The 57,357-nt window shown below is 71.3% G+C and carries 48 protein-coding genes, 1 tRNA gene and 1 pseudogene (1 of these 50 only partly in view); 25 read left to right on the top strand and 25 right to left on the bottom strand.

Features of this window, described 5'->3' with window-relative positions:
• The 3 genes from IEY93_RS26720 to IEY93_RS26710 all read left to right on the top strand — a co-directional run.
• Nucleotides 1-351: the 3' end of a C40 family peptidase gene (locus tag IEY93_RS26720; RefSeq protein WP_189165883.1), read on the top strand. Its footprint begins 669 nt before the window's first position; only the last 351 of its 1,020 coding nucleotides appear in the window; its start codon lies beyond the left edge, outside the window; its stop codon occupies nt 349-351.
• 287 nt (nt 352-638) lie between these two features.
• Nucleotides 639-710: transfer RNA gene (locus IEY93_RS26715), tRNA-Arg, on the top strand.
• A 443-nt stretch (nt 711-1,153) separates the two neighbouring features.
• Nucleotides 1,154-2,188 carry a hypothetical protein gene (locus tag IEY93_RS26710; RefSeq protein WP_189165882.1) on the top strand — a complete coding sequence of 345 codons (1,035 nt, stop codon included), beginning with the start codon at nt 1,154-1,156 and terminating at the stop codon, nt 2,186-2,188.
• 183 nt (nt 2,189-2,371) lie between these two features.
• Here IEY93_RS26710 and IEY93_RS26705 read toward each other — a convergent pair.
• Together IEY93_RS26705 and IEY93_RS26700 are read right to left on the bottom strand one after the other, a co-directional pair.
• Nucleotides 2,372-2,532: pseudogene (locus tag IEY93_RS26705) on the bottom strand (IS5/IS1182 family transposase); the annotation flags it as partial.
• 389 nt (nt 2,533-2,921) lie between these two features.
• Complete coding sequence (locus tag IEY93_RS26700; RefSeq protein ID WP_189165881.1) at nt 2,922-3,560, bottom strand: winged helix-turn-helix transcriptional regulator; 639 nt, start codon at nt 3,558-3,560, stop codon at nt 2,922-2,924.
• 71 nt (nt 3,561-3,631) lie between these two features.
• Between IEY93_RS26700 and IEY93_RS26695 the strand changes: the two genes are divergently transcribed.
• On the top strand, nt 3,632-4,354 hold the full coding sequence (locus IEY93_RS26695; protein WP_189165880.1) for a hypothetical protein: 723 nt from the start codon (nt 3,632-3,634) through the stop codon (nt 4,352-4,354).
• Between the two features lie 458 nt (nt 4,355-4,812).
• Here IEY93_RS26695 and tnpA read toward each other — a convergent pair whose 3' ends face one another.
• From tnpA to IEY93_RS26680, 3 genes are all read right to left on the bottom strand, one after another.
• The gene (tnpA, locus tag IEY93_RS26690; RefSeq protein WP_189165879.1) at nt 4,813-5,124 is read right to left on the bottom strand and encodes an IS200/IS605 family transposase; all 312 of its coding nucleotides are present in this window, start codon (nt 5,122-5,124) and stop codon (nt 4,813-4,815) included.
• 40 nt (nt 5,125-5,164) lie between these two features.
• The gene (locus IEY93_RS26685; protein ID WP_189165878.1) at nt 5,165-7,081 is read right to left on the bottom strand and encodes a RiPP maturation radical SAM C-methyltransferase; all 1,917 of its coding nucleotides are present in this window, start codon (nt 7,079-7,081) and stop codon (nt 5,165-5,167) included.
• Nucleotides 7,082-7,191: 110 nt separating this feature from the next.
• On the bottom strand, nt 7,192-9,342 hold the full coding sequence (locus IEY93_RS26680) for a B12-binding domain-containing radical SAM protein (protein ID WP_189165877.1): 2,151 nt from the start codon (nt 9,340-9,342) through the stop codon (nt 7,192-7,194).
• Between the two features lie 249 nt (nt 9,343-9,591).
• Here IEY93_RS26680 and IEY93_RS26675 point away from each other — a divergent pair, with 249 nt between their 5' ends.
• From IEY93_RS26675 to IEY93_RS26630, 10 genes are all read left to right on the top strand, one after another.
• Complete coding sequence (locus IEY93_RS26675; protein WP_189165876.1) at nt 9,592-9,780, top strand: aroma-sacti cluster domain-containing protein; 189 nt, start codon at nt 9,592-9,594, stop codon at nt 9,778-9,780.
• Nucleotides 9,781-9,855: 75 nt separating this feature from the next.
• Nucleotides 9,856-11,217, top strand: coding sequence for a radical SAM/SPASM domain-containing protein (locus IEY93_RS26670; RefSeq protein WP_189165875.1), 1,362 nt, complete (start codon nt 9,856-9,858; stop codon nt 11,215-11,217).
• Nucleotides 11,218-11,221: 4 nt separating this feature from the next.
• A complete protein-coding gene (locus tag IEY93_RS26665; protein ID WP_189165874.1) occupies nt 11,222-11,905 on the top strand; it encodes a flavoprotein in 684 nt (227 codons plus the stop codon).
• Entirely contained in the window at nt 11,902-13,296 is a 1,395-nt protein-coding gene (locus IEY93_RS26660) for an MFS transporter (RefSeq protein ID WP_189165873.1), read from the top strand. The genes IEY93_RS26665 and IEY93_RS26660 overlap by 4 nt, the downstream gene beginning before the upstream one ends.
• 2 nt (nt 13,297-13,298) lie before the next feature.
• Nucleotides 13,299-14,210, top strand: coding sequence for a S8 family serine peptidase (locus IEY93_RS26655; RefSeq protein ID WP_189165872.1), 912 nt, complete (start codon nt 13,299-13,301; stop codon nt 14,208-14,210).
• Nucleotides 14,152-14,805: a GAF domain-containing protein gene (locus IEY93_RS26650; protein WP_189165871.1), complete on the top strand. Its 654-nt coding sequence runs from the start codon at nt 14,152-14,154 to the stop codon at nt 14,803-14,805. Before IEY93_RS26655 ends, IEY93_RS26650 begins: the two co-directional genes overlap by 59 nt.
• Complete coding sequence (locus IEY93_RS26645) at nt 14,802-16,106, top strand: YcaO-like family protein (protein WP_189165870.1); 1,305 nt, start codon at nt 14,802-14,804, stop codon at nt 16,104-16,106. Before IEY93_RS26650 ends, IEY93_RS26645 begins: the two co-directional genes overlap by 4 nt.
• A gap of 14 nt (nt 16,107-16,120) precedes the next feature.
• The gene (locus IEY93_RS26640) at nt 16,121-16,906 is read left to right on the top strand and encodes a TOMM precursor leader peptide-binding protein (protein WP_189165869.1); all 786 of its coding nucleotides are present in this window, start codon (nt 16,121-16,123) and stop codon (nt 16,904-16,906) included.
• The gene (locus IEY93_RS26635; protein ID WP_189165868.1) at nt 16,903-18,858 is read left to right on the top strand and encodes a hypothetical protein; all 1,956 of its coding nucleotides are present in this window, start codon (nt 16,903-16,905) and stop codon (nt 18,856-18,858) included. The genes IEY93_RS26640 and IEY93_RS26635 overlap by 4 nt, the downstream gene beginning before the upstream one ends.
• A gap of 347 nt (nt 18,859-19,205) precedes the next feature.
• On the top strand, nt 19,206-20,111 hold the full coding sequence (locus IEY93_RS26630; protein ID WP_189165867.1) for a DUF6895 family protein: 906 nt from the start codon (nt 19,206-19,208) through the stop codon (nt 20,109-20,111).
• A 155-nt stretch (nt 20,112-20,266) separates the two neighbouring features.
• On the opposite strand, the gene IEY93_RS26625 is transcribed toward IEY93_RS26630, so the two are convergent.
• The 8 genes from IEY93_RS26625 to IEY93_RS26590 all read right to left on the bottom strand — a co-directional run bounded on the left by IEY93_RS26625 (nt 20,267) and on the right by IEY93_RS26590 (nt 30,084).
• Nucleotides 20,267-21,112: a ParB/RepB/Spo0J family partition protein gene (locus IEY93_RS26625; protein WP_189165866.1), complete on the bottom strand. Its 846-nt coding sequence runs from the start codon at nt 21,110-21,112 to the stop codon at nt 20,267-20,269.
• Between the two features lie 275 nt (nt 21,113-21,387).
• Nucleotides 21,388-22,617, bottom strand: coding sequence for an MFS transporter (locus tag IEY93_RS26620; protein WP_189165865.1), 1,230 nt, complete (start codon nt 22,615-22,617; stop codon nt 21,388-21,390).
• A gap of 2 nt (nt 22,618-22,619) precedes the next feature.
• Nucleotides 22,620-23,624: a PrpF domain-containing protein gene (locus tag IEY93_RS26615; protein WP_189165864.1), complete on the bottom strand. Its 1,005-nt coding sequence runs from the start codon at nt 23,622-23,624 to the stop codon at nt 22,620-22,622.
• Nucleotides 23,605-25,419 carry an asparagine synthase (glutamine-hydrolyzing) gene (gene asnB, locus IEY93_RS26610; RefSeq protein WP_189165863.1) on the bottom strand — a complete coding sequence of 605 codons (1,815 nt, stop codon included), beginning with the start codon at nt 25,417-25,419 and terminating at the stop codon, nt 23,605-23,607. The genes IEY93_RS26615 and asnB overlap by 20 nt, the downstream gene beginning before the upstream one ends.
• A 29-nt stretch (nt 25,420-25,448) precedes the next feature.
• On the bottom strand, nt 25,449-26,513 hold the full coding sequence (locus IEY93_RS26605) for a glutamate-cysteine ligase family protein (protein ID WP_189165862.1): 1,065 nt from the start codon (nt 26,511-26,513) through the stop codon (nt 25,449-25,451).
• A 65-nt stretch (nt 26,514-26,578) separates the two neighbouring features.
• Nucleotides 26,579-27,802 carry an ATP-grasp domain-containing protein gene (locus IEY93_RS26600; protein ID WP_189165861.1) on the bottom strand — a complete coding sequence of 408 codons (1,224 nt, stop codon included), beginning with the start codon at nt 27,800-27,802 and terminating at the stop codon, nt 26,579-26,581.
• Complete coding sequence (locus IEY93_RS26595; RefSeq protein ID WP_189165860.1) at nt 27,799-28,857, bottom strand: ATP-grasp domain-containing protein; 1,059 nt, start codon at nt 28,855-28,857, stop codon at nt 27,799-27,801. Before IEY93_RS26595 ends, IEY93_RS26600 begins: the two co-directional genes overlap by 4 nt.
• Nucleotides 28,858-29,061: 204 nt before the next feature.
• Nucleotides 29,062-30,084, bottom strand: coding sequence for an LLM class flavin-dependent oxidoreductase (locus IEY93_RS26590; protein ID WP_203968816.1), 1,023 nt, complete (start codon nt 30,082-30,084; stop codon nt 29,062-29,064).
• A 73-nt stretch (nt 30,085-30,157) separates the two neighbouring features.
• Between IEY93_RS26590 and IEY93_RS26585 the strand changes: the two genes are divergently transcribed.
• Nucleotides 30,158-30,406 (top strand): hypothetical protein, encoded by a 249-nt coding sequence (locus IEY93_RS26585; protein WP_189165859.1) that lies wholly within the window; start codon nt 30,158-30,160, stop codon nt 30,404-30,406.
• Between the two features lie 217 nt (nt 30,407-30,623).
• On the opposite strand, the gene recD2 is transcribed toward IEY93_RS26585, so the two are convergent.
• Nucleotides 30,624-32,753, bottom strand: a complete 2,130-nt coding sequence (recD2, locus tag IEY93_RS26580; RefSeq protein WP_229691505.1) for an SF1B family DNA helicase RecD2 — start codon at nt 32,751-32,753, stop codon at nt 30,624-30,626.
• A 74-nt stretch (nt 32,754-32,827) separates the two neighbouring features.
• On the opposite strand from recD2, the gene IEY93_RS26575 reads away from it, so the two are divergent.
• On the top strand, nt 32,828-33,355 hold the full coding sequence (locus IEY93_RS26575) for an NUDIX hydrolase (protein ID WP_189165858.1): 528 nt from the start codon (nt 32,828-32,830) through the stop codon (nt 33,353-33,355).
• 28 nt (nt 33,356-33,383) lie between these two features.
• Here IEY93_RS26575 and IEY93_RS26570 read toward each other — a convergent pair whose 3' ends face one another.
• The gene (locus IEY93_RS26570) at nt 33,384-34,442 is read right to left on the bottom strand and encodes a ParB/RepB/Spo0J family partition protein (RefSeq protein ID WP_203968817.1); all 1,059 of its coding nucleotides are present in this window, start codon (nt 34,440-34,442) and stop codon (nt 33,384-33,386) included.
• 543 nt (nt 34,443-34,985) lie between these two features.
• Here IEY93_RS26570 and IEY93_RS26565 point away from each other — a divergent pair.
• Nucleotides 34,986-36,131, top strand: coding sequence for an MFS transporter (locus IEY93_RS26565; protein WP_189165857.1), 1,146 nt, complete (start codon nt 34,986-34,988; stop codon nt 36,129-36,131).
• A 75-nt stretch (nt 36,132-36,206) separates the two neighbouring features.
• Nucleotides 36,207-36,977: an SDR family NAD(P)-dependent oxidoreductase gene (locus tag IEY93_RS26560; RefSeq protein WP_189165856.1), complete on the top strand. Its 771-nt coding sequence runs from the start codon at nt 36,207-36,209 to the stop codon at nt 36,975-36,977.
• Nucleotides 36,978-37,062: 85 nt separating this feature from the next.
• Here IEY93_RS26560 and IEY93_RS26555 read toward each other — a convergent pair whose 3' ends face one another.
• Complete coding sequence (locus IEY93_RS26555) at nt 37,063-38,049, bottom strand: FAD-dependent oxidoreductase (protein WP_189165855.1); 987 nt, start codon at nt 38,047-38,049, stop codon at nt 37,063-37,065.
• A gap of 379 nt (nt 38,050-38,428) precedes the next feature.
• Between IEY93_RS26555 and tsaA the strand changes: the two genes are divergently transcribed.
• Nucleotides 38,429-38,929: a tRNA (N6-threonylcarbamoyladenosine(37)-N6)-methyltransferase TrmO gene (gene tsaA, locus IEY93_RS26550; protein ID WP_189165854.1), complete on the top strand. Its 501-nt coding sequence runs from the start codon at nt 38,429-38,431 to the stop codon at nt 38,927-38,929.
• Nucleotides 38,930-39,073: 144 nt separating this feature from the next.
• Here tsaA and IEY93_RS26545 read toward each other — a convergent pair whose 3' ends face one another.
• The 6 genes from IEY93_RS26545 to IEY93_RS26520 form a co-directional block, all read right to left on the bottom strand.
• On the bottom strand, nt 39,074-40,450 hold the full coding sequence (locus IEY93_RS26545; RefSeq protein ID WP_189165853.1) for an aldehyde dehydrogenase family protein: 1,377 nt from the start codon (nt 40,448-40,450) through the stop codon (nt 39,074-39,076).
• Between the two features lie 5 nt (nt 40,451-40,455).
• Nucleotides 40,456-41,565, bottom strand: a complete 1,110-nt coding sequence (locus IEY93_RS26540) for a phenazine biosynthesis protein (RefSeq protein WP_189165852.1) — start codon at nt 41,563-41,565, stop codon at nt 40,456-40,458.
• 83 nt (nt 41,566-41,648) lie between these two features.
• Nucleotides 41,649-42,350: an FmdE family protein gene (locus tag IEY93_RS26535; RefSeq protein ID WP_189165851.1), complete on the bottom strand. Its 702-nt coding sequence runs from the start codon at nt 42,348-42,350 to the stop codon at nt 41,649-41,651.
• Nucleotides 42,347-43,018 (bottom strand): MPN domain-containing protein, encoded by a 672-nt coding sequence (locus IEY93_RS26530; RefSeq protein WP_189165850.1) that lies wholly within the window; start codon nt 43,016-43,018, stop codon nt 42,347-42,349. The genes IEY93_RS26535 and IEY93_RS26530 overlap by 4 nt, the downstream gene beginning before the upstream one ends.
• Nucleotides 43,005-44,441, bottom strand: coding sequence for a class-II fumarase/aspartase family protein (locus tag IEY93_RS26525; protein ID WP_189165849.1), 1,437 nt, complete (start codon nt 44,439-44,441; stop codon nt 43,005-43,007). Before IEY93_RS26525 ends, IEY93_RS26530 begins: the two co-directional genes overlap by 14 nt.
• On the bottom strand, nt 44,438-45,643 hold the full coding sequence (locus IEY93_RS26520; protein WP_229691504.1) for a Glu/Leu/Phe/Val dehydrogenase dimerization domain-containing protein: 1,206 nt from the start codon (nt 45,641-45,643) through the stop codon (nt 44,438-44,440). Before IEY93_RS26520 ends, IEY93_RS26525 begins: the two co-directional genes overlap by 4 nt.
• A 1,333-nt stretch (nt 45,644-46,976) precedes the next feature.
• Between IEY93_RS26520 and IEY93_RS26515 the strand changes: the two genes are divergently transcribed.
• Together IEY93_RS26515 and IEY93_RS26510 are read left to right on the top strand one after the other, a co-directional pair.
• Nucleotides 46,977-47,648 (top strand): pyridoxamine 5'-phosphate oxidase family protein, encoded by a 672-nt coding sequence (locus IEY93_RS26515; RefSeq protein WP_189165847.1) that lies wholly within the window; start codon nt 46,977-46,979, stop codon nt 47,646-47,648.
• A 4-nt stretch (nt 47,649-47,652) separates the two neighbouring features.
• Nucleotides 47,653-48,783 (top strand): globin domain-containing protein, encoded by a 1,131-nt coding sequence (locus IEY93_RS26510; RefSeq protein WP_189165846.1) that lies wholly within the window; start codon nt 47,653-47,655, stop codon nt 48,781-48,783.
• A gap of 27 nt (nt 48,784-48,810) precedes the next feature.
• On the opposite strand, the gene IEY93_RS26505 is transcribed toward IEY93_RS26510, so the two are convergent.
• The 3 genes from IEY93_RS26505 to IEY93_RS26495 form a co-directional block, all read right to left on the bottom strand.
• Entirely contained in the window at nt 48,811-49,890 is a 1,080-nt protein-coding gene (locus tag IEY93_RS26505) for an FUSC family protein (RefSeq protein WP_189165845.1), read from the bottom strand.
• An 84-nt stretch (nt 49,891-49,974) separates the two neighbouring features.
• Complete coding sequence (locus IEY93_RS26500) at nt 49,975-50,868, bottom strand: serine/threonine-protein kinase (protein ID WP_189165844.1); 894 nt, start codon at nt 50,866-50,868, stop codon at nt 49,975-49,977.
• Nucleotides 50,869-50,906: 38 nt separating this feature from the next.
• Entirely contained in the window at nt 50,907-52,874 is a 1,968-nt protein-coding gene (locus IEY93_RS26495) for an N-6 DNA methylase (RefSeq protein WP_189165843.1), read from the bottom strand.
• Nucleotides 52,875-53,000: 126 nt separating this feature from the next.
• Between IEY93_RS26495 and IEY93_RS26490 the strand changes: the two genes are divergently transcribed.
• The 4 genes from IEY93_RS26490 (at nt 53,001) to IEY93_RS26475 (ending at nt 56,412) form a co-directional block, all read left to right on the top strand.
• Nucleotides 53,001-53,738 (top strand): PP2C family protein-serine/threonine phosphatase, encoded by a 738-nt coding sequence (locus IEY93_RS26490; RefSeq protein WP_189165842.1) that lies wholly within the window; start codon nt 53,001-53,003, stop codon nt 53,736-53,738.
• A 136-nt stretch (nt 53,739-53,874) separates the two neighbouring features.
• A complete protein-coding gene (locus IEY93_RS26485) occupies nt 53,875-54,879 on the top strand; it encodes a YihY/virulence factor BrkB family protein (RefSeq protein WP_189165841.1) in 1,005 nt (334 codons plus the stop codon).
• On the top strand, nt 54,876-55,682 hold the full coding sequence (locus tag IEY93_RS26480; protein WP_189165840.1) for a phosphatase PAP2 family protein: 807 nt from the start codon (nt 54,876-54,878) through the stop codon (nt 55,680-55,682). Before IEY93_RS26485 ends, IEY93_RS26480 begins: the two co-directional genes overlap by 4 nt.
• Complete coding sequence (locus IEY93_RS26475) at nt 55,666-56,412, top strand: phosphatase PAP2 family protein (protein WP_189165839.1); 747 nt, start codon at nt 55,666-55,668, stop codon at nt 56,410-56,412. The genes IEY93_RS26480 and IEY93_RS26475 overlap by 17 nt, the downstream gene beginning before the upstream one ends.
• Nucleotides 56,413-57,357: the final 945 nt, after the last annotated feature.

Genomic DNA, 57,357 nt, shown 5'->3' with positions numbered 1-57,357 from the left:
ATCGGCACCCCGTACGTCTGGGGCGGCGGGTCGAAGGCCGGGGCGACGCGCGGCGGCTTCGACTGCTCCGGCCTCGCCCTCTACGCCTGGTCGCGCGCCGGCGTCAGCCTGCCGCACTACACGGGCAGCCAGTTCACCAAGGGGAAGAGGATTCCCTTCTCGCAGCTGCGCCAGGGCGATCTCGTCTTCTTCGGTGGCGGCACCGGCGACCCGACCCACGTCGGCCTCTACCTCGAAGACGGGATGATGGTCCACGCGCCCAAGTCTGGTGACGTGGTGCGAAAGGTCGACTTCGCCCACTCCACCTACTACCGCTCCCGCTACCGAGGAGCCATCCGTCCCGCCTCATGAGATCCCGGCTCGATCGTCGGGTCATCCATCGGGTCAGCCGTCACGGCCATCGTCCGGAGGACCATCGGAACGACCGAGCAGTGGGCCGAGGGGGCGGCCCACAGCCAACCCCGATGGCTTCGGCCAAGGCCACGACGTGACCATCGGGGGCGCGCTGACCAGGTGATCGTCCGGTGTGAGTGTGAACGGCGCCCAGCGGCGCGGGAGCCTGATCACCCCGTTCAGGCGTTGATCGGGTTCCGAGTAACGGAAGACCTCCGAAAGCTGGTAGCCTTACGACTCGTTGAGCCCCCTTAGCTCAGGGGATAGAGCACCGGCCTCCGGAGCCGGGAGCGCAAGTTCGAATCTTGCAGGGGGCACACGATCTTGACCAGCGGTTTCGGCCACTGATCAGGGCGAACAACGAAGAAGCGGGCGGGCCTCCAGTCTCAGGGAGTCCCGCCCGTTCTCATTGATGCTCACTGGTTGTGGACCAGTCTCACAGGGGCAAAGCGGCCTCTATGCGGCGGTTGGCCTGCTCTTGACGGCCGTAGAGGCACTTGGCTTAGCGCTCCGTGAGTACCTTCACGTCGTTGCCGGCGTGGGCGGCCACCTCGGTGGCGTTCACCGCGGCGTTGAACCACGTAGACAGGGCGGCATTTCGCAGGGGTCGTCAGGCCAAGGGAGAAGCCACCTGCGCCGCCACTGCTCGTTCCAGCCTCTCGCCCGCCTGGCCGCGCATATATCCAGCTCCGCTAGCGGATGTCGATTGTCGTACTAAGGCGCAGCACAGGGCCACTCGGTAACGCTACGATCGACAGCTATGGAGCAAGCGCTGTGGGACCCACGCGAGCGTGGCGCTGCCCGAAGAGAATTCAAGGCGGCGCTGTACGAAATGCGTCTTTCCTCTGCCCGGTATCGGCAGGCACGCAATGATCACGTTGCCCATGGCAGGCAGTTCTTTGAAGTACGACTATGCAGAGAGCAATGGTATGTCGACCTTCAGGAGTTCATTCGTTCGATCATCTATCTCGCCGAAGTCGAAACAACGCTCGATCTGACCTCCTTTCTGCGTGAAGCCGACACGCTCGGCGAACTGCCGGAGTCGCGTCAACTGGACCGCGCTAAGTCTTGGCTAGCCGAATGTCGAAAGGTGGTCGACCTCCTGTTTGCCGCATATGTCGAAGCCGGAGGTGGCGTCGATCCGGAGAAGATATCCGGAGCCTGGGAGGAGTGGGGCGTTGCGCTCAAGCGATGGGGATACGCCTTGCGTAATAGAGAAGAGATGCGCGACAGACTTTTTACGCAGCGTAAGGATGGTTACGACGTAGATCTGTCGGTCCATGAAAAGTCTCCAAGCTCTGACGCATCTCCCGGCGAGCTTACTAGGACGAGTCTTGAATGGGCTCGTCGGCACGTTCGGCAGCAGGTAGGGCGGAGCGAGGTAAGTGGGCCGGCGAGTGGTGATCCACTTCCTCTCGGCCGAAAGCCGGAGATGATACTGACCTTCGAGGTCGATGCAAGGCGATATCAGCTTATCGTTGAAGGTTTAATTACGATCGTCACGCTTCCTGGCTTTCTTGAGGCTAGGCACCTCAAGAAGGGGCGGTACGTAGGCTTGTCGTTTCAGCGTGATATTCACTATGCGAAGGTGCGGCGGGTTGGTGCATATCATTCAGTGGATAGCCTGATAAGTGCTGAGCCTTTGGCTTCACTGGATCCGGACAGGCCTTCAAGGCAAATGCAAGACCAATGTCATCAGCAGTATGTTTCGTATAAGCTCCGCCACCCTGACGACGATGTGCGAGGGATGCTGGCTATTGAGCTGGAACTCCCGCGAAGCATGAGGGGGAGATAGGTGGTCGCTGCTTCCTCGTAACTGATGGCTTTATTATTTCAGTGTGGTGGCAGGCTCACCGTACGCAGCTGTTCGTGCTTGTGTCTCAATGCGTCGACTATTCTCTTCTTGGCGCCTGTTGAGACGCTTTGCGTAACGCTTGAGGAGTACTTTGAAATTGAGCGTTTTCATCCTGCTTTGAGCCTGAAGAACAAGGATGGCTTTGACGAGCTGATCTGCGCGAGGGGGCGGCAGCGTAGCTTGCGCGGGATCCGCCGGCTCTTCAGCTGTGCGTTCGCTCGCTCGCCAGGTCCGCGGAGCTTGGCGTGCGCGGAGTTGGCGTTCTTCTGGGCGGCCGGTTTGCTTGCTTCCGCGGCGTGGTCGTGCACCCAGTGCCGGGAGTGGCCAGCGGCGTTCCGGGGATCGCCTGCCACAGTTCGACGGCGAACGGGTCGCCGAGTGAGAACGTGACGTGCACGTCCATCATGTGTTCGCGGGCCGCCTCCTTGATGGTCATCGAGCGCACCACCACCGGCCGCCGGCGAGCATCTCGGCGCTGCCGAGGGACGCCGAGCGGGGCGCGACGAGCGAGCCCTGTCTCGACATCGTGCTCCGTGGCGTCCGCCCCTGAACGTCCGGTCGGCAGAGCGGTGCTGGGCCCGGACGCGGTGCGCGGCGTCCGTGCCGAGCTGGAGTCCACGCTCGGCGAGATCGCCGAGTGGGAGTCGCTCGGCAACGACACCGGCTTCTGGTCTCAGAGGCCGAAAAGGCGGAAGAATTGCTGGGCCGCCTCGCCGTCACCGGTCAGTTCCACGTCTCCGGCGTCGACCGCCGACGCCACCGTCCGGTCGGCGAAGATCAGGGCCCACAGCGTGGGGACGTCGGCGCGCACCGTCGCCTGCACCGCCGCCCGCGCGCCGCGGACCACGTCCACCTCGGACGGGGTCACCGTGACGTCGAAGGCGTCCAGGCCGACCACCAGCCGGATCGAAAGCGACGGCGCCTGATGCGCGGGGGGCCGGTAGAGCGTCTTGAGCAGCAGCATGAACGCGTCGGTGCTCATCTCGGCGCTTTTCGGACCCGCTCGGTGCGCACCCCAGCGCGCGAGTGAGATCAGCACCGGTTCGAGGTCGCGGCCGCTGTCGGTCAACTCGTAGACCCGGGCGCTGACCGGGGGCCCGACCTCCACGCGGCGGATCACGCCGTCCTGCTCCAGCTCGCGCAGGCGCTGGCTGAGCACGTTCTGGCTGGCCTGGGGCAGGGCGTTGCGCAGGTCACGGAACCTCTTCGGGCCGAAGATCAGCTCCCGGACGACGTGCAGGGCCCATCGCTCGCCGATGACGTCCAGGGCCAGAGCGGCGCCACACCCGTCTTCATAGCTTCGCTGTGACACCGCTCAACCATACAACTGAGGACCATCTGCTACTGTATTAGGAGTAGTCGGTCCTAGAGACGGAGTGCGAAATGGACTCGTTGCTCGCCCGCGTGCTCGAAGCGCACGGCGGACTCGAACGCTGGAAGAACCTGTCGACCTTCACCGCGCGCATCACCTACGGCGGCCCCTTCTGGGAGTTCAAGGGGCATGCCGACTTCGTCGGCGACGACCTGGTGGAGGCGAGCCTCCAGCGTGAGCACTTCGTGCAGCGCCGGCAGTCGACCGGGCGCACGGCCGTCTTCGACCGCGAGGCGGACCGGCTGACCGTCACCGGCCGGGACGGCGAAGTGCTGGCCGACCTGCGCGAGCCGCGCTCCACCTTCGAGGGCTACACGCCGGAGACGCAGTGGAACCTCAGCCAGATCGCGTACTTCCGCAGCTACGCCACCTGGCACTACCTCGTCGAGCCGTACGTCTTCACCTGGCCCGGCGTCGAGGCGCACGAGGTGGAGCCGTGGACCGAGAACGGCGAGACCTGGCGGGTGCTGAGCGTCACCTACCCGCCCTCGATCCACACCCACAACGCCACCCAGCTGTACTACTACGACGACTCCGGTCTGCTCCGCCGGCTGGACTACCAGCCCGACGTGAACGGCCGGACGCCGGTGGCGCACTACATCCGGGCGCACGAGGCGGTGGACGGCATCCCGTTCCCCACCAAGCGGCACATCCACACGCGCAACGAGGACGGCACGCCGGACCTGTCGTGGATCCCCATCACGGTCGACCTCTCGGACATCAAGATCAGCTGAGTGGCCTCCACGATCTGGAGCCGGCCAGGGCTCGCCCGCCCGGCGGCTCCACCGGCCGGGCACGCGACCGCCTGCCGATCGCCTGCCCGGCCACCTTCACGCCCTCCACGCCTGGTCAGAACCGGCAGGCCAGGGGATCGGCGAAGACGGGGGGAGGGCCGGACAGGGCGGCGCGGATCGACCGTTCCAGGATCGAGTACGGCGAGCCGTCGGAGCGGAGCGGTTCGCGCAACCCGGCCTCGGTGTTGCTGATGAACCGGGGCGGCCCGGTGTGCTTTCGGCGCGCTCCCCGGCCTGAAGACCGGGATTCAGCCCGTGTCCGCGTCATGCGGCATCTTTGAGGCCTCCGCGCAGGGCGAGATCACGGATCTCGACGTAGGACGGCCGCCTCCATGGGTTCTCCGCCACCGGCGGTACTAGGCCGATCTTCAACGAGGTCTAGCCAGGAATCCCGGTCCTTAAGGGGCCGGGAGGATGGCTTCCCTGTCTGCGCCCGGACGCTGGTCCGGGCGTTTCTGATTCTCGATGTACTCCCGGATGATCTCCAACGGTGCGCCGCCGCGGGGCCCGGCGAAGTACGACGGTGACCACAGGTGGCCATGCATGATATGCCGGTTGATCCGGCGGGCGAACTCCTTGCGCAGGTAGTGTGCGAAGACGCCCTTGAGTTGGTTGATCAGGGTCGTGATGGAGAGTTCGGGGGGATGGTGCACGAGCAGGTGGACGTGGTGGTCTTCGCCGGTGAACTCCCGCCACTGACCAAGCGTCACTATGCCGGAAAACCGCGGCCGGGAATGCCCCCGGACCGCGTCACCAGCCTTGGTTCTCGGGGAGGGCCAGGGACAGGTACTTGTCGTCTTCGGAGATCATCAGACCGGCGCGGCAGCAGCCGTCGAGGAAGGCGGTGACCTCGCCGAGCGACACCTCGAACCCGCGGTCCAGCAGTGCCTGGTGGACGCGCTTGCGGCCGCGGGCGGTGTCACCGCACGCCTCGTAGGCGTCGCCCTGCCAGCCGGGCAGGACGGCCTTGCGTGGCCGGGCCGAGCGGGTGTCGATGATGGTCACCTCGCCCGGCAGGCGCTGGTAGAACAGGACGGGCCGGTCGCCGTTCGCCCATCGCTCCCGCCAGCCGGTGATCGCCGACTGCAGCACGTCGTGGCTGGCGGCCGAGGCGACGTCCGAGGCCGCGAAGTCGAAGAAGTAGGCGATCCGCGAATGGTCGAGCTCGGGCGGGTAGACGTACTTGTAGCTGGCCTGCGGGCGCACCTGCTCGATCGCGAACGACGGGTCCATGAAGTACGGGCTGAAGCGTTCCAGCCAGATGCCGATCTGGCTCGCGGGCGGCTGCAGGTGCTGGATGAGCGGGACGAGCTCCGCCTGCTCGGTGTAGTCGCGGTCGGTCTCGCCGGGGAAGCCGCACAGGATGTGCCACTCCACCGAGATGCCGAAGTAGGCCGCCCACTTCAGCAGCCGGACGTTGATCAGCTTGGTCGAGCCCTTGCGCATCAGTTCGAGCACGTGGCTGTTCAGGCTCTCGATGCCGGGCTGGATCCGCTGGATGCCGGCCCGGCGCAGCACGGCGAGCTGCTCACGGGTGAGGTTGGCCTTGACCTCGAAGAACAGGTTGACGTCCCAGCGCCGCTCGGCCAGCTCGGCGCAGAAGGAGGTCAGGTACTTCATGTCGAGGATGTTGTCGACCGCGTCGACGCGGCGCGCCGGGTAGGCCCGCAGGAGTCCTTCGAGGTCCCGCAGCGCCCGTTCGCCGGTCTTGGCGCGGTAGTCCATGCCGAGGGCGTTCAGCCCGCAGAACGTGCAGTGGTGCCGCTGGCCCCACCAGCATCCCCGGGAGAACTCCACCGGGAGCCGGACGGCGTTGTCGCCCAGGACACGCGCCCGGTCGTGCCGGGCGAGGCTGCGGAAGTAGTCGTCGTAGTCCGGCGCGGGCAACTCGTCGAGGTCGTACGTGCGGGGCGCCTCGGCCTGGTCGTCCGCGCTCACGCCCTGGCGGTGCACGCCCGGGATCGGGGTGGTGGTGCCGGCGGCGAGGTCGTACAGCAGCGCGGGCAGCGCGATGTCGCCCTCCCCGGACACCACGTAGTCCAGCCACGGCAGCTTCTCGGCGTAGGCGGGACCCATCCCGGCGTCGAAGTTCGCCCCGCCGTAGATCAGCGGCAGCTGCGGGTGGCGCTCCTTGAGGCGGCGGCCGAGGGCGAAGGAGGCGGTGTTCTGCAGGAACGTCGAGGAGAACCCGACGGCGTCGTAGGAGGACCAGTCGACCGCGTCGACGCAGCCGTCGGCCCAGGCGGGGAGCACCTCGCGGCGGAGCCGGACCAGCTGCTCGGGCCCGTTCTCCAAGATCTTGGCCCAGCTCTCCGGCACCTCCGGGTACTCCGCGAAGTAGTCCGCCTCGGGCTCGATGTCGCCGAACGCCGCGTAGGAGAAGAGCCATTCCCCGAGCTGGTGGAAGCGGTCGTCGTTCATCTCCGAGATCCGGTCGTAGATCCGGCTCCCGAGCAGGGCGCTGAGTTCGAGGTTGAGGTAGTGCACGTCGCAGTCGTGGCCGGCCCGCTTGACGATGGCCTGCAGCAGGCCGCACTGGATGGACGGCGCGTCCGCCCAGGACCACGGCATGTTGACCAGGGCGACCCGCAGGCGCCGGGGCGGGGGAGGCGGAGCCGACGGGATCCGGTTCCTGGCCACCAGCGGCAGCGTTCTGCTCTTCGCCACGGTGGCAGCCGGTTCACCGGCGCCGGGCCTTGCGTGCAATGTGTCCTCCTCCGCGGAGAAATGCCGTGGGACGGGTCGCGCGTGCTTCGGACCGGTTTGTGCCGGCCGGATCAAAGGTCGCCGCGGGCCTGGGCGGTGAGCCTGATGACCTGCCGGAGCCGGTCGAGCGTGAGGAGCCGGCCGGCCAGTGGCAGGGTGAAGGTCGTGCCGGAGGGCAGGACCGCGACCCAGCCTTCGCCCCGCTGCGCCTTGCCCTGCTCGCCGAGCCAGGGGGCGATGGACGCGCTGCTCGCGCCGCCGTCCCGTTTGAGCAGGAAGAACTGGTCGCGCAGGTCCTCGAAGCGGGCGAACTCCTCGATGTTGGTGAACGGGATGGTGGAGTCGCTGATCGGGACGAGGTCGGCGCGGGGGGCGTCGGCCGGGCCGGCGGGGATGAGTTCGCGGCCGAACGCCGAGAAGTACAGCAGAGTGTGCGCGGTGTCGATCCCGCCGACGAACGGCCGGTCGTCGACCGCCCGCCTGACCAGCCGCATGCGGTCGTCGCCGGGCCGCCGGTCGATCTCACCGGGCCACCGGGCGACCCCTTCGGCCCGGTCGTACCAGGGCAGGTAGCGGACGACGTCCTCGCTTCGCGGCAGCGGGACCATGTCGACGCCGAACGTGCCGGGGCTCTTGGCGACGATGGAACCGGGGGTCAGGGAGAAGGTGCCGATGCCCGCGATCGACCACAGGTCCTCGTGCTCGATCAGGAAGTCGTACGTGCGGGCCGCCTCGTCGCCGCGCTCGCCGGGGAATCCGGTGAACCCCATCATCTGGGCGCCGATCCCGTGCTTGGCGAGTTCGCGGAGGATCTCCGGCACCTCCGCGATGCGCACGCCCTTGTCGATGAGGTCCAGCACCCGCTGGGACGCCGACTCGTAGCCGAAGGACACGGCGACGCAGCCGGCGTCCCGCAGCCGCTGGGCCATGTCGCGTTTGGGGAAGGTCCGTTCCAGGCGCAACTCGGCGGCCCACCGCACCTTCGCCGGCAGGTCCTTCATCGCGTCGCAGAGCAGCCGCAGGTAGCGGGGGGACATCGCGTCCACCGCGAAGTAGACGGTGCGGGAGAAGCCGGTGATCCGCTCCAGGTCGGCGACCACCTCCTCGACGGGACGTTCCCGGGACGGCGAGGTCGGCCGGTCGGAGTTCAGGCCGTAGTCGCAGAAGGTGCACTTGTTCCAGTAGCAGCCCCGCGTGGGGCTGTACAGCACCACGGGCTCCGGCGACCAGTAGGAGTCCCAGTCCCAGACGTCGTAGGCCGGGGCGGGCAGGTCGGCCATGTTCTCGTAGTTGATCGAGGCCGAGTGGGACGGCGGGTCCTCGCGGGACAGCACGCCGGGAATCCCGGTGAGGGGGCGCCCGTCCCGGACGGCGGCCAGGATGTCGCAGAAGGGCGTCTCGCCCTCACCGGGGACGATGAGGTCGGCGTCGGTGAACAGCCGCCAGTGGTCCCCGGGCACGCGGGCGAACCGGACGTGGTCGCAGACCTCGGTGCCGCCGAAGACGATGACGGCGTCCGGGTAGGCCGCGCGCACCTCCCTGGCCAGGCGCAGGGCCACGGGCAACTGGCCGGTGAAGCCGACCGAGAAGCCGACCAGCCGCCACTCGCGCTCCCTGAGGAGGTCCTGGAACGGCCCTTCGACGTACGGGGCGAACGGGCCGGTCAGGGCGTCGAGTACCGCGGAGTCGCACAGGTCCTCGTAGCAGGAGAGGTTCACTACCCCGCCCAGCCTGACCTGGAAGTCGGCGATGCTCTGCGGGGTCCCGTCGAGGCAGAGCAGTTCCTGCCAGCGTTTCATGGCCAGGACGGCCTGCCGGTAGGTCGGGTAGTGGTGGAAGGACGGGCCGTCCTTGAAGATCTCGATGGCCCGGGCCACGAAGTCCGGCGCCAGCCCCTCGGCGGCGAGGGCGGCCCGGTAGTCGAGCTCGTCGGCCCTGGTGACGGCCTCAGCGGCCTCGATGCGCTCGCGCGTCCTTCTGGCCCGGTCCAGCAGGCCGCCGACCTGCTCGGGACGGGCGAGGTGGTTCAGCGCGTCGATGTTGGCGTCGACGCAGCGGCCGCCGGAGAACCCGGCGCGCCGCGCCGCCCCCACGAGGTACGGAATCGAATGGTACGGCTGGGTCGGGTCGGTCAGCGGCGGATTGATCAATAAGTACGGCAGATCGCTTTCCCGGCGCTTGCGGCTGCGATTCGGAAGGCTGTCGGTCAGAAATATGGTCACCCGTTCCTCCGTAGTCGCGCCGGCGGCGCCGGGCCTCGCCGGTGCCACGTTGACCGAAAGATTTACACACGCACGAGGTGTTGGGAAGGCGGGCCGGCCGCGGCGTTCTTAGGAACACCGGCGAGTGGTTTTAAGAACACTTCGATGCGGCCCTAAGAATCGGCCCGAGATCGGGTCTGGACGGCGTTCCGGGGGCGACCTATGTTCGCTGACGTAGCGGATCGGCGCCACGCCACCAGGAGGATCACCATGTCACATGACCCGCTCGCCCCGCTCAACGCAGCAGGTCTGCAGCGACTGCCCGAACAGATGAGGGTCGTGTTCGAGGAGCTCAGCCCGGAGGAACTGAGGGTCGCCGGCGCCATCCAGGAACGGCTCAACGCGCTGGTTCCGGAAGTCGAGGGTCAGGTCGCCGACAACAACAACTGTCTCTGCTAGCGCCCTCCCGGCCCGCCTTCTCCAGCGGGCCGGGAAAATCCGGCGCCCCGAGCCGAGAAGCCGAGGTATGCGGCCATGGGGGAGAAGGTCAGTCGCTATGTGGTCGTCAGTGACCGCGTTTATGGCGATGACGCGGGAATTCAGGTGCACATCGTTTACGCCACCCGGACCGCGAAGCTGCTGTTCGTGATCCCCCAGGTCGCCGAAGCCCTGCGGAAGGGCGATATCGGCGCGATCTCGCCGGGCACCCTGGCCGAGTTCAGGAAGGCCCAGGTGGTGGTGCCGGACGGCCGGGACGAACTCGACGAGATCCTGGACCGCAACCGGGCCGCCGCCGCCGACCCCGCCACGGTCAGCTTCATCCTGCTGCCCACCTCGTACTGCAACATGGGCTGCGCGTACTGCGGCCAGGAGCATCTGCGCGGTGGCCTGAGCGCCGACCACCGCGACCGGGTGCGGGCCCGGGTGCTGCGGGCGCTGCGGCTCCCGGAGAGCAGGCGGCTGGCCGTGGACTGGTTCGGCGCGGAGCCGATGATGGGGTACGCCGTCATCCGCGACCTGACCAGGGACTTCGTCCGGGCGGCCGACGAGCGGGGTGTGGAGTACACCTCCTCGATCGTGACCAACGGCAGCCTGCTGAACGCGAGGAACCTGGAGGTTCTCGTCAAAGAGTGCCGGATCTCGAAGTTCTACCTCACCGTGGACGGCCCGCCCGACGTCCACGACGTCCACCGGCCGGCGAAGAGCGGCAACGGGACGTTCTGGAAGATCGTGCGCACCGTCCGCGCGGCGCTGGACAACGACGACTACCGCCACGTGGTCTTCGACTTCCGGACCAACGTCGACGTGCACAACCAGGACGACATCCACCGCTACATCGAGCTGATGGCCGAGCTGGGCTTCCGCCACCCGAACGTGAACTTCACCCTCGCCCGCGTACGCCCCTGGGGGAACGACGTCTCGGCCATCGAACTGGCGGGGACGCGGTACGCCGAGCGCGAGCTCGCGTGGCTGGCCGCGATGCAGCGCAACGGCCTGCCGTTCATGCGGATGCCGACCCTGGCCAAGCGGATCACCTGCCCGGCGGTGAAGCGGACGGCGGAGCTGATCAGCGGCACCGGGAACATCTTCTCCTGCACCGACCACCCGCTCGTGCCGGAGGCGGAGCGGACCGCGGCGCTCGCGCACATCGGCCAGGACGACCTGCCGGCCATCCGGCCCAAGGGTGAGTTCGACGACTGGCAGGACGAGATCGCGCAGGGCCGGTCCTGGTGCAGGGACTGCGTCTTCCTGCCCACCTGCGGAGGCTCGTGCCCGAAGGCGTGGCACGAGGGCAACCCGCCGTGCCCGAGCTACAAGCACAACGTCCAGGGGCGGCTCGATCTCGTGGCCGAGCGGCTCGGCCTGCGGCCGGCCCCGGCCGGGTCGGCCCGCTGATCCGGTGAGCGGCGACACCGGCCGGAGCGGAGGCGGCCCGGACGAGGCCCGCCCGGGTGGCACCGGCCCGAGTGAGACCGCTGCGAGCGGGAACGGCCCGAACGGGGCGGGTGGGAGCCGTCTGCTCGTGGGCGCCTGCGGCGCGGCGAACGTGGTCAACCTGCCCGCCTATCTGATGGCCCTGCGCAGGCTGCCCGGCCTCCAGGTGCGGGTCGTCATGACCGCCACGGCGGCGCGGTTCCTCCCGCTGCGCACCGTACGACTGCTGAGCGACGCCGCCTATGGCGAGGGCGAGGACGACTTCGACCCCGGGCACGCGCGGCTGGCCGCCTGGGCCGATCGGTTCATCGTGCTCCCGGCGACCGCGCACACGCTCGCGCAGGCGGCGCACGGCTTCGCCGGGAGCCTGCTGACGGCGACCCTGCTGGCCCACGAAGGCTCGGCGATCTTCTTCCCCAGCATGAACGCCGCGATGTGGCGCAAGCCGGCCGTCCGGCGCAACGTCGAGCAGTTGCGGGCCGACGGCCATCACGTCGCGGAACCGGCGATGACGCCGTGCTGGGAGATCGCCAGCGGATCCGTGCGGACCGGTCCCGGGCTGCCCTCCCCGGCGCAGGTCGCCGGGCTCATCGAGCAGATCATGACACGTCCGCACGGCACCCCGGCGGCGGAGAGGGAGGCGCTGTGACCCGGACGCCGATCGCGGCGATCAAGGCGTCGCTGACCACCGGGCCGATGGCCGTGAAAGGGTTCCCCTGGCTGCTCGCCGGCCAGTTCACCTCGAGCGTCGGCGACATGTGCTTCGCCATCGCGCTGCCCTGGCTGGTGCTGTCCTCCGACGGCGGTCCGGTCCTGCTCGGCTCGGTGCTGGCCTGCTACGGGATCAGCCGGGCCGCCGCGACCCCCCTCGGCGGGGTCATCACCGACCGCTTCGGCGCACGGCCGGTGATGATGGCGGCGGATCTCGCCCGCTTCGCCCTGACCGCGGCGCTCGCCGTCCTGGCCCTCACCGTCCCCCCGTCGTTCCCGGTGCTCGCCCCGATCACCCTGCTCCTCGGCGTGTGCAGCGGGCTGTTCGTACCGGCCTCCTTCGCGCTGCTCCCGTCGTTCCTGCCGGGGGAGGAGCTGACCGCGGGCAACTCGATGTCCTCGGTCGTCACCCGGCTCGGCAGCCTCCTAGGGCCGGCCCTCGGCGGCGTCCTGATCACCGCCGTCGGCCCCGGTCCCGCGCTGTTCGCCGACGCGGCGACCTTCCTGGTGTCCGCGGCGACCCTGCTGGCGCTTCGCCGGCCCGAGACGGCCGTGGCCGAGGATCCAGGCGACGAGGCAGGCCGGGTGTCGTTCCGCGCGGTCCTGACCCGCGGGCGGTTCCTGCAGGTCACGCTCGTCGCGGCGGTCGTCGGGAACTTCGTGTACATCGGTGCCTCGGAGGTGGCGCTGCCCACGCTGGCGCACCGCGACTTCGGCGCCGGTGGGTACGGCACGCTGCTCGCCGGGCTCAGCGCGGGTCTGATCGCCGGTGCGCTGCTGGCCCGCCTGCGGGTGCGGCGGCTGCGGCCGGCCGGCCTGCTGGTGGTCTTGGTGCTCGTCATGGGTGTCTCGGTCGCCCTGGTGCCGTTCAGCGGCGGGCTGGCCGGAGCCACGGCGTGCATCACGCTGTTCTCCGTCGCCAACGGCTGGTCCGGGATCACCATCATGACGATGCTGCAGCTGTGGGCGCCCCGGCACCTGCTCGCCCGGGTGATGAGCGTCATGCTGCTCGCGATGTCGGGCACGTTCCCGATCTCGGTCGCGGTGACCGGCTGGGGGGTGGAGCGGTTCGGCGTCACCGCGTTCTTCCCGATCGCCGGCCTCGCGATGGCCTTGGCCGTCGTCTGGGCCGCGGCACAGCCGGCCTTCCGGGAGGTGAGCCTCGGTGACCGGTACACCGGGGAGCCCGAGCGGCACGCCGGACAGGCCGAGCGGACGCGACCGCAGGTGCGGGAGCCGGAGACCGTCGCCCACGGCGCCTATCCCTCGCCGGACGAGACGGCCGGGTGCGACCCGGACGAGGGCGCCGGGCCGTCGCGGGGGGAATGACCATGACGCTGCCCTGGCACGGCCCGGCCGCCGAACACTTCCCCGGCATCCCCGCGTGGGGCGCGGCGACCTCGCGGACCGCCCTGCCGGCCCTGCCCGTCGTCCGGATGGCGGGGGTCACCCCCGAGTGGGCGTGGGGCGGCGCGGACGGCGCCGGGGTCCGGGTGTGCGTCCTGGACAGCGGGATCGACGCCGGCCATCCGATGGTCGGCGCGGTGGACCTGGCGATGACCGTCGTCTTCGGCGAGGACGGCAACGCGAGTGTGACCCCGGCCGACCCGATCGACCCGGCCGGGCACGGCACGGCGTGCGCGGGCATCGTCCGGGCGATGGCCCCCAGGGTGTCGCTGTCGTCGATGCGCGTGCTGACCGATTCGATCGGCGGCACCGGGCGGGCGCTGCTGGCCGGCCTGGAATGGGCGATCGAGGCGGGCTTCGACGTGATCAACATGAGCCTCGCGACCCGGCGCCCGGAACTGGTCCCGGCGCTCCACGAGCTCGCCGACCGGGCCTACTTCCGGCGCTGCGTGCTGGTGGTCTCGGCGCACAACATGCCGATCCGCAGCTTTCCGTGGCCGTTCGCCTCGGTCATCTCGGTGGCCGGCCACGACCAGCCCGATCCCTTCCTGCACTACTACAACCCCGCCCCGCCCGTGGAGTTCTACGCCCACGGCGTGCGGGTGCCGGTGGCGTGGGCCGGCGGCGGCCGGACCGTCGCCTCCGGCAACAGCTTCGCCGCCCCGCACATCACCGGCCTGTGCGCGCTGATCCTCAGCAAGCATCGCTGGCTCACGCCCGCGCAGCTTCGCGCCGTGCTCTACCAGACCGCCCGGAACGTCACCGATGGAGCCCACCATGCCGTTGCTGAACTACTCCCTCCCGGGCTCGCGGAAGGAACGGCCGGAGCTCGCTGAACGGCAGCTCCTGCAATCGGTGGTGGAGATCGCCCGCCACGTCTTCGGCGCCGCGGCCTCGTCGGTCTTCCTGATCGACGAGGACACCGGCGAACTCGTCTTCGAGGCCGTGGCGGGGGAGGGCGGCGCGCACCTGCCCGGCACCCGGTTCCCCGCCGGCACCGGCATCGCCGGATGGGTCGCGACCAGCGGTGAGCCGATGTACGTGGACGATCTGGCCGGCAGCACGGTGTTCGCCAGGGCGGCCGCGGCCTCGACCGGCTACGTGCCGAGCGCCCTCATGGCCGCCCCGCTGGTGCGCGACGCGGACTGCATCGGCGTGCTGGAGGTCCTCGACCCCACCGAGGCGTCCCGCGGCGAACTGGCCGATCTCGACCTGCTCGGGCTGCTGGCCCTCCAGGCCGCGATCGGCCTGGAGATCCTGATCCGCGGCCGCCGCCGGTCCGGGGACGGGACCCGGTCCCCGGCGACGTCCGGCGCGGACCTGCTCGACCGGATCGGTGCGCACTTCGGCTCGGCCGATCCGGTCGCGGCGGCGCTGGCGGTCACCCTGCTGAAGGCCGCTGACGAGGTGCTCACCGGCGGCAGCCCGTGACCGTCCGGACCGGCCCGCGCTCTGAGCCGTCGGCGCTGCTGGAACTGGCAGGGCCGTACGGCGCGGTCGGCCGTCCACGGCGGATCAACACCTACGGCTGGATGCCGAACGACTGCTTCCTGTACACGGCGCCCACCGGCAACCCGTCGGCCGTGGCCGGGCCGTTCCGGCCGGACGCGCGTACCGCGCAGGGCACGGGCCGGGCCTACGGCGATCCGGAGCGGGCCCGCCTGCTGGCGGTGGCCGAGGCACTGGAACGCTACGCGGGGCTGGTGGTCGACGAGCGCCGGCTGGTCGTGGCCACCGCGGCCGAGCTCGGGAACGCCGCGCTGGACCTCGATCTGGTCCCCCGGTGCTCGCCGCGCGAACTGAGCAGGCCGGGCTGCCCGATCCACGACGTCGACAAGACCCGCCCGATCAGGTGGACGGCGGCCACGAACCTGCACACGGGCGAGACCCTGCTCGTCCCCGCGGTCATGGTCTTCCTGACGTTCCCCGAGCTGGACGCCGAGAACTTCTGGATCCCGATCTCCACCGGCTGCGCCGTCCACCGGTCCTTCGAGGCGGCCGCGGTCAACGCGCTGTGCGAGCTGGTCGAACGCGACGCGATCGCGCTGACCTGGCTGCTGCGCCGGCCACTGCCACCGGCGGACGCCGGCCGCCTGACCGCCTCCGCTCGATCGATCATCGGCTGGTGCGCCGACCGCGGCATCGCGTCCTTCCTGTACGACGCCACGACCGACGTCGGCGTGCCGGTCGTGCTCTGCCTGCAGACCGCCGAGAACGCGCCCCGCGCGAGCCGGCTCGTGGGCGCGGCCTGCGGGTTCGACGTCACCGCGCTGGCCGAGCACGCCCTGCTGGAGACCATGGGACTGCGGGCCGGCATCGAGAACCGCGCGACGCTGCCGCGCCGGTACGCTGACCACCGCTCGGTGCACGACCAGGCGGCGGTGATGGCCGCGCGATCGCGGCGCGAGGCGTTCGCCTTCCTGTCCGCGCCGGCTCCGCCGTGCCCGCCGGCCGCCGAGGACCCCGGCTCCGATCGGGGACGGCTCGAATACCTGCTGCGGCGGCTCGCCGAGCTGGGCATGACCGTCCTCGCGGCCGACCTGACGACGCGCGAGCTGCGCGACAGCGGGCACGTCGCCGTACGGGTGATCGTTCCCGAGCTGCAGCCGATGTCGGTCCGCCCGCTGGTGCAGTACCGCCGCCATCGAAGGCTCAGGACCGCGCCCGCGGGCCTCGGCCTGCGTGCCCTGCCGGAGCGACGGCTCAACCCCTACCCGCAGCCGATGGCGTGACGGACGGCAGCGCCATGAACGGACACCCCGCGATCGGCTCGAATGCCACAGATGACCACGCCACGGCCGGCACCGCCGGCCGTCGCCGCACGCAGGAGGGGGCGGTCGTGATCGGCACGGGTGCCACGGACGAGCACGCCTTGGCCGGCACCACGACCGTGCCCGGCAGCCGTCGTGCGCAGGAACGGGCGGCCGGCGGCGCGGGCACGGTGCGGCCGGAGGCTTCGCACGCCAACGGCGCGAGCCCGGTCGCGGACCTGCGGATCGTGGCCGACGGCGACTTCGGGACGTCCGTCGCCGGGCATCTGCGTACCCTCGTCGCGGCGGCCGGCGGACGGGCACGGGTGGCGCACGACCCGGTGCCGGGGTTCGCCGCCGGCGGCCGGTTCGGCGTCCGCGCGTCCTGGCGCGACCTCCCGGCCGAGTTCGCGGCGTTCGGCCGTGCCGCGCACCCGGTGCCCTGGCTGCCCATCGCGCCGGCGCCGCCGTACATCCGGGTCGGGCCGGTGTTCGTCCCGGGACGGCCGCCGTGCCACACCTGCTATCTCGCCCGGCTGCGGCAGCACGAGAGCCCCGCCGACGAGGAGATCAGGCTCAGGCTCGCGGCGGACCCTCATCTCGGGGTGCGGGGATTCCCGCCCCACCAGGCCATGATGGCCGCCGGGCTGGCGCTGGCGCTGCTGACCGGCGGGGACCGCGGAACGGTCGCGGTGATCGACTGCCGTACCGACGAGGTGACCCGCTGGCGGGTGGTGCCCGCGGACCGCTGCCCCGGCTGCGGCGACGGGGCTCACGGATGAGCGGGTTCCCGCGTCGCAGAGAAGGGACGGCCTTCATCCCGGTCGCCGATGGGTACATCGTCGAGGGCGGGCCACGACGCGAGCACCTGACCGGCCGGTTCGCCCGCGAGGTGCTCCCCATCCTGCTGCCCCTGCTGGACGGCACCAGAACCGTCGACCAGATCGGGGACCTCCTCGGGGTCCGCGTCGACCGGTTCGTGGACCTGCTGGCCCGGCGGGACCTCGTGCGCTTCCCGGCGGACGCCGACCCCGCTCCGCTGCGGGTGTTCCTGCAGCGCTCCCTGCCCGCTCCGCGAGCGGACGGGGTGTGGCGGCGGCTGCGGGCGGCACGCGTCACCGTCACCGGCGACCACCTGCTCGCCGATCTGATCGCCGGGCTGCTCCGCGAGTCCGGCATCGGGACCGTCCTGCGCCCCCCGGCCGGAACCACCTGGCCCGGAGACGCGCGAGCCGACCTCACCATCGCAATACTCCCCGGCACACCCCCGGGCCCCGACACGCCGCCCGGGCTTGGGGCCGGTCCTGGTACGCCGCCTGGCCTCGATGCGACGCCTGGTCCCAGCCTGCCTCCCGGTCCCGATGCGACGCCCGGCCTTGGAACGACGCCTGGTCCCAGCTTGCCCCCGGGCCTCGGTACGCCGCCCGGCCTTGGCATCACACCTGGTCCTGGCACGCTTCCCGGTCCTGGTACGTGGGCGGGGCCTGGTCCGGTGGCGGGTGCGTTTCTGCCGGTGCGGCCGGATGCGGTGGCGCTCCCGGACGGCAGGCCGCTGCCGTTCGCGTGTGACGGTCCCGCCTCGGCGGGTGTCACCGCCGGGATCGTCGCCGGCCTCGCCATCCGCCATCTCGGCGGCTACCGCGCGGACGGACGGCAGGTGGTGCCGGATCCCGGCGGGACGCACGCCGCCATCCCCGGTGGGACGGGCGACGTCGTACCCGGTGGTATGGGCGACGTCATCTCGGTGGCCCCGGCCGTCCCGTCGCCGGGCAGACTGCATCTGACCGAACGCCGCCTGCCCCTGCGGGGCAGCCCGCATCCCCTCGTCCGCGCGATGTCCCGGATGCTCGCCGGCCGACGCAGCGTGCCTGAGGCGGGACCCCGGGGCGCCGTCCGGACGTACCTTCTGGGCGAGTTGGCCGGCGGCGGTCGCCGCGCGTACGCATTCGACCCGGACGCACGCGCCCTGGTCGAGTTGCCGGGCACACCGGAACACGGCGGCGAGGGCGTCACGCTGGTCCTGACCGGTGATCTCGGCCGGCTGCCCGGCGAGGCGGAGGAGCGGCTGGTCCATGGTGACACGGGCCTGCTGGTCGCGCGGATCGCCGAGGACGCCCAGGCGGCGGGGTGGCGCGTCCGGATGCGGGACGCGGACGGCCACGCGGAACCGCTGGACCTCGACCCGGGCCGCGAGCGGGTGACCGCCGTCGTCGAACTCACGCCGCCTTCCCCGGACGCGCGCACGCTTGGCCGCGGCGGGCCTCGCGTGCGCCGTCGGTCCGGCGGCGCGGCACGCGACCCGGAGGGCCTGACCGGCCGCCACGTATCCCACCCGTCCGGCCGGTACGGTGCGGACGAACCCCCCGATCTCGGCGAATGCCCCGAATGCCGCGAGCTCCGCGAGCTCGCCGGGCGGGCTCTCGTCCGGACCGGAGCGATGTGGCCCGACGCGCCGATCCGGTACACCTGCCACCCTCGCGGCCGGCTGCGCTGGATGGACCGGTACCTGGAGGAGCGCGAACTGTCGCCCGCGGCCGTGCTGGTGTTCACCGGTGTGCCGGACCCCCGCCGCGTGACCAAGGCCGCTGTCGCGGCGGGCACGGTGCGCCTGATGGCGGCGAGCGCCGGGATCGCCTGCGTGCTCCTGCCCGGGCTCGGCGAACACGACCGGCGCGTGCTGTACGGCTGCGCGCCGGCAGGCCCCGGCCCGGCCCCCGCCCCCCTCGTCCGGTGAAGGAAGGGCGACGCACCTGATGCACGGCGAAGGAGTGACCACGTGAGCGGTTGCGCAGGACGGCTCAGCGGCGGCGGCTCTCCGTCGCCCGAGGGGCTCTGATGGACGGCGCACGGGGCACAGGAAGCACCCACGGTGACCGGGGTGCCGGGGGCGGTCAGGCCATGGACGGCGCCGACGGTGACCGGGGTGCCGGTAGCGGTCCGGGCACGGCCGGCACCGACGGTGGCAGTGGCACGCCCGGCGACGACGACGTCACGGGCATGGCCGTCGCTGCCGGGCCGGGTGGGCGGATCACGGATCCGGAGCGGTCACTGCCTGCACATGGCCGCGATTCCGAGCCGGGCATGGACGAGGTGCTGACGCGGGCGATGGCCTGGGTGGACGGCAATCTGGACGCGTTCCTGCCCGCGGTGGCCTTCTGGCCGCCGGGCACGCCTCCCCGGCACCTGAGCCTGCTGCTCGACCTCGCGATCACCTGTCACTTCCTGTGCCGCAGGAGGACCCCGGTCCAGCCGGCGGCCGAGAAGGCACTGGACGGGGTCGCCGAGGTCTTCCACCAGGAGTCGTTCCACGACCAGCTCCTGCACACGCCCGCGAGGTTCCCGTACTACCTCTGGCTGCTGGCCGTGCTCTGGCGGACCGATCGGCTCAGAGATTCGCACACCAGGGCGACGGCGCAGCGGCTCCTCGACGGCGGCTACGGGGATCTGGCCGCGGCCACCCGTCCGCCCTACGGCCTGATGGAGACGCGGTACGTCCTCGACCTCGGCGGGTTCGAGCACCGGCTCCCTCCGCTGCGCGAGCTGTACGGCCGGACCACGGCCGGAACCCCGATCAGCTCAGGGCAGGTCACCGAGGCCGTCGCGTACGAGGTCACGCACGCGGTCTTCTTCCTCACCGACTTCGCCACCAGGCCGCTGCCGGCCCTGACGCCCCGGGCGCGGGGCCTCCGCGAAGCCGTCGACCGGCTGCTGGGCGCGCACATCCGCTCCGGGCACTGGGATCTGGTCTCCGAGCTGATCGCCTGCCGCCGGGCACTGGGCAGACCGGACGGTCTGCTCGACCGGCTGGGCCGGTCGTGCCTGTCGCGGGCGCAGTTGGGCGGCGGAGCCCTGCCCGGGCCCCGGTACGATCCCGCCGAGCGGGACGCCCTGCCCGTGGAGAAGAGGGCCACCTACACCTTCGTGCGGTGCTACCACACGACGCTGGCGGCCATCCTGTGCGCGGCCGTGGACCGTCCGCTGCGATGAGGGCGAGAGCCGGGAGTGCTCCGCGGCGGGCCCAGGGAGGGCCTGATCCCCAAGACGCCGCTGTGCCGTGGGCCCTGGTCTCAATGACGCCCCTGCGGCGCGGCGAGGTGTGAAGGCATGGAAGGCGGCTTCCTCCGTACGCGTGTCCGGGGCTTTCAGGAAATGGGCTTCCGCTCGTTCTGCACCTGCCGGACGAAAGCCGAGATGATGCGCGCCCCCGCGCGATCCTGAGTGAGGTTCTTCGATCGCGCCCACGCCCGGAGCAGTTCCAGATCATGAATGCTCAGTGTGACGATGATCTGTTTGACGAATCCCGGCCGGTGCTCGTTTCCCCGGGTCGTCTCCTGGTCCTCGGTGTCACCATGGGTCACATTCCTTGCCGGTCGCCGGCGCTCGGTTTCCCGGGTACGCAGATAATCGGATTGCTGGGCGTTCGACATTTCGGCCAGCACCGCCGCGATCTGCCGCAGGTCCGCGTCGCCGACCGGCTCCTTGCCGTAGTGGTCTTCGATGCGCAGTGCCGTTCTGAGATCGATTTCCCCGTCCTGGACGAGTTCCTTCAGTAACGGCCGGAGGCGATCGAACTTGACGTACTGCCGGACCCGCCCGTACGGGAGCCCGAACCGCTCCGCCACCGCCTTCACCGAGCCGTACCGGTGGTAGAGGCTGGTGCACGCGTCGATGAGGTCGAGCGTGCTCAACTCGCGGCGGATGAGGTTCTCGCTCAGCGACAGGGCGCTGGCGACGTCCCGGTCCAGCTTCTCCTCGATGATCGCCGCCGTGATCTCCTGGGCCCCTATCCGGCGCATCGCCAGCCAGCGTCGCTGGCCGGCCAGAATCTCGTAGTATCCGTCTCTGCCGTCCAGCGGAGCGACGATAATCGGCTCCAGTTGTCCGTGGACGCGGATGCTGTCCACCAGTTCGGTGATGTCTTCCTCGACCTCGCGCCTGCGGACCTGGTGTACGCCGATCTCAAGCCTGTCCAGCTTGATCTTCTCCACTTTCCTGATATTCATGGATGCCGCGCACCTCCTGGTCGGGCCGTCACCCCGGCGGCGATGCCAACACGTTAGTGAAGACGGGTTCAGCGCCAGTATGGCGCCGCCATAATGCCCCCTGGCCCGGCCCGGCGCGGCTCCGGCCGAATCACGCCTCCACCCTGCTCATGATTCACCTCGGCGGCTGTGAGCTCCACTCTTTCCCCGCGCGCCGATATCGCGTTCCCGCTGTGCGCCGATATCGCGACGGTACGCGCCGGACCAGGACGCGGCCTTGACTACACCTCCCAGGGTTCAGCGCGCCGCGCCGCGCGATGCCTGCGCGTCCGGGTCGAGGCCCAGCCGGCGGCCGCCGGGCTGACCACCGACACCGCTGTGAATCCCGCTGCCAGGGCGCTCCAGCCGAGAGCTCCCGCCGCGACCGCCCAGCCGATGACCGCGGGGCCCGCCGCCTTCGACGAACCGTCCGCGACGAGCTGCCATACCCCTTGGTACTGTCCCAGCATGTCGTCGGGAGCCAGATCGTAGGAAAGCGTCCAGCCTGCGGCGGCACCGAGGATCTCGCCAAAAGCGAGTGCCAGGCACGCGACGACGAACAGCGGCCACACCGCGGCTGTGGACAGGATCCCCCCAACGGCGAACATGCCGCATCCCACGGCGGTGCACAGGCCCGCGATGAGGAGTGCCCGGCGGGACCCGCGGATGTCCTCGGCCTGCTTGCTGAGCGGAACCTGCAGCACGACGATGATCGACGTGTTCAGCATCATGGCGGCGGACACGGCCCAGTGCGGGAGCGGGGAGCCGTAGACCACCCAGAGTGGAACGCCTATCGACACTATCGCCCGGTTCAGCGTGTGCGCCGCGTTGAGCACAGCCATGGACAGATAGCCCCGGTCACTCAGAGCGTCGGCCGCGAGCCTGCGGCGATGCGCGCCGCGGCTCACTTGTGGCAACCGTGCCGTGGCGAAAGCACTGAGGCAGAAAGTCACCGCATCCGCGGCCAGCAGTGCGTAGAGCGCCGTGGTGCTACCCGAGGCCAGGGCAGGTCCTGCCCCGAGGGCACCGAGGGCGAAGCCGACGTTGGTCACGCTGCGCTGATAGGCGCGCAGGGCCGTCCGTCGTTCGGGTGGCACGAGCTTGCCCATCAGCGTGGCGCGAGCGGCCGTGTTTCCGCTGGTCGCCAGGTGCTTGACGGTCAAGGCCAGGGCGCAGACCCACACGTCCCAGGCCAGCAGCAGGGCGCAGGTGGCGGCCGCGCAGGTCAGCTCCGTCCCGATGGCCACGCTCCGGGGCCCGTACCGGTCGCTGAGCTGCCCGAGAGGCACGGCGCCGAGGACGCCGATCAGGCCACTGACGCTGAGGAGTGCGGCCGCCTGCGACAGTTCGAGGTGTTTGGCCCGGGCGAGGAAGACGACGAGAGTGGACAGGGCGGCTCCCGTTCCCGCCATGTTGACGAGATTGCCGACCGCGAGCCAGCGTTGGACGCGGTCCTCAGGAATGAGGCGCAACGTTACGCTTTCTGGAGAAGTCGGGTGATCCGGGTCACTTGCCGGTCGGCGATCACGACCATCCGGCGGCCGTCCGGGCGGGTGCGCACACCGACGGACGAACTGCCTCCGGGATGCCCGACCACGAGGTCGGCGTCGTTCGTCGACTCATCGGCGTTCAGCGTCGCCAGTGCGACCAGGCCGGTGAGAGCCAGTCCCGGATGCCAATGGTCGGTGGACAGCGCGCGAGCATGCGTCGCCCCCTGCTCGGTGCGGAGCAGCAGGGCCGGCTTCGGCAGTACCTCAGACCGCCCGAGCCCCAGGCGAGGCGCCAACTGGGCGCGGACCTCGCGCAGGACCTGGCAGATGTCCTCCCCCGCCGCCATGAGCGCTTCCCGGCTGGTGATGCCGAGCGCTGACGCGTCCACGAAGGCGTACGGATTGCCGCACTGCACGACGGTGACGGGAAGCCGGACGCGCCGGCCCGGGACGGTCAGCGACAGCGGTTTCCGGCCCAGTGGAAAGTCCTCTTCGGCCCAACCGTTAGCGCCGACCTTCGTATGATCGTTCAGCGGGAAGGAGAGGCCCGCGGTGTAGACGCCTTTCCGCACGTCGAAGGGGTCGATCCGGCACTCCACGACCCGCGCCCGCCCAGAGCGGTGGGTGAGCAGCTTCAGCGGGTGGCCCGCCGCCCGGAGGTGATCACGGGCCCGGAGGTGAGTGGCCGCGGCCAGCATGGAGTGCCCGCATTCCGGGGTGAGGTCGAGCACCTGGCCATCGGTCCGCTCGACGACCTGCGCGAAGACGTACTCGGCGTGCGCCGGCGTATCGTTCGCAGCCGGGTGGGCGAGGGCGACCTTCTTCACCGGTCGGCCGACGGTCGCAACGGCGGTCTCCAGTACGGGAAGCGGATCGGCGAGTCGGCGGGAACTCGCGACGACCAGCGTTGGCGCGGCGGCCCCCGCGACGCTCCAGAGGCCGATGTCGATGCCTATCGCACGGACCGGCTCATAGGTGAGCGTTTTCATCGAAGGCCTCCGTGATCTGCCGTAACCACAGTTCCAGGACGAGCAGGGACCAAACGGTGTGCGCCAGCGGTTCGCTGCGTCGTTCCTCGAACTCCGTGATCGCCTTCTCCACCTGTTCCTGATCGAACAGGCCACGTCGGGCACCGGGATCCGTGAGCACCTGCCGCGCCCACTCCAGGGCCGTGCCCCCGTCCTCCAGCAGATGTTCGGAGAGCCGGAAGGTGAAGGGCTGCTTGGGGCGTGCGACCACGGACTTCGGTGCCCAGCCGTACCGGGTGGCCGCGGCCGCCAGCGGCACCTTCACGGCGCCGCCGGGGCCCAGTTTGTCGCTCGTACGCAGGGTTCGGCCCAGGGCCGTGACATCGTCGCGGCAGAAGGGGACCCGCGCTTCGACGGCGTGGGCGGCACTGAGATGATCCAGTCGCTGCAGGTGGTAGACGGGCAGCCGGTGCCTGAGTTCGAATCGGCTCACCGCCTCGGTGTCCTCGGCGGCGGGATTCCGCGCAGGGCGATCCCATGGGGCGTCGTCGGGTCGCCGAGGCTCGCGCAGGACGTGCCGGGTCTCCCGAGAGTAGAGTCGTTCGCGCCATTCGGCCGGAACGCCGGACAGAGCCTGCCGGTAGGCGTTGAGATCGCCGTCCTGCGCGAGTGCCCGGAACCGGTCGTACCCGCCGAATACCTCGTCGCCGGCATCCCCGGTGAGCGCCACGGGATAGCCGCCCGCCCGTACGGCCCGGAACAGCGAATAGGTACTGACGATGATCGGATCCGAGTTGGGCTGCCCGAGAGCGCGTATCACGTTGGGGAGCAGGTCCGGCAGATCGGATCCTCCAACGGTGACCTGTTCCAGCCGGGAGCCGTTGGCCTCGGCGACCTGGCGGGCGAAGGGCAGTTCGTCATATGCCGATGGGTGCCGGGGGACCACGGTGAAGGCCGTCAGTGGCCCACCCGCTCGGGTGGCCAGTGTGGTGACCACGGAGGAGTCCAGGCCTCCGGAGAGCACCGCGCAGTACGGCACGTCCGATGGCAGCATCTCGGCGACCAGCCGAGGCAACAGTTCCGCCAGGTCCTCCGCGGGATCGGTCCTTCGCCGCGGCAGAGGTGCGCCGGCCTGAGGGGTCACCGTGGGAGGCACACCCGGTGCGATCTGCAGTACGTGGCCGGGCGGGAGCGAGCGCACCCCTTCGAGGATGGTGGGGTCACCCGGCGATCCCGGCTCGGGCACGGCACCGTAGACGGCCTTGAGCCGCAGATAGCGGTCCAAGCCGTCCAGGTCCAGCCGGACCTCCCCGCCGCGCAGCGCGAGCAGTGCGGGGATCTCGGATGCGAAACCGAAACGGCCCTTCTCGTAGAAGAGATAGAGCGGCTTGATCCCCGATCGGTCCCGCAGCAGGATGAGCCGCCGGGTGCGGTGCTCGTACGCGACGATCGCGAACATGCCGTCCAACAGCTCACCGGCGGCCGTGCCGTGCCGGGCCAGGAGCGGTGCCAGAACCTCCCCGTCGCAGTGGGTGGCGAAGGACGCACCATCGGCCGCGAGGGTGCGGCGCAGTTCGGGTGCGTTGTAGATCTCGCCGTTGTAGAAGACGGTGATGCCTTCGGCGGAGAAGGGCTGCCATCCCCGCTCGGGATCGGAGATGGCCAGCCTGGTGCCGCCGACCAGAATGCCATCGAAGACTCGATGTGTGTGCCCGTCCGGACCGCCGTGACGCAACTTCCGGGCCAGTTCGTGACCATGACGGTGAAGTTCGTCCCGGTGCAGACGGGGGTCGAGCAGGCCGAATACGCGGCACATGAGCGTGAGATCCGTCCTATCCGAAACGGTCAGTGGCCGGTGAGATCGCTGTATCGCGCGAGGAAGGCGTTCCACTCTGGCTGGGCGTGCCAGGCGTCCAGGGTGTCGTCGGCGGGGCAGCGCCGCTCCGCGGCGAGTGTCCTGAGGGCGGCGAGTGCCTCGTCGTCCAGCCCTTGGCCGGCGAGTCCCTTGGCGGCTCGGTCCAGGGCGTTGTCGACCAACGCGCCGGCGTTCACCGGCTGGAAGTGCCGGTCCAGCAGTGGCGCCCGGTACCCGTGCAGGCCGGCCAGGCGCATGTTGTGGTCGGCGAACGGACCGGCCACGTACTCGAACTCGCCTTCTTCCAGCATCAGGCCGGTGACCAGGGCCGAGTAGCCGCGGATGAGGTCGAGGCGGTTGGTGACGTCGAAGCAGGTGACCTCCTTGCGGTTGTGCTGGTCGTCGCGGAAGTACATCGGCCGCCGGGTGAAACTGCGCCGGTAGGAGCGCTCGGACTTGCCCACCACACCGTCCACGGTCCAGGGGCCGTCACCCCGCACCGGCGTGTTCGCGCTCAGCAGGACGAGAGCCGGGCCGAACCAGTCGAATTTCGCGCGCAGACGGTCGCGGTCCAGCCGGGCTTCCACATCGTCGGGAAAGCTCACGTTGACATGAATTCCCCAGGTCATCATCGCCGTCTCGGCAGCGGACCACCCCTCGACCCCGCGGCCGCCGCGCGGGCCGCGGTACTCCTCCCGGCTGCGATGCGCCCCGTAAGCGCTGCCGCGCAGCCCGACCTCCGCGAGCAGGCTCTGCATCTGCCCGTAGTGCCTGACGAGGTGCTCTTGCTGTTCGTACACGTCGGAAGCGATCGGGGTGCTGATCTCTATCCCCTTGACGTGCAGGTCGACGATCTCCCCGTGCTGATCGGTGAGATCGTATCCCTCGAGGTAGAAGCTGCGCCGATCTGAGCCGGGGTATTTGACCGCCATGTAGTCATTGGACGGCGCATCGGATCTGGCGATGACGTCTTTCAGCAGTGGAAAGGAGAGTTCCTTCCAGTGTTGCGGCCGCCCATCGGCGGAAACGAGCTGGTATTCGAACTCAATCCCCATGCGGAAAGCGTCGGGGTCGTATCCGGACATGATGGAGGTCCCTCCGTGGGGGATGGGTGCGGGGGTCAGCCGGTGAGGGCGACGCTCTCCAGGAACCACTGGTACATGGCCAGCAGCCGTTCCGCCGTTTGCGGACGGTCCTTGCCGAGGGCCACCCCGCTGACGAGATACGCGGAGGAGGCGACGTCGGAAGCGGTGCCCGAAGAGCAGGGCAGATTGGTCTCGTAGTGGCTGATGCCGGGCACAGGACACTCGGCGGGTGCCATGCCGCGGACATCGCCGTGGTCGTAGGCGATCAGGAATCCCCCGGCGGGGGCGGCCTGCCGCGGGGTGAGGGACGCAGGGGAGGAGCCGGTCTGGTGGCGCGCGGTCAACTCCACCAGGTCGACGCCGTGCAGTCGGCGCAGCGTCGGCTGGATGCGACCCCCGCCGATACGGCTGGCCGCTTCGTTGACGACGATCTCGCCCCCGATATCGAAGAACTCGATGTGGAAGGCCGTCACCACAGGAGTGGGCAGCACGCGGAGCGTCTCCTCGGTGAGCCGCACCACCGTTTCCCGGCGCGTGTCGTCTCGGTCCAGGGTGATGGCCATGGTCGGTACCGGCCCCGCCACGACGTCCAGCACCGTGGTGGACCAGGACCAGACTTCGCTGAACATCGCCCGCCCCGCGACGAATACGCCGTCGCAGTGCAGGAGTTCGTGCCGCCTGAACGACTCGGCCAGGTGATCAGCGATGCCCGGGCCGTGCTCCTTCTCGAAAGCGGCGGCGGCCGGCCCGTTCTCGATACGCCGGATACCCCGGGAACCGGTTCCGGTACGGGGCTTGACCAAGATGGGATAGCCCGTATCGGCGGCGAAGCGCTCCAGGTCGCCGGGATGCTCCAGTGAGCGGTAGGGGACGATGGGCAGCCCGGCCTGGTCCAGCAGTCGCTTCATGGTCAGCTTGTCACGGTACGCCGTGGCGCTCGCGACACCTTGGCCCACCAGGCCGAACTCGTCGCGCAGCTCGGCCGCCCGCAGTACGTCGTACTCGGAGAGGGCGATGATGATGTCGATGCCGTAGCGGCGAATCCAGTTCCGGGCGGTCTCCGCGACCGCGGGATTGGTGGGATAGTCGTCGAACTCGGCGATGTCGCGGTACCGGGCGCGAATGGCGGCGGCCTCCGGATGCCGATCTACGGCACGGGTGGCGCAGTTGAGCAGGAACAGGTCGTGCTCGGCGGACACCCACCGGTGGAAGGCGGCGGACTGCAGCCGGTAGCGGTTGAGTATCAGTATCCGGCTCACCGCGCTGTGCCCCCCATCAGCGGGCTCGTCCGGATGGTCACCTGGGTGGCCAGGGCCTCGGCGGCGGTCACCGCGTCCTCTCGCGTGCCGGCGAACGCGACGACGACGGCGCGCATCTCATTGCCGTTGCTGATCGCGCTCAGCCGGTCGCCGGGGTGCACGAAGCAGCGAGTGAGGAGATGACGCTCCATCACCTCCGGAGGCGGCGTGCCGATCTCCACCGAGCGGACCAGGCCCTCCTCCTCCGCCAGGCAGCGGCGGACGGCGAAGCCCCGCCGCTGCGCGCCGAGTTCCGGTGCCCTGCCATGCAGCACGTCATACCAGGCCTGATAGAGATCCACCCCGGTCACCGCCTGGACCATATGGCTGATGAAGACGCCACCGATGCGACCATTGACCTCCACGACGCGGGGGCCGGAATCGGTGAGGCGGATCTCGGTGTGCGCGGGTCCGTCCAGCAGACCGCACGCGAGCACGGCCTCGGCCGCGGTCTGCTCGACCGCCGCCCTGTCGATGTCTCCCAGCCGCGCGGGAATCTCCGCGTCCAGTTTGAGCGTTCCGGTGCGCCCGCCGATCCCCTTGCCGGTGACCGCTACCGTGGTCACCACACCGTTGACGACGACCGCCTCCACGCTGAACTCGGGCCCGTCGAGGTACTGTTCGACCAACGCGTCCGTGGCCCACGACTCGGCGAGTGCCGCGTCCACCGCTGAGTCCAGCTCGTCCTCGTCCTTGGCCACGAACACCGCGCAACTGGCCGCGCGGTCGGCCGGCTTGACCACCAACGGCAGGCCCGCGGACTTCGCGAAGTCCCGGGCGGCGCCCCTGTCCGGGCAGGGCGCCCACCGAGGCTGCGGTACGCCGACCCTGTCCAGCGCTGCCCGCTGAAGCCGTTTGTTGGAGCAGGTGAGGCCGGACGGCTCGGTATGGCCGCGCAGCCCGAGCCGCTCGTTCAGCCTGCCGACGAGAGGCAGCAGATAGTCGAAGTCAGCCATTATGGCGGTCAGCGGAAAGCGGGCGTGGAACTCACATATGCGTGCCTCCAGTTCGGGCACCCTGCCTGACCTGAAGGCGTCCGGCAGACTCGGCAGGGGAAGCTGGATGTCGGCGAAACCGGAAAGGTCGTTGCCCGGATGGTCGGCGATGACGATCTCGGACCCGGTTCGGGCCAGCGTGCGCAGTGCCGACTCACGCTCTTTCGATGGACGTATCACTAAGACTCGGGACGGCTGCGACATGGTTTTCCCCTCCACCGCCGCTCACAGGTATGGCAGTACTTCTGTACTGAGTAGTTCGATCGACTGCAGCGCCTCTTCGATGGGTGCTCCCGCCCAGTGCACGCGAAGGATGACTTCGGTGGCGCCAATGCGTTCGATCCACTCACGTAGGCCGAGCAGGCAGTCAGACGGATTTCCGATCAGAAATCGATCACGGGACAGTTCGCTCAGATCGGTATCGAAACGGTCACCGGGGGGAAGCACGTTGTCCTGCCCCCAATGCCGGTAGACGGCGTATTTGCCAGCGAGATGACGGCGCGCGCGAGCGGTGGCGGTGGCTCGGTCGGGCGCACAGACGACCTCCCTCATCAGGGGCACGTCCACCGGTGGCGGCAGGCCCGCGCCGGCTCGGGTGGTGCGGAACAACTCCATCTGCCGTGTCACGGTGGACATCGCCGCGTGCGGGTTGACCAACCAGGCGTCGCCGAGTTCCGCCGCCCTGCGGACCGCCTGGTCACTGTTGGCGGCCAGCCAGATGGGCGGACGTGGCCGTTGCACCGGCAACGTGGACAGTCGTCCACCGTCCAGCCGGCACCACGGCAGATCCACGTCGATCGTTTCGCCCTGCCACAGCCGGGAAACGAGCTCGAGATTACGGACGAACCGCTCGACACGTCGACCGGCGGACACGCCGAACGCCTCGTATTCCACATCCCGGTAGCCGAGTCCCGCGCCGAAGACCAGCCGCCCTCCGCACATGATGTCCGCCGTCGCGTAGGCCTCGGCGACGTCCACCGGATTCTGCAGAGCCAGCAGACAGATCCCGGCACCCAGCCTCATGTCCCCGGCCGCGGAGGACAGGAGCCCAAGGAGAGGAAGGGGATGGAGGTGCGCCATCTTCTCGCCGAGGTAGTGCTGGGCGACGAAGACGGAATCCCAGCCGGCGTCACGCACTGCCTCCGCCATGCGCAAGTGGCCGGCCAGCACGGCGGGCGCGGACTCGGTGGGTGCGTACTGCAACGTGAGGTTCAGCCCTGCCCGGACCCCTCCAGATGGCGTCATCATGAGTGATCTGCCCCCTCATCCCGGTCGGTTCGCAGCCGCCCGTGGCGCTCTCGGGCTTTCCCCCTGTTGCCGCGTGAGTTTCACCGAAGGCCGGACTCCGAACGCGACGCCGATCGGCTTCTACTTTATGCGCAAGTGGGTCGGCTCATGCGAGCCGGCGGGAAATCAGGTCGGTGATGAGCGGCTTCCGGAATCCCGAGAAGGCATGCCGGAGGACGTTCGCCGGAAAGGCCGGATGATCCCTTTCGATAATGCCACCCGCTGGTTGACCATCGGCCATCACCATTGGTCACCGTACCGGTGCGCAACGTCGTTGCCTTGATGAGACGACGCACGGCCGGTGTTTTCAGCAGGGCCGAAACCCTCCGCTTTCTCTTCCACCATCGGTACCGCGTCCAGAACATTCCACCGGGTATTTCCAGGGTGACCGGTACCGATCACGAGGCACATTGTCAGGCCGTGCCCCGCCGGGCCGCCGGAGGTGACCGGGACACGAGGCCCGGGGGGCGGAGGAGACGCGGCCAGAGGCGCCGCAGGCGTCAGGAGCGCAGGGTCAGGGCGAGACGGGGGGCCAGGGCGGTGTTGCGGCGGGGGCCGAGGCGGTGCACCGCGGTCTCCAGGGCGTCGCGCGCGCCGACGAGCACGACCCACGAGCGGGCCCGGGTGACCAGGGTGTAGAGCAGTCTGCGGTGCAGCATGACCCCGCCGTACTCGGCGACCAGCGGGGCGACCACGAAGGGGTACTCGCTGCCCTGCGCCCGGTGGACGCTGATCGCGTAGGCGTGAGTGAGATCGTCCAGCTCGTCGAAGCCGTACGTCACCGGGTCGCCGTCGTCGATGGCGATCTCCACCAGCCGCTCCTCGGTGTTGATCTCGGTGATCGTCCCGGTCTCGCCGTTGAAGACACCCTTGTCGTAGTTGTTACGGATCGGCATGACCCGGTCGCCGACCCGGAAGACGCTGTCGCCCGACCAGTGCTCGGCCTTGCCGTCCTGGGCGGGGTTGCGGCGCTCCTGCAGCACCCGCCCGATCGCGGCGGTGCCGGCGGCGCCCTTGCGTGTCGGGCACAGCACCTGCACCTGGCCTGGGGTGATCCGCTGCTTGCGCGGGATGGCCTCCGTCGCCAGGTGGACCACGCGCCGCGCGACCTCCTCGGGGTCGGCGACCTCCTCGAACCAGAAGCCGCCCCCGCCCGGGAGGTCGGGGACCTCGCCCACCCTGACCCGGTGGGCCGCGCGGATGATGGCGCTGCCCCCGGCCTGCCTGAAGACCTGGGTCAGCCGGACCCGGGGGATCTCCTCGACGCGCAGCAGGTCGGCGAGCACACTGCCAGGCCCGATGCTGGGCAGCTGGTCGCTGTCGCCCACCAGCAGCAGATGGCGGCCCGGCGGGACGGCCGAGGTGAGCCGGGTCGCCAGGTGCAGGTCGAGCATGGACGCCTCGTCGACCACGATCAGGTCGGCCTGGGCCGGGGTCTGCTCGAACAGCGCCCCGGAGTTGGGATCGGGCCGGTGGGCGAGCATCCGGTGGACGGTCGTGGCGGGCAGGCCGGTCAGCTCGGACAGCCGCTTGGCGGCCTTGCCGGTGGGCGCGGTGAGGGTGACCGTGCCGCCCATCGCCCGGACCGCCGCGGCGATCGCCCGCACGGTGTGGCTCTTGCCGCAGCCGGGCCCGCCGGTGAGGACCGAGACCGTGCTGCTGAGCGCCGTGGTCACCGCCGCGCGCTGGTCGTCGTTCAGGCCGGGGTCCTCCTGGAAGGGGCGCACCGGCATGGTCGAGCGGGCGCCCAGCAGCCGGGCCAGGTTGGCCACCAGCCGCAGCTCACGGGCGTGCTGCTCCTTGGCGTACACCACGGTCCGGCCGGCGTCGGTGAGGGAGGCCTCGACGACGACCCGGCGCTCGGCGGCGAGCGCGTCCACCATGCGCCGGACCGATTCGGGGTCCTGCCCGGTCAGGTCGGCCGCCTGCGCCTGAAGGACGGTGAGCGGCAGGTGGCAGTGGCCCGAGGCCGCCGCGGCCTCCAGCCGGTCCATGATCGCGGCCATCAGCCGCTGCGGGCTGCCCTCCGGCACCCCCGAGCGCAGCGCGATCTTGTCGGCGGTGGCGAACGCGACGCCGCGCACCCGGCCGATCAGCCGGTAGGGGTCGGCGGCGACCACGTCGGCCGCCTCGGCGCCGAACGCGCGGTGCACCTTGGCGGCGAGCAGCGGGCTGATGCCGAAGCCCTGGAGCACCACCATGAGCGCGGCGATGGCCTTCTGCTCCCGCCACGCCTCGACGATCTGCGCCTGCCGCACCGGCCCGATGTTGACCACCTCGGTGAGACGCATGGGCTCGGTGTCGATGACGGTCAGGCTTGCCTCGCCGAAGTGGCTGACGATCGCGTGGGCCAGCCGCGGGCCGATGCCGCGGATGAGCCCCGAGCCGAGGTAGGCGCGGATGGCCGGGATCGTGGACGGCATCACCCGCTCGCAGGCCGCGACCGTGAGCCGGCGGCCGTGGCGGGGATGCTCCTCCCACTCGCCGGTGAGCTCCAGCGTCTCGCCCGGCTGCACACCGGCCAGGGCGCGGCCCGCGGCGACGAAGCCGGGCACGCCCTCGGCGCTCATGCGGGCGACCGTGTAGGCGTCCTCGCGGACGTACACGAGCTGCTCGACGGAGGCCTCCACGAGACAGATACAACCACCTCTCGCCGACAGCGACGTTCTCGCCGCGAGAGCGACCGGGTGTCTAGGCTCATGGCATGTCCCGGCCCATCCTGCGTCACTGCGCGCGCGTACTGCTCGCCGACCGCGAAGACCGCCTGCTAATGCTCCAGTACTCCGACGCCGCCTGGCTCACCCCCGGCGGGGGCATCGACCCCGGTGAGACCGTGCGGGACGCCGCCGTCCGCGAGCTGCGGGAGGAGACCGGCCACCGGGCCGCCCCCGGCGACCTCGGGCCGCTCGTCGCCACCACGGCCGGGCACTGGCGCGGCGGCATGGACGGCCTGATGTACTTCTCGGTGGAGTCGTACTACTTCCTGCGGGTCGACGGCTTCGAGCCGGACATGGCGGAGTGCACCGACTACGAGCGGCAGGGGATCCGGGCGTACCGCTGGTGGCCGCTCGCCGATCTGCGCGAGGCCGCGCGAGTGCGTCCCTGGGGCCTGCCGGGCCTGCTGGAACGCCTGTACGCCGGGGAGGTGCCGCCGGAGCCGGTGACCCTGCCCTGGCACCACCCCCAGTACGCGCACCTGCCGCACCCGGAGCCGGAGCGGCCACGCCGCTGATCGGGCCGGCGGACGGTCCCGGGAGGCGCTAGGCCGTGGTCTCGGCGCGGCGGCGGACGTGCTCGGCGAACTCCAGCCACTCCTCGGCGACCGCGCACGCCAGGTCGGCGATCATGAAGGCGCAGTGCGAGGGCATGGCGCCGCTGAGGCTCTCCCAGTCGCGCACCCCGGCGGTCTGGTCGTTCAGCCAGCGCAGCAGCGTGCGCCCGGAGTCGGTGAACCGGACGGAGGGGTCTCGCTGGAGCAGGTGCAGGATCGTCGCCGGGTCCTTGGGCCGGTCGGTGCGCGTCGCCGCGGCGGAGACCCGCCGCAGCCGCCGCTCGGCGTCGGTGGGCTCGCGGCGCTCGTCCCGGGCTCGCTGCTGCGGCGGGATGGGATCCTCGCCGCGCATCATGCGGTTGCGCACGTCGCGGGCCGTGCCGAGCGAGATGCCCGCCTGCTCGGCCACCGTGCGCAGCGAGGCGTCCGGGCGGACGGTGAACAGCTCGCAGGCCCGGCGCCGTCCTTCGGCGCTGTTCAGCGGCCGGACGCGGCCGTCCCGCCCGATGCGGCTGAGCGGCTGCGGCACCAGTGGCGCCGCCGAGCGCCGGATGGTGTCGACGGTCTTGGCCGACAGGCCGGTGACCGCGGCGATCGCCCGGTCCGACCACTGCGGGTGGGAGGCGACGATGCGCGCGGCGGCCGCCTCCCGGTCGGCGAGCGAGAGCGGCAGGCCGTGCGCGGTGTTCGCCTCGACGGCCATGACGAACGCCGCCTCCTCGTCCCCGTCGAAGAACCGGACCTTGATCTTCTCCTCGCCGCGCAGGACGGCGGCGCGCAGCCGGTGCACACCGTCGATGACCTTCAGCGTGGCGCGGTGCACGAGGATGGGCGGCAGGTCCTCCCCGGACTCCGCGAGCAGCCGCGTGTGCTCGGTGTCCTCCCCGGACAGCCGCGGCGAGTCGCCCGGCGACAACGAGCCGATGGCCATCAACTGGTAGTCGTCGGCGTCGTCCATGACCGGCGGCAGAAGGGGCCTGCACGGCGTGGCGGGCCACGGGGCGGCCGGGTTCGCCGCGCGTGCCGTCGTGATGTCTGCTGCCGGCATCAAGACACCTCTCCCGTGTTTCGACGGCTCCCACGTGTTCCTGCGTGCGCCAGGCCAGGGGCGAACGATCCGGTCCGCGGCATACCGGATGGCGACATCGGCGAACGGCGATCGAGGCCTATCGTTGTGCGCCGCGTCGAAAGGGCGCATCTTCCCGGTTGCTGTCCTTCGCCCGCGAGCCCGAATTCGCTGCCCGGCCGCCCCGCCCACCGGGGAACCCGGCCGGCGAACCGGGGAGAACCGCCGATTTTCAGGGGGCGCGCGCGGCCGGCCGGGTGTTCACCCGTGGGGTGACCCCAGAATGGGCTGCCGGTCACGGCTATTCGCTTGCCGTGATCTTCGCCGGTCCGCAGACTTTCTCTGTAACCGTCCCCGACGTTCTTCGCTGTGATGAACCGGGCCGTGTGAGGGGAATATCCGGCGGCGATCTCGACGACAGGCGCGCCGCATGTCGGCGACCCGGTCCATGGCACGCCGAAGCCTGATCGGGCTACCGCCCGAGTGAGGAATGCGATGTCCCAGCGAGCGCTCGAAAAGCACGGTATGGCGATTCCGTACGCCGGCTGGTTCCTGGTCAACGCCAACGTGATCATGATCACCCCGCTGCTCGTCCCGGTGGCCGGGCACTTCCACACCGGCCTGGCGACGGTGACGCTGGCGCTGACCGCCTACCTGCTGCTGTTCGGCGTCATGCAACCGGTCTACGGGCTCATCTCCGACGCCGCCGGCCGGGTGCGGGTGATGCGGCTCGGCCTGGCCGGGGTGGCGCTGGGCAACCTGGTCGCCGCGCTCGCGCCCAGCGTGACCGTGCTGATCATCGGCCGTGGCCTGGCCGGGGCCTTCGCCGCCGCGCTCGCGCCGGTGACGGTGGCCTACATCGGCGACCGGGTGCCGCCGGAGCGGCGGCAGCCGGTGATGGCCGGCCTGATGTCGGTCGCGGCGATCGGGACCGGAGCCGGCACCATCAGCGCCGGTGTGCTCGCCGACCTGCTGAACTGGCGGGCCGCCATCCTGGCCATCACCGTGGCCGCGGCCGTGCTCTCCTACCTGTACGGCAGGCTGCCGGAGACGCTTCCCGCGCAGGCCCGCCGCCCGGTCGCGTTCGACCGGCTCGGCCAGGTCCTCCGCAGCGGCTGGCTGCGCTTCCTCACCGCCTTCGCCTTCTTCGAGGGCGCCTCGATGGTCGGGTTCTACAACTTCTTCAGTTCGGCCCTGCAGGTGCACGGCAGGAACGCGGCCATCGCCGGCATCGTCACCGGCTCCTACGGCCTCGGCGCCGTGATCGGCGGGCTGGCCGTGCGGTGGCTGCCCCGTACCACCGCGGCCTCGATGTTCGGCGGTGGCTGCGGGTTGCTGTTCCTCGGCTACCTGGCCGCGGCGGTCAGTCAGACCATTCCGGCGATCCTGGCGGCCGGCCTGCTGGCCGGGATGGCGCTCTCCGTCGCGCAGTCCACCATCCAGACCTGGATGATCGAGGCGTCTCCGCCCGAGGTGCGCGGTACGGCGGCGGCCGTGGTGGCCTCCGCGGTCTTCACCGGCGCGGCGCTGAGCACGGCGGCGGTCGGCGGGCTCGCGGCCGGCGGCCAGTTCCGCCTCCTGTTCGGCATCGCGGCGCTGTGGACCCTGCCCATCGCGATCATCGGCGCGTTCGCGCGGGCGCGGTTCTCCCGCGCCACCGTGACGGTCTGACCCCGGCGCCGTCGCGCGCCGCCCACCTGCCCCACCAGCCGGCCCCACCGGCGCACCGAAACGGAGATACCCGACATGACACGGACGGTTGTTGTCACCGGAGGCGGCACCGGCATCGGCTACGCCGTGGCCGCGGCCTTCGCCGCCGAGGGCGCCCAGGTCTTCATCACCGGACGGCGGCAGTCCGTCCTGAGCGAGGCGGCCGCGCGCCTCGGGGAGGGCGCCCGCACCCTGGTGTGCGACGCCACCGACCCCGACCAGATCGAGGCACTGCGCGACCAGCTCCCCACGACGGTGGACGTCCTGGTCAACAACGCCGGCGGCAACCGCGACCTGGACACCCCGGCCGGTCCTCAGCGCCTGGGCGCGGTCGGCCTGAGCGGGCAGAGCGGCCCGGACGACCTGCACGCGCTGGCCGCGAGCTGGCGGGCGAACATGGAGGGCAACCTGGTCAGCGCGGTGCTGATGACCGCCGCGCTGAACAAGCAGCTCGCCCCCGGCGGCGCGGTCGTGCACATCGGCTCGTTCGCCGCCGACCGCGGCGCGGGCTCCTACGGCGCGGCCAAGGCCGGGCTGAACTCCTGGAACACCTTCCTGGCCCGGCAGCTCGGCGCCCGGGACATCACCTCCAACGTGGTGGCGCCGGGCTACATCGCCGACACCGAGTTCTTCCGCGACAAGGGCGGCGAGCAGTTCCACCAGGCCCGGGTCGCCGAGACGATGAACGGGCGCGCGGGCTACCCCGAGGACATCGCGGGGACGGTCGTCTTCCTCGCCTCCCCGGCCGCCCGGCACATCACCGGCCAGGTCATCAACGTCAACGGCGGCGCGGTCACCACCAGGTAGCCACGCCCCCGCCGAGGTGAGCCGGGCGGGAGCCGCTCCGGGCGGCGCCATGCCGCAAGGAGGGCCCCGCCGGGGACGGGAGCCGTCAGTTGACGCCGGCGCGCTGGATGATCCGCCCGACCTCGTGGGCGCACCCCCAGGACAGGCCGACCCCGGCGCCGCTGTGCCCGTAGTTGTGGATCACTCGGGCGCCGCCCAGCGACTCCTCCTCCAGGCGGACGCGCGGCCGGGCGGCGCGCAGGCCGACCTCGACGCCGAGGACCCGCGCCTGCGCCAGGCGCGGCTCGACCGCGGCGCAGCGGGCGATGATCTCCCTGGTCTGCGCCGGGTCGGGCTCACGGCTCCAGTCGTCCCTGGTGGCCGTGCCCCCGCACACCACCCGGTCACCGTGCGGCAGGAAGCTCGTCTGCTTGGGGCCCTTGCTGAACTCGTAGAAGTAGCCGTCGAGCCCGGGGTTCTCGACGATCACGTGCTGCCCGCGGTTCGGCCGGATCTCCGGGTCGCCGGTGAGCCGCCCGGCATGGGCGCCGGTGCAGTTGACGACGACCGGTGCTTCGGTGGCGGCCTCCTCCAGCGACGCCACCTGGCCGATCTCGACGCGACCGCCGGCGGCCGCCAGCCGCTCGGTGAGGTGGTCGAAGTAGACCGGCATGTCGACGATCGGCACCGACAGCCAGAACGCCACCGCGAACCCGGGGTGCTCCTCGGGCGCGCAGGGACGGTAGCCGGGCAGCCGGGCGACCCAGGAGTCGTCGGGCAGCTCGGGCCGGCTCGCCCACCTGCCCGGAGTGACCCGCACGCCCGTGCCCGGCCGCTCGGCCAGCGCGCCGAACTCCGCGAGGCCCACGCGGTGCCACTCGGTGGTGGTCTCCTGCGGCTCCCACCCCGCGCTGTCGGCCGGGTCGGACAGCAGGGGGCCGCCGAGCACGGCGGCGGCGACCGCGGAGGTGGTCGCCCGCGGTGGTTCGCCGGCGCGCACCCGGACGGTCAGCCCCTGCTCGGCCAGGTGCACGGCGGTGGTCAGCCCGATGACACCGGCACCGATGACCAGGACGTCTGCCCGTTCTGTCACGCGAATCCTCCTTGGTGGGGGAAAGGCCACTGCGGAAATGCGCAGGGGATGATGCCGAGAATGCCGGTCGGCGGCGAGAACCCGCCCCCGGATTCGACACGGATATTCCGAGCATGCATTCTCCGGTGGCTCCGCGCGCGCGGCAACCGTGGCACGGCGAGTAGGGGTGGGCCAGTAAAACCCGATGAACAGGACTAACGACGCAGAATGCCGCTTACACTCGTCGCATTCCGGCAGATGGGGTGTGTAGTATTCGCGGGCGCCGGGCAGGAGACCAGGCGCCCGTCCAGGCCGCGGGCCGGGACGGAGAACGGCGACGGGCGCGGGGCGCCGCCCGGGGCGACGCGGGAAGGAACACGTCCGACCGGCATCCAGGCGGATGCCCGATCAACGAATCGAGGTCGATGAGGTGCCCGAGCAGACCGCCGACACCACGGTCCGGCAGCCGGTCCAGGTCAGCCCGATCGGTTATGTGATGACCGATTACGCCCGGCCGGAGGAGGCTCCGGCGCAGGCCACCGAGAACTACCGGGAGATCGGCCGGGTGGTCGTCTACGACGAGTACGCCGAGGGCCTGGCCGGGCTGGAGCGATGGTCGCACATCTGGCTGGTCACCTGGCTGCACGCGCAGGAGGACGACCAGGCCACGAGCATGAAGTGCCTGCCGCGCGGCGGCACCAGGGGCGGCCCGCACCGCGGGGTGTTCTCGACCCGCTCCCCGAACCGCCCGAGCCGCCTCGGCATGAGCCTCGTCCGCCTGGTGTCCGTGGACGGCAACGTCGTCCACTTCCACGGCGTGGACCTGGTGAACGGCACCCCGGTGCTGGACATCAAGCCCTGGGTCCGCGGCACCGACATTCCCCCCGACCTCGCGTTCTGACCCGCTGCGGCGAGCCTGGTACGACGCGAGGCCCGGGGCCGCCCGGCCACGGGCCTCGGCGGAGGTGGTGAGGTCGCGGGCGGCCGTCTCCGGGACAGGGGACCTCCGCCGCGCCCTCGCCGCCGGACGGGTTCCGGTGCGCCGTCAGGGGCGCCCGGCCACGCCGTAGGCGCGCACCTCCATCAGGTCGCCGCTCAGGTACCCGTCGTGCGGGCTGGTCGGGCCGGCCGCGTGGGTGGGCAGCCCGCCGAAGACGACCTTGCGGATCGACGGCTCGCGCAGCAGGGTCAGCGCGAGCTCCTCGTCGTCGCCGAGCACCGACAGCGCGAGGGTGTTCCGCAGCGGCGTGACCGGGTCGCGCCAGCTCCACGGCAGCACCCAGACACACGGGAACGGCAGCTCGATGCCGCCGCCCGGGTGGCCGGGCCGGTCGCACACCAGCACGGCCGGGCGCAGCGCGGCCGACCCGTCGCCGAGGTCGGCCACCCCGCCGTCCTGGTAGAGCGGCGCGGTGGCCTCGACCGCGCCGGCCAGCCGGGAGGCCAGGTGCGCGCGCATGGCCCGCGCCTGCTCGATCGGCATGACCGGGAGCTGTGCCTGCGCGGTCTGCGGCGCCGCGGCGACCAGCGCGCCGAGCCGCCGCGCCAGCGCCTGCCCGAGCTCCCGGGGGTCGGCCTCGGTGAACACCGCGCTGGTGTTGGTGCAGCGCAGCCCCGCGTCGTAGGCCACCGAGTCGCAGATGACGTCCAGCGCCTCTTCGGTGATCTCGCCGGTGTGCAGCACCTTGGACCGGCCGGGGCCGCGCGGCACCAGCCCGGGGTTGCCGGCGTACCGCGCGATGGCGGCGTCCCCGCCGAAGACCAGGCTCAGGTCGGCGGCCTTGACCAGCGCGTCCGCCGTGGCGTGGCCGCCGGGCAGCAGCGACAGGCGCGAGGGCTCCATGCCCGCTTCCAGGGCCGCGGCGATCAGCCGGGACGGGGTGAACGGGTCGCGGGTGCCCGGCCTGACCAGCAGCCGGTAGCCGTAGGCGAGGGCGTGCACCCACTGGGTGTGGGTGCCGGGGTTGTTGCTCGGCGCGATGACCGACAGCGTCTCGCCGCGCCGCATCCACACCGCCTTGATCTCGCCCGGCTCGACGTGGCTCACCGCGCCCGCGGGACGCTCGGCCGCCACGCGCAGGGGCGCGTTCGCGCAGGTCTCGGCCATGTCGGTCACCGAGCGGCGAGCGACGGAGATCGGCACGCCGGCGCTGCGCGCCTGCAGCTCGCAGTAGTCGGCCGGGGTGAGGCCGTTCAGCGTGGCCGTGCCGAACAGCTCGCCCATGCGCCGGAAGGTCTCGGCCGGGGGCGCCTCGCCGAGCGGGCGGCGCCGCAGCTCGGCGACGGTCAGCGTGGCCGCCAGCGGCGGCGCCTGGTCCACCTCGGCCAGCGGGGTGCCGTCGACCCCGCGCAGCAGCGCCGTCTCGGCCGACCTGGCCGCGACTCCGGCGCGGATCACCGGGACGCGGATCGCGGTGTCCACCGCCATCAGTAGACCCCCTCGATGATGGTCTCCTTGGCGGTCTCGTTGGGCCGCACGTCGGAGACCTCGACACCCGGGTGCCCGTCCAGCGGCGCGCGCAGCGTGACCATGTCGCGCTCGACGGTGGGGGGCATGAACAGGTCGCGGGTCAGCGCGGTGATCTTCACGACGCCGCGCGTGTCGACCGGCACCCGCGTGGTGAGGTCCACCGGGTCCACCACGTCCACGATCGTGTAGGGGTAGAAGGGGCGGAACACGCACGGCGACGGGTCGCCGTCGCGGCGGGTGCGCTGCGGCGCCATGCCCATCATCGTGTTGCCGTACGCGCCGGCGATCGTCGCCTCGGGGAACGCCTCGTTCTCCAGCAGGTTCAGCGTCTCGGCGTCGACGCTGGTGCCGCCCCAGATGATGCCGCGCACCTTCTCGCGCAGCGGCTCGTACACGTCGGGCCGGGCGACGATCCGCTCCAGGATGCGCGGGGTGCTGGACATCGCCCGGATGTCCTGCGACTGCAGCACGTCCTTGACCTGGTCGAGGATGTGGTCGATGTACCGGTTGGACTCGTCCTCGCGGCCGGTGGCGATGCACCGCTTGACCCAGCGCGGGTCGAGGTCGACGAAATAGGACAGGAAGCCGCGCAGCTCGGTGAGGTTGCCGATGTTCTTGGCCATGATGTGCGGCCCGGTCGGCCCGACGTGCAGCCAGCCCGCCTCCAGCCCGCCGGTCGGGAAGCCCTGCTCGTCCAGGAACATGCTCTGGTACTCGATGTTGCGCCTGCGGGAGGTGGCGTCGACGATGCGCTTGGGTGCGCCGGTCGTGCCGCCCGACTCGTACACGCCGAAGCGGCCGGGCCGGCCGGCGCTGCCGCGCGGGATGAGCGTGTGCGCGGGGATCGCACTCCAGTCGACCTCGACGGTGGAGAAGCACTCCAGCAGGTCGTCGTAGGTCTTGACGTCCGACAGCGGGTCGAAGCCGAACGAGGCCGCGCGCCCGGTCCAGAACGGGCTGCCGGTCGAGGGCGAGAAGTGCCACGTCATCGTCGCCACGACCAGCTCGTCGAGGTCCGGTACCTGGTCGACGGGCGCCTCGAACACGGTGGCGAAGTCATCGGACATGAAACTTCCTTTCTCGGATCGCCTGAGCGGCGCCCGGCCTGGCCCGGCGCCGGACGCGGGCGGGGGCGGACCGCCGGCCCGGGTCAGTGGTGCTGAAGGTGACCATGGCCGGGCTGGTGGGCGTGATGGTCTTGGTGGCCGTGCCCATGCCCGTGGCCGTGCCCGTGCCCGCCGGCTGGGAGCACCCCGCCGTGCGCGGCGAGGTGGCAGGGCGGGCACAGCATCCGGCCGCGGTGGTCGTGCAGGACGGCGGTGCTGGTCGGCTCGGCGCAGCCGTCGCAGGGGGCGTGCGGCTCGGACTTCTTGGCGGCCGGCGCGTCGTCGATGACCGGCTCGACCACCAGGATGTCGCCGGCCGGGGCGGTGAGGATGCGCTCGATGCGCTCGGCCTGCCCGGCCTGGAAGCGGGCACGCTCGTCGTCGGTGGCCGTACCGGCCTCAACCTTGCGGGCGAGCACCCACGCCTCCTCGCCGCGGTAGGCCTCGCTGCCGGGCTTGGCCGTGACGCGCAGCGCGGCGCCGTCGGCGACCCGCCAGAAGGTGAAGGCCACCTTGCCGTTGTCCTGCAGGACCAGGTGACGGTTGCCGACCGTGCAGCCGGTGATCACCTGGACGGCGTCGACGACGCAGGAGTCGATCTCGCCGACCGCGACGATCTCGTTGCCGGCGTCGTGCCGGCCGAGCTCGGCGACGGCCGCCTGGGCGATGCGCAGGCCGACGGCCGACCCCGGGCATTTGTGGCCGTGGAAGCCGGTGACCTTCGCGTAGTCCTCTGCATGGGTCATCGATCGCTCTTCCTGTCGATGGCGATGGCGTGGGGGGTGGCCGGCCGCAGCACGATCTCCGCCTCCCGGTCGTTGCGGCCCTCGTAGAAGGCCCGCACGGTGATCCGGTGCAGATCGGTGGCCGAGACGATGAACACCCACTGGCCCGACTCCTCGGCGAGCAGCCGGTCCAGCCGGGTGCAGGTGTCGCGCCGCGGGTCCTGCGGCCAGGGCACGCGGTGGGTGTGGTAGTTGCCGACCACTGCCAGGTCGTGGTCGTCGCAGAAGTCCTCGGCGTCCATCAGCTCGCGCGGGTGGGCGATCCACCCCCGCTGCTCGTTGGGCGTCTCGGACGGGATGGCGTACTGGTCGACCAGTTCGTCCATGTCCCCGGCGATGCCCGGGTCCCTGCGCATGTTGGCCAGCAGCGGCAGTACGGCGGCCACGCGCAGGGTCGTCCCGTCCAGGCGGCCGAGCAGCAGGCCGAACGCCTTGCGCTCGGCGACCTCGCCGTCGATGTAGTGCCCGGTCAGCTTGCGGACGACGTGCCCGGCGATCGTGGCGAACAGCGGGCGCGGCAGCTCGATGCGCCGCACCCCGGCGAGGGTCCCGGGGGCGGGTGTCTCATGGCCGGTGGCCGGCGCCCCGTGGACGCCGGCCGGTGGTGCGGCGGCCTCAGTGGTGGGCAAGGGCCGTCTCCTTCACGGGCTTGCCCAGCAGGCGCCTGGTCTCGGCGGCCCACGCGCGGGCCTGGGCGACCGTGTACATGGTGAGCTCGGCCGAGTGGCCGAGGTAGGACGTCACGTCGAAGATGCCGGCCAGTTCCTCCTCGCCGAGGTGCTGGGCCACGCCGTTCGCGCGGATCAGCTCCTCCAGCGAGGTCCCGGTGGTACGCGACTCCTGGCTGAGCTCGTACACGTGCTCGTGGGCGGTCTGCTTGCCGATGTGCCTGCCCAGCGCGAGCATGAGCCGCTCGGTGACGATCTGGTCGGTGACGACCTTGGTGTTCTCCAGCAGCCGGTCGGGGTGCACCTTCAGGCCGTCCACGATGAGGCGGGTGATGTCGCAGGCGGCGAGGGTGTAGTGCGACACCTCGGGCACGCACGCCCACTCCAGGCGCAGCGAGCGCGAGTCGCGCTCGTGGTCGCCGCTCATCGCGGCCAGCGCCACGCCGACCGTGCCGGCGGCCAGGCGGGACAGCATCACCGTCTGCTCGCACGCCTCGGGGTTGCGCTTGTGCGGCATCGTGCTGCTGCCGACCCGGCCGAGCCGCCACTCCTCCTCGACCTCGCCGAACTCCGGGCGCGACAGCAGGCGCACCTCGTCGGCGATGCGGCCCATCGTCCCGGCGACGATGGCCAGGGTGGAGGCGAACTCGGCGATCCGGTCGCGGGCGACGTGCCAGGCCACCGGGGCGGCGCTCAGGCCGAGGCGGGCCGAGAACCCGCGCAGCAGGTCGATCGCCTGGTCGCCGAAGCCGGCCATGGTGCCGACGCCGCCGAACAGCTCGGCGGTCAGCACCCGCGGGCGCAGCGCGCGCAGCCGCTCGCCGCTGCGCAGGATCTCGTCCATCCAGCCGGCGATCTTCAGGCCGAAGCCGATGGGCAGCGCCGGCTGGGCGTGGGTGCGGCCGAGCGCGACGGTCTCGGCGTGCGTCTCGGCGAGGTCGGCCAGCCGGGTCACGATCGCGAGCAGTTCGTGCTCCAGCGCGTCCACGACGTCGCGCATCTCCAGCGACTGGGCGGTGTCCTGGATGTCCTGCGTGGTGGCGCCGTAGTGGACGTACTCGCCGGCGCCGTCCTCGACCGAGGCCTGGAACACGCGCAGCAGGCCGACCAGCGAGTGGCTGGTGCGCCGGATCTCGGCCCGGACCGCGCCGAGGTCGAGCCGCTCGACCTTCGCCGCCGCGGCGATCTTCCGCGCGGCGTCGGCCGGGATGATGCCGAGAGCGGCCTGCTCCAGGGCCAGCGCGGCCTCCACGTCCAGCCAGCGCTGGAACCGGCAGCGGTCGCAGAAGATCCGGCGGCTGGCCGCGGTGCTGTAGCGGTGGCCGTAGAAGGCGGAGTCGACGATGTGGCTGCGCTCGTGGCGACACGCTTGCTCGGTGCTCACAGATTCTCTCCTGATGCGATGAGGCCACCGCGCCGGGACGCCGCGGTCGCGATCCGGTTGCCCTTCGGCCGCCGGCTCGCGCGGGCGTAGGGGCTGTGGCCGTACGGGGGCTGGTCAGGGTGGACGGGGGCGGCCGCCGCGATGTCGAGCGCGACCTGCCGGGGCGGCACGTGGCGCATCCGGGAGCCCGCGATGATGTCGATCACCAACTCGCGGATGAGGAAGGCGACGTTGTCCAGCACCTCGTGCGGCTCCGGCAGGGTGGCCGGGCCGAACAGGGTCTCCATCGAGGCCGACCCGCCGATCCCGCCGATGAAGTCGGGCACGACCAGCACTCCGCGCTCGTGGAGCGTCCGCTCGGCGGCCTCGCTGAGCCCGCAGTTGGCGCCCACGACCACGACCGGCGCCTGCAGCGCCTCGGCCTGCTCGACGGTGATCGCGTCCTCGACGGCGGCCAGGACGAGCACGTCCACGGGGAGCCGGAACAGCGTGTCGCCGGGCAGCCAGGCCAGCCGGTCGGTCTGCTCCGACACCGGGCGCGACTGGTCGTGGTTCAGCATCGAGGTGACGTCCAGGCCCCGGGGGTGGACGGCGCAGCCGTAGGCGTCGGCGACCGCGACGACCGAGGCGCCTTCGGCGACGAGCGACTCGGCCGCGGCCCGCCCGAGGTTGCCGAAGCCCTGGATGGCGACGTGCAGGCCGCTCGCGAGGTACCCCGCGCTGTCGGCCGCGGCGAGGGCGGAGTGGGCGACCACGTGCCCGGCGCGGCGCTGCCCCACCGTGCGCCGGCCCACGGGGGCGTCCAGCAGGCGCATGCGGGCGACGTACTCCTCGTCGGAGAAGCCCTGGGCGTGCTTGACCGCGTACTTCACCGACCGCAGCCCGACCCCGGCGGCCAGGCGCTCCAGGTCCTCGAACCGGGTGCCCATGTCGCACCCCATGCTGTAGCGAGTGGTCAACTCGCCCCACATGAACGACATGAAGCGCGAGATGACGTCCTCGGCGCCGGGGGCCATCGGGTCGTAGGCGAGGCCGGACTTGGCGCCGTCGACGTTGATGCCGAGGACGCGCTGCTTGAGCGTCATCCGCTCGGCGAGGTCGATCAGAGTCTGGACCTTCAGGCCGGGCTGGACGCGAAATCCGCCGGCGGCCAGCCGGCAGTCCTCCCGGTCGTACACCAGATATCCCAGGCAGCCTTCCACCGGGTCCGTGTATTGGATGACACGTGGCATGGGCAACCCCCCATGGGTCTCCAGATCGGGGCGAATCTGTGAGTGTTCGTGATGGTGCACATCGGCCGGAGGCGTCGTCAACGCGGGCGGTATTCAGTTGCACGGCCGGTCATCGCCGACGCGCTGGGGACGCGGCCGGGAAAAAGGAGCCATCATCCCCGCGAGTAGGCGGCCGGTACGGTGCGGGGCCGGGCGCGATGTCCGGCCGCGCCTCTCACCTGGGCGAAGATGCGACGGCGGCGCGGCGATCCGGGTGGCGGCGGTGCGCGGAACCGGCATACGGCCCGCTCCGGGCGGCATTTACGGCGGTCCTGGATTTCGCTCGCGCCGGGGTGGGCGTACAACTGCGGATAATCCGCACTTGCCCCTTGATCACCACAACGGGACGCCGGGGCATTCACGGTCGGGAACGCGCGGTGATCGATATCTCGCGGGACCCGCCAAAGGGGGCGGTGGCGATATTATCCCGGTCACCCCTGAACCGGGAATATCTGGTAACTGCGAATAACTGGCAATTGGCGGGTCGTCGTTCGCGAACGACAGCGCCAGGCTCGCGACCATGGGGCAGGCCTGGAAGACCGGCGGCCCGGCCGGCCATGGCAGCAGGAACACGTACGTGCAGCGCGTCTCGGCGGGCGGTCTGCGCACGCAGGCCGCCCGCCCGTGCATGCCGGCGTCGGCGGCCGGCGGGTCACTCCCAGCCGATGCGGGACCACAGGGCGGTCATGGCCTCTTCCTGTGTGTCCTCGCTGTCCCGGGTTAAGGTGCCGGCGGTCAGGCCGTGGTGCTCGATCGTCATTTCTCCACCTTTTGGTAGTTCGCGATCACTGCACGGTATTGCTGGTCCTGGCCGGGTACGCGGTCGTTCGCAGGACGCCGGACCCCGTCCAGGGCTCGCCGGGCCATCTGCTGAGCCCGCCCTAGCGCGGCCCCCGCGAACCGTCCGAACTCCACCCCCTGGGCCCGGACGCCCCGGACCTCGCATCCACCTTCGAACGAGATGCGCCTACCCGTACCGGGGCGGCTAAACATCAGGGGCGGCCGGGCCGCGGGAACTCTCATGCGTCGGCCGAACGGAAGCGCCGGTCGGACGCTCGCACGCGGCGCGTGCCGGCGTACCGAAACTGACTCGGGTTCTACTGACTGGAAAAGTCAGCAGATTTATGGCCGCATCCCGACATCACAGGGTCAGGACCGGTACTGTGACCCAAGTTGTCCATGAGGTTTCTGTGGCTTTGTCCGGGGCAGGGTGCGGCGGGCGGCCGCGCGGCCGCCGGCGCGCGGGACGGTGATGGGAGCGTTGATGGGTCAGCACGGGCCGTACGACGGGCAGGGGGAGGAGCACCTTCCCGGGTCGAGGGGCGAGCACGTCCTGCAGAGCCTGTTCGCCACGCGCGAGCGCGCGCTGCGGTTCTACGACCGGCAGGTGGTGGACCATCTGACGCCCGAGATGCAGGAGTTCGTCGCCCGGCAGGAAATGGCCTTCATCGGCACCTCCGACGCGGAGGGCAACTGCGACACCTCCTTCCGGGCCGGCCCGCCCGGGTTCGTCCGGGTGCTGGAGCCCGCCAAGCTGATCTACCCCGAGTTCCGCGGCAACGGCGTGCTCGCCAGCATGGGGAACATCCTGGAGAACCCGCACATCAGCATGCTGTTCATCGACTTCTACGACGACCTCGTGGGGCTGCACGTCAACGGGTCGGCCACCATCACGACCGCCTACGATGCCGCGCGCCGCCACGGGCTGGCCGACGAGGACCGCACCGCGCCCGGCCGGCGCGCCGACCGATGGGTCGTGGTCGAGGTCGAGGAGGCCTACATCCACTGCTCCAAGCACATCCCCCGCCTGGTCCGGCAGGACCGCAGGTCGGGCGCCGCGCAGGGCCGCAGGCCGGCCGGCGAGGACTACTTCGGCGTCGCGCGCATGCGGGCGCCGGGCAAGGAACCGGAGGGGGCCGGCCGGTCGGCTGAGTGACGCCATGACCATCGACATCGGACTGATCCGCCAGAGCTGGGCCCTGGTCGAGCCGGTGGCCGACAAGGTCGCCATGCACTTCTACGCCAAGCTGTTCGCCGACTATCCGCGCATCCGCGAGATGTTCCCGCCCGCCATGGACGTGCAGCGCGACCGCCTGCTGCACGCGCTCACCCGGGTCGTTTTGAACCTGGACGACACCGGCGGCGTGCTGGACTACCTGGGCCAGCTCGCCCGCGACCACCGCAAGTACGGCGTGCTGCCCGAGCACTATCCGGCCGTGGGCCGCTGCCTGGTCATCGCGATGCGGGCCAACGCCGGCGACGCCTGGCGCTCGGTCTACGACGCCGCCTGGATCGACGCCTACCAGTTCATCGCCGACGTGATGATCAAGGCGGCCGACCAGGACGCCGCCTACGGCCCGTCGACCTGGGAGGGCGTGGTGGTCGGGCACGAGATGCGCACCCGCGAGATCGCCGTGCTCACCGTCGAGCCGACCCAGCCGTACGCGTACAAGGCCGGCCAGTACGCCACCGTGCAGACCCCGCACTGGCCCAAGGTCTGGCGGCCGTACTCGATCGCCAACGCGCCGCGCCGCGACAACCGGCTGACCTTCCACGTGCGGGTGGTCTCCGGCGGGTGGGTCAGCACGGCGCTCGCGCACCACACGCGCGTGGGCGACACGCTGCTGCTCGGCCCGCCGCGCGGGTCGCTCGTGCTGGAGCGCGCGAGCACTCCGCACCTGGTCTTCATCGCGGGCGGCACCGGGCTCGCCCCGCTCAAGGCGCTGATCGAGGAGTCGATGTGGCTGCCCGACCGGCCGAGCATCGACCTGTTCCACGGGGTGCGCCATCCCGGTGACGCCTACGATGTCGGCGACCTGCGCGATCTGCGCGGCCAGCACCGGCGGCTGCGGGTGGTGCAGGCGGTCGCGGACGCCCCGGCCGGGTGGCGGCGGGAGATGGCCGTGGACGCCCTGCTCAACCACCGCGTCGCCCTGGACGGAGATGTCTTCCTGTGCGGCCCGCCGGACATGGTGCGGGTGTCGACGGCGCGTCTGCTGCACATCGGCGTGCCGCCGCACCTCATCCACACCGAGTTCGCGCCCGGCGCGCCCACCTTGGTCCCCTCCTGACCGTCCGGGGCGGCGGGGCCCCGGCGGTCAGGAGGTAGCGGGCGGCGGGAGGGCCGCCGCCGCCGTGTCGCGGTCGGTGCCGGTGGCGACCAGCAGGTCCACGGTGATCGAGCGCACCTGGGCGCCGACCACGTGGGCGGAGAACCCGGCGCTCTGGGTGGAGGTGCGCACCCCGTCGGCCACCGCCAGCGCCGCCCGCCGCGCCCGCACCGGCTCGACGCCCTCGGCCAGCTCGTCCCTGAGCAGGCGTACCGCCTCGGCCAGGGCGTGCAACCGGCCGGGGAGTTCCGCGGGCATCGGCTCGTGGTCGCGCAGCGCGGCGAACGTGCGGCGTAGCAGCACCCTGACGTTGCGCAGAGCCAGGTCGAGGGGGATCGCGGCGCTCTGGTAGCGCGCGAGCCGGGCACGGGCGCTCCAGCGGAGCGGGCTGAGCAGCGCGATCTCCCGCCCCGTCTGCAGGGCGGAGTGCAGCTGTTCCACCGCTCGCTGGGAGCCGCGCGCCTTCTCCAGCGCGTCGGCGGCCAGGGGCGGATCGGCCGCGGCGATCGCCTGCGCGGCGGCGTCCAGCGCGTCGGCCAGCTCCTCCAGCACCACCCGCCCGTGCCGGTGCGCCAGGGCGAGCGGGTCGATCGGGAACAGCCCGACCGCGGCGATGCCGATGATCCCGCCGACCAGCGCGTCCACCATCCGGTCGGGGCCGCCGCTGCCGGACGGCGGCAGCAGGGTGGCGACCAGGACCGCGGACGAGCCCGCCTGCAGCGCGATCACCTGCCCGCCGTCCAGCAGGACCGCGCACGCCATGGCGAGCGCGACGACCAGGGCGATCTGCCAGGGGCCCGAACCGATCCAGGAGACGAGCAGGTCGCCGACGCCGATCCCGACGCTGACCCCCACCACCATCTCCAGCATCCGGCGCACCCGCCGGCCCATCGCCACGCCGATGCAGATCACCACGGCGACCGGCGCGAAGAAGGGGCGTGGATGGTCGAGCACGTCCCTGGCCACGATCCAGGCGACGGCCGCGGCGATCGAGCACTGCAGGATGGACGGCGCGCGCGAGAGCAGCCTGCGCAGCCCGCGGCGCGCGGTCTCTCCCACTGCTCTCATCCGCATCCCCGGTACTCACCGTCAACGCGCATCATATCGGGCGAAAGTTCGCGACCGGGCCGCGCTCGCCACCGGCCGCGGTGATCAGGGGAGGACGCGGCCCACCATGCGGGCGTACATGCGGCCGGGGCTGGGGACCGTGGGCGGGGTGAGGAAACCGGGCAGCATCGGCAGGTCGACCGCGAAGGGCTGCAGACGGTCGTACAGCGCGTTCGCGTCGGCCGGGCGGTCCTCGGGCCGCTTCTCCAGCAGGTCGGCCAGCAGCCGGTCCAGCTCACCGGGCACACCGGGCACCGAGGGCGGCCGCTCGTTGACCTGCTTCTCGAAGACGGCGTACTCGGTCGGGCCGACGAAGAGCTGCCGCCCGGTGAGCATCTCGTGCAGGACGCAGCCGAGGGAGTACAGGTCGCTGCGCGGCCCGGCCACCCCGCTCTGGATCTGCTCGGGTGACATGTACGCCGGGGTGCCGAGGATCTGGCCGATGCGGGTGAACGGCGCGGCGTCGGCCTCCCGGAGCATGGCGAGGCCGAAGTCGAGCACCTTGACGCTGCCGTCCGGGCAGAGCATCAGGTTGGTCGGCTTGAGGTCGCGGTGGCAGATGGACAGGGCGTGGGCGGCCGACAGCACGGCGCACGCCTGGGCGGCGATGGCGGCGGCCCAGGGGACCGGCAGCGGCCCGTGCTCGCTGACCAGGTCGGCGACGGTGACGCCGTCGATGAACTGCATGACCTGGAACAGGCGGTGCTCATGCGTGCCGAAGTCGTACAGGATCGGCGCGCCGGCGTGCTCCAGCCGGGCGAGGATGCGCGCCTCGCGGACGAACCGCCGCTCCAGCTCCTCGTCGTGACCGCCTGGGAAGCGCAGGAACTTCACGGCGACGCGGCGGTCCAGACGCCGGTCGTGGCCCCGGTAGACGGCCCCCATGCCGCCCTGGCCGAGAGGCAGGTCGTCGAGCTCGTACCGGTCGCCGATGACCATGCGCCCCTCCTGATGATCTTTGGGGGAAAAATACACCCTCAGCCGCCGGGCCGCAGATGACCGCCGACGAGCCCGTCGAAGCCCAGCCGGACGAGCCGCTCGCCCAGCTCGGCCGTCGCGCGCAGCCGGTCCTCCAGCGCGAGCAGCTCCCGGAACGCCCTGCCGTACTCGCGCTGCTCGGCGAGGCTCAGCCGCGGGACGCGCACCCGGCGCGCGTCCACCCGGCTCGCGCCGGGGTGGGCCCGGGCCGCGCCGGCGGCGTGGCGCAGGCACCCGGCGAGGAAGTCGGGGTCGATCCGCTCGCGGTCGACCCGGTAGAGGTACAGGTGCGGGCCGAGCACGGCGCCCGCCTCGGTGACCGTCCGCGCGGCCCCGACCTCGGCCAGGACCGCCGACACGACGTCACCCGGCTCCAGCACGACGTGCCCGGGGTCACCGGTGGTACGCCCGGACGGCGCACCGCCGGACAGCAGGTCGGCGGCGGTGAGCACCGGGAGGTCCCCGGCGTCGGTCGCCATCTTCGCCGGCCCCTGGTGGACGGTCACCATGCCGGCCCGCACCAGCTCGCCGATCGTCGTCGTGGGCGGCTCGTGGCCCTCCGCCGGCGGGGCGACGTGCGGCAGCGCCCCCTCCAGCGCGGCGGCCCGGGCGGCGAAGCGCTCGCGCACCCGGCCGAACTCGGCGGCGGCCTCGCGCGCGCCGAGCAGGAGGCGGTGGCGGGCCGGGCTGAGGTCCACCTCGTCGTCCAGCAGGTCGATGATGCGCACCGCCCGGCCGGGCGCGGGCGGTGCGCCCTCGGGGTCGGCGGCGAAGGCGCGCCAGGCCGCCTCGGCGTCCGCCGTGCTCTCGGCGGCGTCCACCATGAGCACCTGCGACGGCGCCCGCTCGCCGGGCCGTGGCCGGCGCAGCAGCCACAGGTCGGGGCCGCCGGGGACCGGCGTCATGACCGCGCGCAGCGCGCCGGCCCGCAGCAGGTTGCCGCGGATGCGCTTGCCGGGACGGCGGCTCGCCGCCGCGGGCGGCATGAGGACGGCGACCAGGCCGCCGGGGCGGGTGTGGGCCAGGCAGTGCTGCACCCAGGCCAGCTCGGGCTCCCCGCGCGGCGGCAGGCCGTACTCCCAGCGCGGGTCGCCGGTCAGCTCCTCATAACCCCAGGCACGCTCGTTGAACGGCGGGTCGCAGACCACGACGTCGGCGCGCAGGGCGGGGAAGCCGTCCAGGCGCAGCGAGTCGCCGGCCACCACCTGGGCGCGGGCGCCGCCGAGCAGCAGGCGTACGGCCGTGAGCAGCGCCGCGGTCTCGCCGCCGTCCTGGGCGAGCACCCGGGCGCCGGTGAAGGGGAGCAGCAGCGCGCCCACCCCGCAGGCCGGGTCGAAGACGGTCGGGGGCGCGCCGGTGGCGTTCTGGGGGGCATCGTCCGCCGGTCCGCCGAGCAGGGGGGCGGCCAGCCGCGCCATCAGATCGGCGAGGTCGGCCCGGGTGACCGACAGCAGGCGGGAGTGGGCCTCGATGTAGCGCTCGCACAGCAGCTCGAAGGCCTCCCGCGGGCCGTGCTCGCCCGCGAGGTCGGCGAGCAGCCGGTACAGCGGCAGGTCGATCATGCTCCAGTCGACCGGCACCGGGAGGTCGGCCGTCGCGGCGGCGGCGGCCCGGTGCAGCCGCTCGGCCGGTTCGCGGGCCCGGCCGGCCGCCTGCCGGCCCTCCGGGTCGCGCAGCAGGAACAACAGGAAGGCGCCCGCGCAGCCCACCAGGTCGCCGAGGCGCAGGTCGTCGCCGCTGGCGCGCAGTCGCTGCCACACGCGGTCGGCCGGCGACATCTCGTACGGTTTGCCGTTGCGGCGCAGCCAGTCCTCGACCTCGGGAAGGGAGAACAGGGGGCTCGCGGCCGTTCCGCCCACCGGCTGGGGGAAGTCGTCGTACCGGCGCCGCCAGTTGCTGACCGCCGCGCGCCCGACGTCGGCGAGCCGGGCGATGTCGCCCGCGTTCAACGTGGCGTCGTGTCTCATAAGCGTCGCCCCTTCGTGCTCACCTAGCGGTACCTTGGCGGCCCAGGGTCAGATTAGTCCACCTTGCCGCTGGGATCCACAAGATTTGTGCTTGTGAAGTGTTTCAACCAATGATTTACTGAGGACATGTCAAACAACGCGTCGTTCACGTTGCGGTACGCGGCCCGCACCGACGTCGGGCTCCGGCGCCAGCAGAACGAGGACTCGGTGTACGCCGGGCCACGCCTGCTCGCCGTGGCGGACGGGATGGGTGGGCACAGCCACGGCGAGGTGGCCAGCGCCACCGTCATCGCCGCGCTGTCGGTCCTCGACGCCGACCCGCCGGGCGGCGAACCACTCGGAGCGATGGAGGCCGCCATCACCGAGGCCGTGCGCCGGCTGAAGGACATGGCCGAGCGCGACCCCAAGCTGACCGGCATGGGCACCACGCTCACGGCCATGCTGTGGGACGGCGACCGGTTCGCCCTCGCCCACATCGGAGACTCGCGGGCGTACATGCTGCGTGAGGGCTACCTCTACCAGATCACCCGTGACCACACCCTGGTGCAGTCGCTCGTGGACGACGGCCAGATGACCGCCGAGCAGGCTGCGGCCCACCCGCGCCGGTCGCTGCTCATGCGGGCGCTCGGCGGCAGCGGATCGGTGGATCCCGACCTGTCCATGCGCGAGGCCAAGCCGGGCGACCGCTACCTGATCTGCTCCGACGGTCTCAGCGGGGTGGTGGGCCCGCAGGCGCTGCACGAGACGCTCACCTCGTTCGACGACCTCGGTGCGGCCGCCGACCGGCTGATCGCCCTGGCCCGGGACGGCGGCGGTCCGGACAACATCAGCTGCGTCGTCTGCGCGGTCGACGCGGGCGCCTGAGCCGCGAGATCGTCCGGCCACCGGACAGGCCGGACGAACGGCCCTGGCTTCGCCATGCCGACGGGACGACCCGTTGGGTGTCATATGTGCCGTCTGCCCCGTTCAAACCAGCACGATCGGGGTAGCAGGGCCGACCATGGGAACGGCGACCGCGGTACCCGAGACCAGGAGCATGGGCGGGGAGGAGCTCGGCGCGGACGACGCGTGGGCCACTCTGCGCCACTACGGCGGCTGGCATCTGGTCCGTGACTCCTTCGTCCGCTTCAGGTACGGCGACGGCTTCAGCCACTCCAGGGCGCTGGCCTTCCAGATCTGCCTGTCGGTGATCCCCGGCGCCATCGCCGCGGTCGGCCTGAGCAGCGTGGTGCACCAGGAACGGCTGGGGAAAGTGCTCGCGCTGACCATCCACCACCTCGTCCCCGGCTCCGGCTCGCAACTGGTCAATGACGCCCTGGCCGTCAGCCGCCGGCACGCGGGGGACGGCGGCGCGATCGCGCTCTGGTTCGGCCTGGTCACCGCGCTGGTGAGCCTGACCACCGCCATGGCCCAGATCGAACGCGGCGCCAACCGCATCTACGGCGTGGAGCGGGACAGCCCCGCGCGGCACAAGTACGCCAAGGCCGTGCTGATGGCGGTCACCGCGGGCGCGTCCATGACCCTCGGCTTCACGATCATGGTCGGTGGCAAGGCCATGGGCCGCGCGCTCGCCGAGGTGTACCACTGGAGCGACACGGCCGTGATGGAATGGACATTGCTGCGCTGGCCGGTCGGCTTCCTGCTCGCCCTGCTGTCGGCGTCGGTCCTGTTCCGCGCCGCCCCCCGACGCAGGCAGCCGGGACACACCTGGCTCGCGGCCGGGGGAGTGGTGGCACTGGCCCTGTGGCTGCTGCTCACCTGGGGCCTGGCCTTCTACATCGACAACAACGACTCGTTCGGCATCACCTACGGCCCGCTGACGGCGGTGATGGCGCTGCTGCTGTGGTCGCTGCTCAGCTCCATCGCGCTGTTCCTCGGGCTGTCCTTCGCGGCCCAGCTCGAAGCCTGTCGCGGGGGCCTCGGGGAACCGGCCGACCCCGACCCCGGGCCCGGCGGAGCCGGGCAGGGCGCACGAGGCGGCCAGAGAGGAGACACGCGTCCATGAGCACCACGACCGATGTCCGGCCCGACGGGGACGGGAACGGCCCGGGCCGGCCGCTCGGCCCCGACGCCCGGCTCGGACTGCGCCTGACGCTCGCCTCGGTGGCGCTGTTCCTCGTCCTGGTCCCGTTCACGCTGCTGCTGGTGCTGGTCAAGACCTCGTTCGGCCCGCTCCAGGAACTCGACGAGGGCGTCGCCCGGGCGCTGCACGCCTACGCCGTGGACCACCCCGCGTGGGTGACCTTCCTGCGGCTGTGGACCGACGTCTTCGGCCCCGGGCCCTGGCGGGTGGTGGTCGGCATCGCCGCCGTGTGGCTGGTCTACCGGCGGGCGCCACGCCTCGCCGCCTGGGCGGTCACCACCGTCACCGTCGGCGGGCTGCTCGGCCTGGCGCTGAAGGTGGTCGTCGACCGCGCCCGCCCGCACCTGCCCGACCCCGTGGACCTGGCCCCCGGCGCCTCGTTCCCCTCCGGGCACGCGCTCAACGCCACGCTGGGCGTCGGCGTGGTCGTACTGCTGCTCCTGCCGCTGCTCACCCCCCGGCAACGCGTGGCCGCCTGGACCGCCGGCGCGGTGATCGCGCTCGGCGTGGCCTACACCCGCGTCGCGCTCGGCGTGCACTACGTGAGCGACGTGGTGGCGGGCGTCGTGCTCGGCGCGGCGGTGGTCGCCGCGACGGCCGCCGCGTTCGAGACCTGGCGCCGGGACATCGGTCGCCGCCCGGCCGAACCGCACCGCGAAGGTGTGGAGCCGGAGGCGATGGACGACATCACAACGAAGGGAAGTGCGCATGGTCACCGACACTGAGGCGAGACCTGCGGCGAAGACGCGCGGCGGCGGCTGGTCGCAGACCGCCGCGTGGACGCTCCGCCTGCTGCTCGCCCCCCTCGCCGCGCTCGCGGTCGTCACCCTCGGCGTCGGCTGGCTGATCACCAGGCCGCTGCACAGCGAGGTCGCGGGCGAGGTCGCGGTCAACGAGGGGTTCGCGGCCGACCGCACGCCGCTGTTCAACACGCTGACGCACTACGGCTCGATGCTGTCGGACACTCCGGTGATCGTCGTGCTCACCGCGATCGCCGCGCTGGCCTTCCGGTTCACCTTCAACCGGTGGCGCGAATCGGTGTTCATCATCCTCGCGGTCTGGTCGCAGTCGCTGGTGTTCCTGCTGGCCACGGTGTTCATCGAACGGCCGAGGCCCGGCGTCCACCACCTGGACCCGGCGCCGCCCACCTCCAGCTTCCCCTCCGGCCACACCAGCGCGGCCGTCGGCTTCTACTGCGGCATGGCCCTGGTCCTGGCACTGCACACCCACCGCCACACCGCTCTGCGGGCCCTGTGGTGGATCATCGGCGTGGCGGCCCCGCTCATCGTCGCCGTCTCCCGCCTCTACCGCGGCATGCACCATCTGACCGACGTCACCTGGGGCCTGATCCTCGGCTTCGTCTGCCTCGCCATCGTCGCGCACGCCATCCTCGGCACCCCCCTGCTTCCCGGCCGGAAACGAACCCACCCCATCCCCGCCCCCCACTCCGCCTGATCGCGCACCACCGCCGTCCCCGGACGGCGGGCTCGACACCGGGCCGGCGGAAGCGAAGCCCGCATCCGCCGGCCCGGAGTCGCTACGCCGAACGTCCAGAGCGATCGGCCGCTCCGGATGCAGCTGGAAGACCACAGAGCCTGGATAGCGTCTGCACGTACTTACGGACGCTTGGCGATGTTGACGTCCTGCGGGGAGCATGAGTAAGGCCGGAGTCGATACCGGTTGACGGCCAGAGCTGTATTCGCCATTCTTCCGCGCCGGACGGAGCGGCCTCTTCGTCGGGCCAGTTCCAACCACTTCCAGGGCGACTGCTCGCTCTGATCGCCCACTCGCCCGCGTCCCTCCGCAGGTCCATTGGGACGGACGGGGGCCCGCTGCCGGACATCTCGCTCAAGTAAACCATTCCTGAACTGGAATAAAAGCTCTGGACCCTGCTCCTCTCCCAAGTCGCAGTGTCATCGGGGGGAGGGCCATCCCAAAGCTCCAGGGTGACCTCGCTGTCGTGCCACGGTGCGGTGCTCAGGAAGACCGCCCAATTCAAGGTCGCCTCGAACCAGGACTCGTCGGACAGGCGTGCCGAGATCTCAGCCAAGCCGGGCCAGCCGGCCGGCTCGTCCAGAGTGCCGTCCTGATCTCTCAGCAGGAACCCGCTCCGTTCCACTGTGATCACCTCGTGGAGACGCTCAACGAGCTGCGCCATGTGTTCTCCGCGGTCCGAGCAATGCACGATGTGCGGCCTCACGAGGGAGGCCGCACATCGCATGCTAGATGAAGATACGCCGGTCATCGCGTATCGGACTAGGGATTGATTCGCTTTCCGGTTCTGTCGTAGAGGCGGATGAAGAACGAATCACCGTCCAGCATCCGATCATAGGCGTAGTAGTACAGGATACCGCCTTGTCCATTACCTCCCCACCGGTTGTTCTCGGTGGCGGGGATGGG

Origin of the sequence: Sphaerisporangium melleum (assembly GCF_014646695.1) — a bacterium.
GTDB classification, from domain to species: Bacteria; Actinomycetota; Actinomycetes; order Streptosporangiales; family Streptosporangiaceae; genus Sphaerisporangium; species Sphaerisporangium melleum.
This window is presented reverse-complemented; position numbering and strand designations above follow the sequence as displayed.

Excerpts from the sequence above, each read along its gene's own strand:
- IEY93_RS26605 (WP_189165862.1), bottom strand. The coding sequence starts at position 26,513 with ATGGGGATTGAGTTCGAATACCAGCTCGTTTCCGCCGATGGGCGGCCG.
- IEY93_RS26560 (WP_189165856.1), top strand. The coding sequence starts at position 36,207 with ATGACACGGACGGTTGTTGTCACCGGAGGCGGCACCGGCATCGGCTAC.
- IEY93_RS26655 (WP_189165872.1), top strand. The coding sequence starts at position 13,299 with ATGACGCTGCCCTGGCACGGCCCGGCCGCCGAACACTTCCCCGGCATC.
- IEY93_RS26635 (WP_189165868.1), top strand. The coding sequence starts at position 16,903 with ATGAGCGGGTTCCCGCGTCGCAGAGAAGGGACGGCCTTCATCCCGGTC.
- IEY93_RS26615 (WP_189165864.1), bottom strand. The coding sequence starts at position 23,624 with ATGAAAACGCTCACCTATGAGCCGGTCCGTGCGATAGGCATCGACATC.
- IEY93_RS26490 (WP_189165842.1), top strand. The coding sequence starts at position 53,001 with ATGTCAAACAACGCGTCGTTCACGTTGCGGTACGCGGCCCGCACCGAC.
- IEY93_RS26675 (WP_189165876.1), top strand. The coding sequence starts at position 9,592 with ATGTCACATGACCCGCTCGCCCCGCTCAACGCAGCAGGTCTGCAGCGA.
- IEY93_RS26500 (WP_189165844.1), bottom strand. The coding sequence starts at position 50,868 with ATGGTCATCGGCGACCGGTACGAGCTCGACGACCTGCCTCTCGGCCAG.
- IEY93_RS26630 (WP_189165867.1), top strand. The coding sequence starts at position 19,206 with ATGGACGAGGTGCTGACGCGGGCGATGGCCTGGGTGGACGGCAATCTG.
- IEY93_RS26695 (WP_189165880.1), top strand. The coding sequence starts at position 3,632 with ATGGACTCGTTGCTCGCCCGCGTGCTCGAAGCGCACGGCGGACTCGAA.
- IEY93_RS26510 (WP_189165846.1), top strand. The coding sequence starts at position 47,653 with ATGACCATCGACATCGGACTGATCCGCCAGAGCTGGGCCCTGGTCGAG.
- IEY93_RS26575 (WP_189165858.1), top strand. The coding sequence starts at position 32,828 with ATGTCCCGGCCCATCCTGCGTCACTGCGCGCGCGTACTGCTCGCCGAC.
- IEY93_RS26535 (WP_189165851.1), bottom strand. The coding sequence starts at position 42,350 with ATGACCCATGCAGAGGACTACGCGAAGGTCACCGGCTTCCACGGCCAC.
- IEY93_RS26480 (WP_189165840.1), top strand. The coding sequence starts at position 54,876 with ATGAGCACCACGACCGATGTCCGGCCCGACGGGGACGGGAACGGCCCG.
- asnB (WP_189165863.1), bottom strand. The coding sequence starts at position 25,419 with ATGTGCCGCGTATTCGGCCTGCTCGACCCCCGTCTGCACCGGGACGAA.
- IEY93_RS26475 (WP_189165839.1), top strand. The coding sequence starts at position 55,666 with ATGGTCACCGACACTGAGGCGAGACCTGCGGCGAAGACGCGCGGCGGC.
- IEY93_RS26590 (WP_203968816.1), bottom strand. The coding sequence starts at position 30,084 with ATGATGACGCCATCTGGAGGGGTCCGGGCAGGGCTGAACCTCACGTTG.
- tsaA (WP_189165854.1), top strand. The coding sequence starts at position 38,429 with ATGCCCGATCAACGAATCGAGGTCGATGAGGTGCCCGAGCAGACCGCC.
- IEY93_RS26540 (WP_189165852.1), bottom strand. The coding sequence starts at position 41,565 with ATGTCCGATGACTTCGCCACCGTGTTCGAGGCGCCCGTCGACCAGGTA.
- IEY93_RS26640 (WP_189165869.1), top strand. The coding sequence starts at position 16,121 with ATGAACGGACACCCCGCGATCGGCTCGAATGCCACAGATGACCACGCC.
- IEY93_RS26515 (WP_189165847.1), top strand. The coding sequence starts at position 46,977 with ATGGGTCAGCACGGGCCGTACGACGGGCAGGGGGAGGAGCACCTTCCC.
- IEY93_RS26485 (WP_189165841.1), top strand. The coding sequence starts at position 53,875 with ATGGGAACGGCGACCGCGGTACCCGAGACCAGGAGCATGGGCGGGGAG.
- IEY93_RS26670 (WP_189165875.1), top strand. The coding sequence starts at position 9,856 with ATGGGGGAGAAGGTCAGTCGCTATGTGGTCGTCAGTGACCGCGTTTAT.
- IEY93_RS26650 (WP_189165871.1), top strand. The coding sequence starts at position 14,152 with ATGCCGTTGCTGAACTACTCCCTCCCGGGCTCGCGGAAGGAACGGCCG.
- IEY93_RS26565 (WP_189165857.1), top strand. The coding sequence starts at position 34,986 with ATGGCGATTCCGTACGCCGGCTGGTTCCTGGTCAACGCCAACGTGATC.
- IEY93_RS26570 (WP_203968817.1), bottom strand. The coding sequence starts at position 34,442 with ATGCCGGCAGCAGACATCACGACGGCACGCGCGGCGAACCCGGCCGCC.
- IEY93_RS26710 (WP_189165882.1), top strand. The coding sequence starts at position 1,154 with ATGGAGCAAGCGCTGTGGGACCCACGCGAGCGTGGCGCTGCCCGAAGA.
- IEY93_RS26495 (WP_189165843.1), bottom strand. The coding sequence starts at position 52,874 with ATGAGACACGACGCCACGTTGAACGCGGGCGACATCGCCCGGCTCGCC.
- IEY93_RS26505 (WP_189165845.1), bottom strand. The coding sequence starts at position 49,890 with ATGAGAGCAGTGGGAGAGACCGCGCGCCGCGGGCTGCGCAGGCTGCTC.